The organism is Nocardioides flavescens, assembly GCF_009823805.1.
Classification (GTDB): domain Bacteria; phylum Actinomycetota; class Actinomycetes; order Propionibacteriales; family Nocardioidaceae; genus Nocardioides; species Nocardioides flavescens.
Window position 1 is genome coordinate 397,697 of the sequence record NZ_WUEK01000002.1, and the last position, 56,645, is coordinate 454,341.

The 56,645-nt window shown below is 73.0% G+C and carries 55 protein-coding genes and 1 riboswitch (2 of these 56 running past the window's edge); of the genes, 30 read left to right on the forward strand and 25 right to left on the reverse strand.

The features are described from left to right. Window positions 1–169 carry the 5' end (the start) of a PAC2 family protein gene (locus GRQ65_RS04605; RefSeq protein WP_160875573.1) on the reverse strand. 680 nt of this gene lie to the left of the window's left edge, so only the first 169 of its 849 coding nucleotides appear in the window; its start codon is at window positions 167–169; its stop codon lies beyond the left edge, outside the window. Between the two features lie 123 nt (window positions 170–292). Between GRQ65_RS04605 and metH the strand changes: the two genes are divergently transcribed. After that, window positions 293–4,057: a methionine synthase gene (metH, locus tag GRQ65_RS04610; protein ID WP_337191491.1), complete on the forward strand. Its 3,765-nt coding sequence runs from the start codon at window positions 293–295 to the stop codon at window positions 4,055–4,057. Then, window positions 4,050–4,727: an HAD family hydrolase gene (locus GRQ65_RS04615; protein ID WP_237447657.1), complete on the forward strand. Its 678-nt coding sequence runs from the start codon at window positions 4,050–4,052 to the stop codon at window positions 4,725–4,727. Before metH ends, GRQ65_RS04615 begins: the two co-directional genes overlap by 8 nt. Before the next feature lie 2 nt (window positions 4,728–4,729). Here the strand turns inward: GRQ65_RS04615 and GRQ65_RS04620 are convergent, their stop codons facing one another. From GRQ65_RS04620 to GRQ65_RS04640, 5 genes are all read right to left on the reverse strand, one after another. Continuing rightward, on the reverse strand, window positions 4,730–5,347 hold the full coding sequence (locus GRQ65_RS04620; protein ID WP_160875577.1) for a response regulator transcription factor: 618 nt from the start codon (window positions 5,345–5,347) through the stop codon (window positions 4,730–4,732). Further along, window positions 5,344–6,495 carry a histidine kinase gene (locus GRQ65_RS04625; protein WP_160875579.1) on the reverse strand — a complete coding sequence of 384 codons (1,152 nt, stop codon included), beginning with the start codon at window positions 6,493–6,495 and terminating at the stop codon, window positions 5,344–5,346. Before GRQ65_RS04625 ends, GRQ65_RS04620 begins: the two co-directional genes overlap by 4 nt. 26 nt (window positions 6,496–6,521) lie before the next feature. Beyond that, the gene (locus tag GRQ65_RS04630; protein WP_160875581.1) at window positions 6,522–7,262 is read right to left on the reverse strand and encodes an ABC transporter permease; all 741 of its coding nucleotides are present in this window, start codon (window positions 7,260–7,262) and stop codon (window positions 6,522–6,524) included. After that, window positions 7,259–8,269: an ABC transporter ATP-binding protein gene (locus GRQ65_RS04635; protein ID WP_160875583.1), complete on the reverse strand. Its 1,011-nt coding sequence runs from the start codon at window positions 8,267–8,269 to the stop codon at window positions 7,259–7,261. The genes GRQ65_RS04630 and GRQ65_RS04635 overlap by 4 nt, the downstream gene beginning before the upstream one ends. A gap of 101 nt (window positions 8,270–8,370) precedes the next feature. Then, the gene (locus GRQ65_RS04640) at window positions 8,371–9,258 is read right to left on the reverse strand and encodes a PD-(D/E)XK nuclease family protein (RefSeq protein WP_160875585.1); all 888 of its coding nucleotides are present in this window, start codon (window positions 9,256–9,258) and stop codon (window positions 8,371–8,373) included. A 64-nt stretch (window positions 9,259–9,322) separates the two neighbouring features. Between GRQ65_RS04640 and GRQ65_RS04645 the strand changes: the two genes are divergently transcribed. The 10 genes from GRQ65_RS04645 to gcvP all read left to right on the forward strand — a co-directional run bounded on the left by GRQ65_RS04645 (window position 9,323) and on the right by gcvP (window position 21,200). After that, window positions 9,323–10,468: a site-2 protease family protein gene (locus tag GRQ65_RS04645; protein ID WP_337191492.1), complete on the forward strand. Its 1,146-nt coding sequence runs from the start codon at window positions 9,323–9,325 to the stop codon at window positions 10,466–10,468. 57 nt (window positions 10,469–10,525) lie between these two features. Next, window positions 10,526–11,539 carry a tRNA (adenine-N1)-methyltransferase gene (locus tag GRQ65_RS04650; protein ID WP_160875586.1) on the forward strand — a complete coding sequence of 338 codons (1,014 nt, stop codon included), beginning with the start codon at window positions 10,526–10,528 and terminating at the stop codon, window positions 11,537–11,539. A gap of 117 nt (window positions 11,540–11,656) precedes the next feature. Further along, window positions 11,657–13,408, forward strand: coding sequence for a proteasome ATPase (gene arc, locus GRQ65_RS04655; protein WP_160875587.1), 1,752 nt, complete (start codon window positions 11,657–11,659; stop codon window positions 13,406–13,408). 92 nt (window positions 13,409–13,500) lie between these two features. Beyond that, window positions 13,501–13,695, forward strand: a complete 195-nt coding sequence (locus tag GRQ65_RS04660) for a hypothetical protein (protein ID WP_160875588.1) — start codon at window positions 13,501–13,503, stop codon at window positions 13,693–13,695. Window positions 13,696–13,738: 43 nt separating this feature from the next. Next, window positions 13,739–15,247, forward strand: a complete 1,509-nt coding sequence (gene dop / locus GRQ65_RS04665; protein WP_160875589.1) for a depupylase/deamidase Dop — start codon at window positions 13,739–13,741, stop codon at window positions 15,245–15,247. A 41-nt stretch (window positions 15,248–15,288) separates the two neighbouring features. Continuing rightward, the gene (locus GRQ65_RS04670) at window positions 15,289–15,486 is read left to right on the forward strand and encodes a ubiquitin-like protein Pup (RefSeq protein ID WP_160875590.1); all 198 of its coding nucleotides are present in this window, start codon (window positions 15,289–15,291) and stop codon (window positions 15,484–15,486) included. Beyond that, complete coding sequence (gene prcB / locus GRQ65_RS04675) at window positions 15,483–16,346, forward strand: proteasome subunit beta (protein ID WP_160875591.1); 864 nt, start codon at window positions 15,483–15,485, stop codon at window positions 16,344–16,346. The genes GRQ65_RS04670 and prcB overlap by 4 nt, the downstream gene beginning before the upstream one ends. After that, on the forward strand, window positions 16,343–17,164 hold the full coding sequence (gene prcA / locus GRQ65_RS04680) for a proteasome subunit alpha (protein WP_160875592.1): 822 nt from the start codon (window positions 16,343–16,345) through the stop codon (window positions 17,162–17,164). Before prcB ends, prcA begins: the two co-directional genes overlap by 4 nt. A 202-nt stretch (window positions 17,165–17,366) precedes the next feature. Beyond that, window positions 17,367–17,951 carry a MerR family transcriptional regulator gene (locus GRQ65_RS04685; protein ID WP_202387638.1) on the forward strand — a complete coding sequence of 195 codons (585 nt, stop codon included), beginning with the start codon at window positions 17,367–17,369 and terminating at the stop codon, window positions 17,949–17,951. 182 nt (window positions 17,952–18,133) lie between these two features. Beyond that, a riboswitch (glycine riboswitch) is annotated at window positions 18,134–18,235 on the forward strand. 76 nt (window positions 18,236–18,311) lie between these two features. Further along, window positions 18,312–21,200, forward strand: a complete 2,889-nt coding sequence (gcvP, locus tag GRQ65_RS04690; protein ID WP_160875596.1) for an aminomethyl-transferring glycine dehydrogenase — start codon at window positions 18,312–18,314, stop codon at window positions 21,198–21,200. Here gcvP and GRQ65_RS04695 read toward each other — a convergent pair. Further along, window positions 21,178–21,894 carry an Ig-like domain-containing protein gene (locus GRQ65_RS04695; protein WP_160875598.1) on the reverse strand — a complete coding sequence of 239 codons (717 nt, stop codon included), beginning with the start codon at window positions 21,892–21,894 and terminating at the stop codon, window positions 21,178–21,180. The two genes, gcvP and GRQ65_RS04695, sit on opposite strands and share 23 nt — an antisense overlap. Before the next feature lie 41 nt (window positions 21,895–21,935). On the opposite strand from GRQ65_RS04695, the gene GRQ65_RS04700 reads away from it, so the two are divergent. After that, window positions 21,936–23,405 (forward strand): CHAD domain-containing protein, encoded by a 1,470-nt coding sequence (locus GRQ65_RS04700; protein WP_160875600.1) that lies wholly within the window; start codon window positions 21,936–21,938, stop codon window positions 23,403–23,405. Window positions 23,406–23,718: 313 nt separating this feature from the next. On the opposite strand, the gene GRQ65_RS04705 is transcribed toward GRQ65_RS04700, so the two are convergent. From GRQ65_RS04705 to GRQ65_RS23795, 3 genes are read right to left on the reverse strand one after another with little or no spacing between them, the layout of a single operon-like run. Further along, a complete protein-coding gene (locus tag GRQ65_RS04705; RefSeq protein ID WP_160875602.1) occupies window positions 23,719–24,306 on the reverse strand; it encodes a hypothetical protein in 588 nt (195 codons plus the stop codon). Between the two features lie 37 nt (window positions 24,307–24,343). Further along, on the reverse strand, window positions 24,344–25,738 hold the full coding sequence (locus tag GRQ65_RS04710) for a metallopeptidase TldD-related protein (protein WP_160875604.1): 1,395 nt from the start codon (window positions 25,736–25,738) through the stop codon (window positions 24,344–24,346). After that, the gene (locus GRQ65_RS23795; protein ID WP_160875606.1) at window positions 25,735–27,243 is read right to left on the reverse strand and encodes a metallopeptidase TldD-related protein; all 1,509 of its coding nucleotides are present in this window, start codon (window positions 27,241–27,243) and stop codon (window positions 25,735–25,737) included. The genes GRQ65_RS04710 and GRQ65_RS23795 overlap by 4 nt, the downstream gene beginning before the upstream one ends. Window positions 27,244–27,265: 22 nt before the next feature. Between GRQ65_RS23795 and GRQ65_RS04720 the strand changes: the two genes are divergently transcribed. Further along, on the forward strand, window positions 27,266–27,976 hold the full coding sequence (locus GRQ65_RS04720; protein WP_160875608.1) for a sulfotransferase: 711 nt from the start codon (window positions 27,266–27,268) through the stop codon (window positions 27,974–27,976). 1 nt (window position 27,977) lies between these two features. Here GRQ65_RS04720 and GRQ65_RS04725 read toward each other — a convergent pair whose 3' ends face one another. Then, window positions 27,978–30,866, reverse strand: coding sequence for an AAA family ATPase (locus GRQ65_RS04725; RefSeq protein ID WP_160875610.1), 2,889 nt, complete (start codon window positions 30,864–30,866; stop codon window positions 27,978–27,980). Between the two features lie 7 nt (window positions 30,867–30,873). Continuing rightward, the gene (locus tag GRQ65_RS04730) at window positions 30,874–32,052 is read right to left on the reverse strand and encodes an exonuclease SbcCD subunit D C-terminal domain-containing protein (RefSeq protein ID WP_160875612.1); all 1,179 of its coding nucleotides are present in this window, start codon (window positions 32,050–32,052) and stop codon (window positions 30,874–30,876) included. 66 nt (window positions 32,053–32,118) lie between these two features. Between GRQ65_RS04730 and GRQ65_RS04735 the strand changes: the two genes are divergently transcribed. Next, a complete protein-coding gene (locus GRQ65_RS04735) occupies window positions 32,119–32,565 on the forward strand; it encodes a hypothetical protein (RefSeq protein WP_160875614.1) in 447 nt (148 codons plus the stop codon). A 166-nt stretch (window positions 32,566–32,731) separates the two neighbouring features. On the opposite strand, the gene GRQ65_RS23250 is transcribed toward GRQ65_RS04735, so the two are convergent. Beyond that, window positions 32,732–32,857, reverse strand: coding sequence for a hypothetical protein (locus GRQ65_RS23250; protein ID WP_272917533.1), 126 nt, complete (start codon window positions 32,855–32,857; stop codon window positions 32,732–32,734). An 11-nt stretch (window positions 32,858–32,868) separates the two neighbouring features. Here GRQ65_RS23250 and GRQ65_RS04740 point away from each other — a divergent pair, with 11 nt between their 5' ends. Continuing rightward, window positions 32,869–33,372: a hypothetical protein gene (locus tag GRQ65_RS04740; protein ID WP_160875616.1), complete on the forward strand. Its 504-nt coding sequence runs from the start codon at window positions 32,869–32,871 to the stop codon at window positions 33,370–33,372. Window positions 33,373–33,435: 63 nt separating this feature from the next. Here GRQ65_RS04740 and GRQ65_RS04745 read toward each other — a convergent pair whose 3' ends face one another. Further along, window positions 33,436–34,260, reverse strand: a complete 825-nt coding sequence (locus tag GRQ65_RS04745; RefSeq protein ID WP_160875618.1) for a formate dehydrogenase accessory sulfurtransferase FdhD — start codon at window positions 34,258–34,260, stop codon at window positions 33,436–33,438. Then, the gene (gene pepN, locus GRQ65_RS04750) at window positions 34,257–36,749 is read right to left on the reverse strand and encodes an aminopeptidase N (protein WP_160875620.1); all 2,493 of its coding nucleotides are present in this window, start codon (window positions 36,747–36,749) and stop codon (window positions 34,257–34,259) included. Before pepN ends, GRQ65_RS04745 begins: the two co-directional genes overlap by 4 nt. A 243-nt stretch (window positions 36,750–36,992) precedes the next feature. Here pepN and GRQ65_RS04755 point away from each other — a divergent pair, with 243 nt between their 5' ends. Beyond that, entirely contained in the window at window positions 36,993–37,484 is a 492-nt protein-coding gene (locus GRQ65_RS04755; protein WP_160875622.1) for an OsmC family protein, read from the forward strand. On the opposite strand, the gene GRQ65_RS04760 is transcribed toward GRQ65_RS04755, so the two are convergent. From GRQ65_RS04760 to GRQ65_RS04770, 3 genes are read right to left on the reverse strand one after another with little or no spacing between them, the layout of a single operon-like run. Beyond that, complete coding sequence (locus GRQ65_RS04760) at window positions 37,471–38,193, reverse strand: peptidylprolyl isomerase (RefSeq protein WP_160875624.1); 723 nt, start codon at window positions 38,191–38,193, stop codon at window positions 37,471–37,473. The genes GRQ65_RS04755 and GRQ65_RS04760 overlap by 14 nt on opposite strands. Before the next feature lie 24 nt (window positions 38,194–38,217). Continuing rightward, a complete protein-coding gene (locus GRQ65_RS04765; protein ID WP_160875626.1) occupies window positions 38,218–39,276 on the reverse strand; it encodes an alanine racemase in 1,059 nt (352 codons plus the stop codon). A 7-nt stretch (window positions 39,277–39,283) separates the two neighbouring features. Next, entirely contained in the window at window positions 39,284–40,126 is an 843-nt protein-coding gene (locus GRQ65_RS04770) for an aldo/keto reductase (protein WP_160875628.1), read from the reverse strand. A gap of 23 nt (window positions 40,127–40,149) precedes the next feature. Between GRQ65_RS04770 and GRQ65_RS04775 the strand changes: the two genes are divergently transcribed. After that, window positions 40,150–40,929, forward strand: a complete 780-nt coding sequence (locus GRQ65_RS04775) for a pentapeptide repeat-containing protein (RefSeq protein WP_160875630.1) — start codon at window positions 40,150–40,152, stop codon at window positions 40,927–40,929. Between the two features lie 27 nt (window positions 40,930–40,956). Here GRQ65_RS04775 and GRQ65_RS04780 read toward each other — a convergent pair whose 3' ends face one another. After that, window positions 40,957–41,436: a hypothetical protein gene (locus tag GRQ65_RS04780; protein ID WP_160875632.1), complete on the reverse strand. Its 480-nt coding sequence runs from the start codon at window positions 41,434–41,436 to the stop codon at window positions 40,957–40,959. Window positions 41,437–41,469: 33 nt separating this feature from the next. Here GRQ65_RS04780 and GRQ65_RS04785 point away from each other — a divergent pair, with 33 nt between their 5' ends. Further along, window positions 41,470–42,336: an LLM class F420-dependent oxidoreductase gene (locus GRQ65_RS04785; protein WP_160875634.1), complete on the forward strand. Its 867-nt coding sequence runs from the start codon at window positions 41,470–41,472 to the stop codon at window positions 42,334–42,336. A 7-nt stretch (window positions 42,337–42,343) separates the two neighbouring features. On the opposite strand, the gene GRQ65_RS04790 is transcribed toward GRQ65_RS04785, so the two are convergent. Beyond that, window positions 42,344–44,122, reverse strand: a complete 1,779-nt coding sequence (locus GRQ65_RS04790; protein WP_160875636.1) for an ABC transporter ATP-binding protein — start codon at window positions 44,120–44,122, stop codon at window positions 42,344–42,346. 83 nt (window positions 44,123–44,205) lie between these two features. On the opposite strand from GRQ65_RS04790, the gene GRQ65_RS04795 reads away from it, so the two are divergent. The 5 genes from GRQ65_RS04795 to GRQ65_RS23800 all read left to right on the forward strand — a co-directional run bounded on the left by GRQ65_RS04795 (window position 44,206) and on the right by GRQ65_RS23800 (window position 47,952). Then, complete coding sequence (locus GRQ65_RS04795) at window positions 44,206–44,667, forward strand: MarR family winged helix-turn-helix transcriptional regulator (RefSeq protein ID WP_337191493.1); 462 nt, start codon at window positions 44,206–44,208, stop codon at window positions 44,665–44,667. Between the two features lie 271 nt (window positions 44,668–44,938). Beyond that, a complete protein-coding gene (locus tag GRQ65_RS04800; RefSeq protein WP_160875638.1) occupies window positions 44,939–45,520 on the forward strand; it encodes a TMEM165/GDT1 family protein in 582 nt (193 codons plus the stop codon). Between the two features lie 95 nt (window positions 45,521–45,615). Further along, window positions 45,616–46,386, forward strand: a complete 771-nt coding sequence (locus GRQ65_RS04805) for a hypothetical protein (protein ID WP_160875640.1) — start codon at window positions 45,616–45,618, stop codon at window positions 46,384–46,386. A 26-nt stretch (window positions 46,387–46,412) separates the two neighbouring features. Further along, entirely contained in the window at window positions 46,413–47,315 is a 903-nt protein-coding gene (locus GRQ65_RS04810; protein WP_160875642.1) for an EamA family transporter, read from the forward strand. Further along, a complete protein-coding gene (locus GRQ65_RS23800; RefSeq protein WP_160875644.1) occupies window positions 47,299–47,952 on the forward strand; it encodes a GntR family transcriptional regulator in 654 nt (217 codons plus the stop codon). Before GRQ65_RS04810 ends, GRQ65_RS23800 begins: the two co-directional genes overlap by 17 nt. Here the strand turns inward: GRQ65_RS23800 and GRQ65_RS04820 are convergent. Next, on the reverse strand, window positions 47,932–49,575 hold the full coding sequence (locus tag GRQ65_RS04820; RefSeq protein ID WP_337191494.1) for a methyl-accepting chemotaxis protein: 1,644 nt from the start codon (window positions 49,573–49,575) through the stop codon (window positions 47,932–47,934). The two genes, GRQ65_RS23800 and GRQ65_RS04820, sit on opposite strands and share 21 nt — an antisense overlap. Before the next feature lie 104 nt (window positions 49,576–49,679). On the opposite strand from GRQ65_RS04820, the gene GRQ65_RS04825 reads away from it, so the two are divergent. The 4 genes from GRQ65_RS04825 to GRQ65_RS04840 all read left to right on the forward strand — a co-directional run bounded on the left by GRQ65_RS04825 (window position 49,680) and on the right by GRQ65_RS04840 (window position 51,751). After that, entirely contained in the window at window positions 49,680–50,315 is a 636-nt protein-coding gene (locus GRQ65_RS04825) for an HD domain-containing protein (protein WP_160875648.1), read from the forward strand. Window positions 50,316–50,377: 62 nt separating this feature from the next. Continuing rightward, window positions 50,378–50,695 carry a hypothetical protein gene (locus tag GRQ65_RS04830; RefSeq protein WP_160875650.1) on the forward strand — a complete coding sequence of 106 codons (318 nt, stop codon included), beginning with the start codon at window positions 50,378–50,380 and terminating at the stop codon, window positions 50,693–50,695. 1 nt (window position 50,696) lies between these two features. Then, a complete protein-coding gene (locus tag GRQ65_RS04835; RefSeq protein WP_160875652.1) occupies window positions 50,697–51,269 on the forward strand; it encodes a hypothetical protein in 573 nt (190 codons plus the stop codon). Then, window positions 51,266–51,751 (forward strand): HNH endonuclease signature motif containing protein, encoded by a 486-nt coding sequence (locus GRQ65_RS04840; RefSeq protein WP_160875654.1) that lies wholly within the window; start codon window positions 51,266–51,268, stop codon window positions 51,749–51,751. Before GRQ65_RS04835 ends, GRQ65_RS04840 begins: the two co-directional genes overlap by 4 nt. A 4-nt stretch (window positions 51,752–51,755) precedes the next feature. Here the strand turns inward: GRQ65_RS04840 and GRQ65_RS04845 are convergent, their stop codons facing one another. After that, on the reverse strand, window positions 51,756–52,649 hold the full coding sequence (locus tag GRQ65_RS04845) for an alpha/beta hydrolase family protein (RefSeq protein ID WP_160875656.1): 894 nt from the start codon (window positions 52,647–52,649) through the stop codon (window positions 51,756–51,758). 97 nt (window positions 52,650–52,746) lie between these two features. Between GRQ65_RS04845 and GRQ65_RS04850 the strand changes: the two genes are divergently transcribed. Then, complete coding sequence (locus GRQ65_RS04850; RefSeq protein ID WP_160875658.1) at window positions 52,747–53,340, forward strand: TetR family transcriptional regulator; 594 nt, start codon at window positions 52,747–52,749, stop codon at window positions 53,338–53,340. Here the strand turns inward: GRQ65_RS04850 and GRQ65_RS04855 are convergent. Then, a complete protein-coding gene (locus GRQ65_RS04855) occupies window positions 53,337–53,837 on the reverse strand; it encodes a hypothetical protein (protein WP_160875660.1) in 501 nt (166 codons plus the stop codon). The two genes, GRQ65_RS04850 and GRQ65_RS04855, sit on opposite strands and share 4 nt — an antisense overlap. Window positions 53,838–53,843: 6 nt before the next feature. Between GRQ65_RS04855 and GRQ65_RS04860 the strand changes: the two genes are divergently transcribed. Then, window positions 53,844–54,605, forward strand: a complete 762-nt coding sequence (locus tag GRQ65_RS04860) for an NADPH-dependent F420 reductase (RefSeq protein ID WP_337191501.1) — start codon at window positions 53,844–53,846, stop codon at window positions 54,603–54,605. Between the two features lie 65 nt (window positions 54,606–54,670). Here the strand turns inward: GRQ65_RS04860 and GRQ65_RS04865 are convergent, their stop codons facing one another. Next, entirely contained in the window at window positions 54,671–55,918 is a 1,248-nt protein-coding gene (locus tag GRQ65_RS04865; RefSeq protein ID WP_160875664.1) for a DUF8462 domain-containing protein, read from the reverse strand. Between the two features lie 227 nt (window positions 55,919–56,145). Next, window positions 56,146–56,645 carry the 3' portion of an L-ribulose-5-phosphate 4-epimerase AraD gene (gene araD / locus GRQ65_RS04870; protein WP_160875666.1) on the reverse strand. The gene runs 199 nt beyond the window's last position, so the window shows 500 of its 699 coding nt (coding positions 200–699); its start codon lies beyond the right edge, outside the window; it ends in the stop codon at window positions 56,146–56,148.

Below are 56,645 nucleotides of genomic sequence, written 5' to 3' on the forward strand. Positions count from 1 at the left end.
GGAAGTCGTAGTAGTCCTCGGGGTCGATGTTGCCGACGACGCGTGCGTTCCAGACCTTCATGAGGTGGTCGACGGCCGAGGACGCGGCGTCCGCGGCGTCGTTCCAGCCCTCGAAGGCGGCGATGACGACCGGGTCGACGAGGTCGTCGGTCTCCGCGAGCTCGATCACGCTTCCACCCTACGCAGCCGATCGGGATTCGCTGGTCGCGACCGCCCGGTGCCACGATGTGGGAATGCAGTCCACCCCTCGGACGCTTCCAGCACGATGGACGAGGACGACCGAGGAGGACGAGTGACCGACGCGCACGACAGCGTTCACGACCGGGCGCAGGAGCAGCGCGACTGGCGCCCCGACGCCACCGAGGCGCTCACCCGGGCCCTCGAGGAGCGCATCCTCGTCATCGACGGCGCGATGGGTACGGCGATCCAGCGCGACCGCCCGTCCGAGGCGGGCTACCGCGGCGAGCGGTTCGCCGACTGGCCGAGCGACCTGCAGGGCAACAACGACCTGCTGACGCTCACCCAGCCCGCGATCATCGAGGCGATCCACCGCGAGTACCTCGAGGCCGGCGCCGACCTCATCGAGACCAACACCTTCAACGCCACCGCCGTGTCGCTCGGCGACTACGGCATGGCCGAGCTCGCCTACGAGCTCAACCTGGAGTCCGCCCGGCTCGCCCGCTCGGCCGCCGACGCCGTCTCGACGCCCGAGCGGCCGCGCTACGTCGCGGGCGCGCTCGGTCCGACCACGCGCACCGCCTCGATCTCGCCCGACGTCAACGACCCGGGTGCGCGCAACATCTCCTTCGACGAGCTCGTCGCGGCGTACTCCACCTCGACACGGGGCCTGCTCGACGGCGGTGCCGACGTGCTGATCGTCGAGACGATCTTCGACACCCTCAACGCCAAGGCGGCGATCTTCGCGATCGAGACCGTCTTCGAGGAGTGCGGGCGCCGGTGGCCGGTCATCATCTCCGGCACCATCACCGACGCCTCCGGTCGCACCCTGTCGGGCCAGACCACCGAGGCCTTCTGGAACTCCGTGCGCCACGTGAAGCCGATCGCCGTCGGCCTCAACTGCGCGCTCGGCGCGAAGGAGATGCGTCCCTACATCGCCGAGATGTCGCGCATCGCCGACACGTTCGTCTCGTGCTACCCCAACGCCGGGCTGCCCAACGCCTTCGGTGAGTACGACGAGGCCGCCGAGGAGACCGCCGCGGTCGTCTCGGAGTTCGCCGACGCGGGGTTCGTCAACCTCGTGGGCGGCTGCTGCGGCACCACCCCGGCCCACATCGCCGCGATCGCTCGCGCCGTGGCCGACAAGCCGGGCCGTGAGGTGCCGGTGGCGGAGCCCGCCACGCGCCTGTCCGGCCTCGAGCCGTTCACGATCAGCGACGACAGCCTGTTCGTCAACGTCGGCGAGCGCACCAACATCACCGGCTCGGCGCGCTTCCGCAACCTGATCAAGGACGGCGACTACGACACCGCGCTCACGGTCGCGGCCCAGCAGGTCGAGAACGGCGCTCAGGTCATCGACGTCAACATGGACGAGGGGATGATCGACGGGGTCGCGGCGATGGACCGCTTCCTCAAGCTGGTCGCCTCCGAGCCCGACATCAGCCGGGTGCCGGTGATGGTCGACTCCTCGAAGTTCGAGGTCATCGAGGCCGGCCTCAAGAACGTCCAGGGCAAGCCGGTCGTCAACTCGATCTCCATGAAGGAGGGCGAGGACGCCTTCCGCGAGCACGCCCGTCTGTGCCGCAAGTACGGCGCCGCCGCGGTCGTGATGGCCTTCGACGAGGACGGCCAGGCCGACAACCTCGCCCGCCGGATCGCGATCTGCGAGCGGGCGTACCGGATCCTGGTCGACGAGGTCGACTTCCCGGCCGAGGACATCATCTTCGACCCCAACGTCTTCGCCGTGGCGACGGGCATCGAGGAGCACGCCTCCTACGGTCGCGACTTCATCGAGGCGACCCGCTGGATCAAGCAGAACCTGCCCGGCGCCAAGGTCTCCGGCGGCATCTCCAACGTCAGCTTCAGCTTCCGCGGCAACAACCCGGTGCGCGAGGCGATCCACGCGGTCTTCCTCTTCCACGCGATCGAGGCCGGTCTCGACATGGGCATCGTCAACGCCGGTGCGCTGGTCGTCTACGACCAGGTCGACCCCGGGCTCCGGGAGCGGATCGAGGACGTCGTGCTCGACCGGCGTCCCGACGCCGCGGAGCGGCTGCTCGAGATCGCGGAGTCCTACAACCGCAAGGGCGAGGAGGCCGAGGCGGCCGCCGAGGAGTGGCGCTCGCTGCCGGTCGAGGAGCGGATCACCCACGCCCTGGTCAAGGGCATCGACGGCCACGTCGAGGCCGACACCGAGGAGCTGCGCACCCTCATCGAGGGTCGCGGCGGACGCCCGATCGAGGTCATCGAGGGCCCGCTGATGGCCGGCATGGACGTCGTCGGCGACCTGTTCGGCAGCGGCAAGATGTTCCTCCCGCAGGTGGTGAAGTCGGCGCGCGTGATGAAGAAGGCGGTCGCCTACCTCATCCCGTTCATCGAGGAGGAGAAGCTCGCCAACCCCGAGCTCGCCACCGCCAAGGAGACCAACGGCACGATCGTCATGGCGACCGTCAAGGGCGACGTCCACGACATCGGCAAGAACATCGTCGGCGTCGTGCTGCAGTGCAACAACTACGAGGTCATCGACCTCGGCGTCATGGTGCCGGCGCAGAAGATCCTCGACACCGCCCAGGAGGTCGGCGCCGACATCATCGGCCTGTCCGGGTTGATCACCCCCTCGCTCGACGAGATGGTGAACATGGCCAGCGAGATGCAGCGCCTGGGCCTCGACATCCCGCTGCTCATCGGCGGCGCCACCACCTCGCGCGCCCACACGGCGGTCAAGGTGGACCCCAAGTACGACGGTCCGGTCGTCTGGGTCAAGGACGCCTCGCGCTCGGTGCCGACGGCTGCGGCCCTGCTGTCCGAGGACCGTCGCCCGAAGCTGATGGCCGACGTCCAGCAGGACTACGACGCGCTGCGCGCCCGCCACGCCGGCAAGCAGGAGCGCCCCAAGCTCAGCCTTGAGCAGGCCCGCGCCAAGGCCACCCCGGTCGACTGGAGCAGCTACGAGCCGCCGGCGCCCGCCCAGCGGGGCGTGCACGTGCTCGACGACTACGACCTCGCCGAGCTGCGCGACTACATCGACTGGCAGCCGTTCTTCAACGCCTGGGAGATGAAGGGGCGCTTCCCCGACATCCTCAACAACCCCGCCACCAGCGAGGTCGCGCGCAAGCTGTACGACGACGCGCAGGAGATGCTCGACCAGATGATCGCCGAGAAGTGGATCACCGCCCGTGGCGTCTACGGCTTCTGGCCGGCCAACGCCGAGGGCGACGACGTCGTGCTCTACGCCGACGAGGAGCGCACCGAGCGGCTCAGCGTCCTCCACACGCTGCGCCAGCAGGGGGAGCACCGCGACGGGGTCCCCAACCGGGCGCTCTCCGACTTCGTCGCGCCCGCCTCGAGCGGCCTGCCCGACCACGTCGGTGGCTTCGCCGTCACCGCGGGGATCGGGCTGCAGGAGCGCGTCGCGGCGTACAAGGCCGACCACGACGACTACAACGCCATCCTCATCGAGGCGCTGGCCGACCGGCTGGCCGAGGCCTTCGCCGAGCGCCTGCACGAGCGGGTGCGCACGGAGTTCTGGGGCCACGAGACCAGCGAGCGGCTCTCCAACGAGGACCTCATCGCCGAGCGCTACCGCGGCATCAGGCCCGCGCCGGGCTACCCGGCGTGCCCCGACCACACCGAGAAGCTCACGCTGTGGTCGCTCATGGACGTCGAGGCCAACGTCGGCATCGAGCTCACCGAGTCGATGGCGATGTGGCCGGGCGCGTCGGTCTCCGGCGTCTACTACATCCACCCCGACTCGCAGTACTTCGTCGTCGGTCGGCTCGCCCGCGACCAGGTCGCGGACTACGCCGAGCGCAAGGGTTGGAGCCTCACCGAGGCCGAGAAGTGGCTCTCGCCCAGCCTGGGGTACGACCCCGATGACTAACCCGAGCACCGAGGGCCTCGCTGCCGTCCTGTGGGACATGGACGGCACCCTCGTCGACACCGAGCCGTACTGGATCGACACCGAGTACGCCATGGCCGAGCGCTACGGCGGGACCTGGACCGAGAAGGACGCGATGCAGCTGGTCGGCAACGACCTGGTGTCGTCGGGTGTCTACATCAAGGAGCGGATGGGCCTGTCCCAGTCGCCGGAGGAGGTCGTCGAGGAGCTCCTCGACGGCGTCGTCGAGCGCCTCGCCGCCGGGGTGCCCTGGCGACCCGGCGCGCGGGAGCTCCTGACCGAGCTCACCGGAGCCGGCGTGCGCCTGGCCCTCGTCACGATGTCGTACGCGCGGTTCGCCGCCCCGATCCTGGCGCAGCTGCCGCCCGAGACGTTCCGCGTCGTGGTCACCGGCGAGCAGGTCGCCAACGGCAAGCCCCACCCCGAGCCCTACCTCACCGCCGCCGCGGCGCTGGGCGTCGACCCGGCGCGGTGCGTCGCGATCGAGGACTCCGGCACCGGCGCACGCTCCGCCGAGGCCGCCGGCTGCACCGTGCTGGTGGTCCAGAACCACGTGCCCGTCCCCGACGGGCCCCGCCGCGTCTTCCGCGACACCCTCGAGGGGCTGAGCGTCGCCGACCTCGCGGCGCTGGAGTCGGAGCTGCTGGGCTGACCTCAGATCCAGCCCATCCGCCGCGCGATGGCGCAGGCCTCGTGGCGGTTGGCGGCGCCGAGCTTGGCGACGGCGTTCGACAGGTAGTTGCGGGTCGTGCCGGGGGAGAGGTGCGCGCGCTGGGCGATCTCCTCGACCGGGGCGCCGCCGTCGGCGAGCTCGAGCACGTCGGCCTCCCTCGGCGTGAGCGGGCTGTCGCCGGCCGCGATGGCCTCGGCGGCGAGCTCGGGGTCGACGTAGCGCCCTCCGCCGTGCACGGTCCGGATGACCTCGGCCAGGGTGCGGGCCGACGCCGTCTTGGGCAGGAACCCCGAGACCCCGGCGGCCAGGGCGCGCTTGAGGTGGCCGGGTCGTCCGTGGCTGGTCACGATGACGACCCCGGCGCCCGGCAGCTGCGTCGCGAGCGCCTCCGCCACGGCGATGCCGTCGAGCCCGGGCATCTGCAGGTCGAGCACGGCGACGTCGACGGCGTGCTCGACCGCGGCCGCCAGGGCCTCGTCGCCGCCGGCGGCCTGCGCGACGACGTCGAGGTCGTCCTCGAGGTCGAGCATCTGCGCGAGCGCGGTGCGGATCAGGTGCTCGTCGTCGGCGAGCAGCAGGGAGATCGTGGGCGCGCTCATGCGGCTCCTCCGGTGGGCAGGTCGACGCGGACGACGAACTCGGAGCCGTCGCGCTCGGCGTGCAGAGTGGCACCGAGGGCGGCGAGGCGCTCGCGCAGGCCGACCAGCCCGCGGCCGTCGCTGCCGCGCGAGCCGGGAGGGGCGGTGACGCCGTCGTTGCGGACCTCGACCACGCCGTCGTCGGTCCACCGGATGGTCACGAGCGTCGCCCGGGAGTGGCGCAGGACGTTGGTGACGCTCTCGCGGACGACCCACCCGGCCGCCTCGTGCCAGGCCGGGTCGAGGCCCGTCGTGTCGACGGAGGTGGCGATGCCGGCGGCCTGCAGGAGGGAGCGGGCCCCGTCGAGCTCCCGCTCGAGGGAGGTGTCGCGGTAGCCGCGGGCGAGCTCTCGCGCCTCGCGCAGGGCGTCGTGGGCGTGCTCGCGCACCTCGAGCATGCGAGCCGCGGCCCGCTCGTCGCCCCGCTCGGCGAGCGTCGCGGCGAGCTCGGCCTGCACGGCGATGGCGGAGAGGTGGCGCCCGAGCACGTCGTGCACGTCACGGGAGAAGCGCAGGCGCTCCTCGGCGACGGCGAGCTCGCCCTGGGCCGTGCGGGAGCGGTCGACCTCGACGACCACGCCGAGCAGCCAGAGCGAGGCGCGCACGGTGAAGACGAAGAACAGCGTCGTGCCGAGGGCCACGAGCGCGACCCACGCTCGCCCGGTGAGCACCGTCGGCACGAGCGTCGCGCCGACCACCACTGCGGCCGCGATGCGTCGGTCGGTGAGCCCCACGAGGGCGATGACGGTGACGCCCCAGGTCGTGAGACCCAGGACCCGGCCCGGTCCCTCGGGGAGCGCGATGCAGGCACCCGTCGAGACGACGGCCACGGCGAGCAGGGCACCCACGGGCCGCCACGGCACCGGGGCCGCAGCGGGGTAGAGGTCCATCACCGCCCGCAGTGCCCGCGCGGCGACCAGGGTCACGACGAGCGACGCGCCGAGCACGACCGCGAGCGCGCCGCCTCCGTCGGCGATGCGGTCGGAGCCGCTCAGCAGCAGGAAGACCGGGGTGCCGTACAACAGCACGAGCAGCGACTGGCGGGTGTAGGCCTCGACGCGCTCGACCTGGCTCAGCCGCGCCCAGCGCGGCCAGAGGGAGCGGGACACGCGCACCAGTCTCCCCGACGGCCCGCTCAGACCCGCGGCTCCCACCGCATCGACCGGCGGGCGAGCGAGACGGCGACGACCCCCCAGGCGGCGAGCACGACCAGCGGCTCGACGGCGTCGCCGACCCCGCCCGCGCCGTACCAGCCCGTGCGGACGAGCTCGTACATCGCGCCGCCGGGGGTGGCCTCCAGCACCTGCGCGACCCGGTCCGGGACGGCCGCCACGAGCGTCCCGGCGACGGCGAGGACCATGACGGGCACGCTCGTCATCTGCCCGGCCTCGGCGTTGCGGGTCCAGGCGGCGGTCCAGAAGGCGAGGGCCGCGAAGACCACGGACGAGACGAGCGCGCCGAGGAGGTAGACGGCGGGGTTCGACGGGAGGGGCAGCCCCGCGACGAGCGAGACCGGCACGGTCACCACGGCCACCGCGAGCGCGATGGCGACACCGGGCAGCGCGATCGACAGCGCGATCTCGCGGTCGGTGACCTCCCCGGTGCGCAGGCGCTTGAGCACCAGCTCGTCGCGGCGGGTCACCACCTGGGAGAGCACGTTGTAGAAGACCGGGAACAGCACGGCCATGAGCAGCACCGAGGTGACGGCGTTGGCCCCGGCCGCGTCGGAGGCGCCGCCGCTCGCGAAGACGATGACCATCGGCACCAGTGGCATCACCAGGGCGTAGAGGAACGTCGTGCGGTTGCGCACCAGCAGACGGGCGTTGGCCTTCGTCAGCGCCAGGGTGCGGCGCACCGGCGGGGCGAGCGTGCTCATCGGGACTCCTCGGTGGTGGTCTCGGTGGGGGTATCGGTGCTGGTCGGGTCGGTGGTGCGGCCGGCGATCTCGAGGAACACCGACTCCAGGCTGGCGGTCTCGGCGCGCAGGTCGTCGAGGCGCACGGCGTGCTCGTCGGCCCAGACCAGCAGCCGGTGCAGGGCGGCCTGCACGTCGTGGGTGCGGACGGTGGTGTGCGGCCCCCGGCTCGAGACCTCTCCGAGGAGTGGCGGGAGGTCGAGGGCGGTGCCGGTCGCGTCCAGCGGCGTGGCGAAGCGGACCGTCGAGGGGTGCCCCTCCACGATCTCGGCGAGCGTGCCCCGGCGTGCGATCTGCCCGGCGTGCATCACCGCGACGTGGTCGGCGAGCTCCTCGACCTCCTCGAGGTGGTGGGTGCTGAACAGCACCGCCCTGCCGCGCTCGCGCAGGCGCAGGACGAGGTCCCACACGTCACGGCGCCGCTCGACGTCGAGGCCGGTGGTCGGCTCGTCCAGCACCACGACCTCGGGGTCACCCATGACGGTGCACCCCAGGTCGAGGCGGCGTTGCTCGCCGCCGGACAGCGAGACGACCCGGACGTCGGCGCGCTCGCCGAGCGACACCAGGTCGAGCACGTCGTCGACGGGCATCGGTGCGCGCAGCGTGCCGTGCCACATGGTCAGCACCTCGCGGACCGTGAGGTCGCCGGGGAAGCCGCTGCGCTGCAGCAGGACGCCCATCCGGGCCCGCACCGCGTCGCGGTCGGCGACCGGGTCGAGGCCGAGCACCCGCACGGTGCCCTCGCTCGGGGAGGCGAGGCCCTCGATGACCTCCAACGTCGAGGTCTTGCCGGCCCCGTTGGTGCCGAGCAGGGCGGTCACGGCCCCGGCCCGCACATCGAGGTCGACGCCGCGCACGGCGTGGTAGGCGCTCGCCCCGCGGCCGTAGCGGCGGTGCAGGCCCCAGACCTCGATGGCGAGGTCGGTCGTGGCCCCCGAGCTGGTGGACGTCGCTGCCGTGGTGGTCATGTCTCCACCCTCCGGGCTCGTCGGGGCGGGCGGCAGTGCACGCCGTCACCGCCTCCTGTGCACCTCGCACCAGGCGGCGATGACATCCGTCATGCCGGCTGTCACCTCGGCGCGCGGCGCCCGCGCACCCGCCGCCACGCCCGTCGTACGCCGGCCCGCAGGCGCGCGAGCGGCCCGGCCGACGCTGAGGTCGGTGCCACGACGGGCCACGGCAGCGCAGTGCCGCCCCAGGCCGGGCAGATGGCCTGGTGCGGGCACCAGTCGCACTGCTTGCCGCGACGCGGCTCGAACTCGCCGGTGCGCAGCGCCTCCTGGATCGCGGCCCAGATCGCCTCGACCTTGCGCTCGGTGGCGACGAGGTCGGCCTCGTCCGGGTCGTAGGTGAGGACCTGGCCCTCACCGCCGAGGTAGACCAGCTGCAGTCGCTTGGCCACCACACCGCGCGAGCGCCACAGGATGAGGGCGTAGAGCCGCAGCTGGAACAGCACCCGCGCCTCGTAGCCCTCGGCAGGGACCTTGCCCGTCTTGTAGTCCACCACTCTGAGCGCCCCGTCGGGCGTGGCGTCGAGCCGGTCGATGATGCCGCGCAGCCGCAGGCCGGAGGCCAGCTCGGCCTCGACGTAGGACTCCCGCTCGGCCGGCTCCAGCCGGGTCGGGTCCTCGAGGGTGAACCACCGCTCGACCGCCTCGTGGGCCGAGGCGAGCCACGGCACCTCGTCGAGGCGCCCGGCGACCTCGCGGGCCTCCTCCGAGCGCTCGCGCAGCGCGGCCCAGGCCGGCTCCAGCAGCGCGTGGGCGCGCTCGGGGGTGCGCTCCGCGGCGGGCAGGTCGAAGACGTCCTCGAGGACCTGGTGCACGAGGGTGCCGCGGACGGCGTCCGGCGAGGAGGTCTCGGGCAGGCGGTCGACGGTGCGGTAGCGGAACAGCAGCGGGCAGGAGACGAAGTCGCCGGCCCGGCTCGGGGAGAGGGAGGCCGGTGTCGTGGTCACACGGCGACCGTAGGGCCCACCACCGACAGCGGCGCGGCAGGCACCGGTCGGTTAGCGTTGCGGCGTGTCCGGACCGCAGGCGAGCCCCGAGGCGCCGCGTCCGCCCGGCACCATCCGGATCGGCACGATCGCGGGCAGCCCGGTGCTGGTGTCGTCCTCGTGGTTCCTCGTCGCGGCGCTGATCGCCGTCGTGGTCTCGCCGCGCGTCGAGCAGGTGCAGCCAGGTCTCGGCCTCGGCAAGTACGTCGTGGGCCTGGCCTTCGCCGTCGTGCTCTACCTCAGCGTCCTGCTCCACGAGGCGAGCCACGCGTTCATGGCGCGCCACTACGGCTTCCCGGTCTCGACGATCACGCTCCACTTCCTCGGCGGCGTCACCGCGATCGAGGCCGAGGCGGAGAAGCCGCGCCAGGAGTTCTGGATCGCGGTGGTCGGCCCGCTCACCTCCCTCGGCGTGGGACTCGGCGCCCTCGGTCTGTGGTTCGTGACCCCCGACGGGGTCCTGCGCCTCGTCGTCGAGGGGCTGGCCGGCGGCAACCTCCTCGTCGGCGTGCTCAACCTCGTGCCCGGCCTCCCGCTCGACGGTGGCCGGGTGCTCAAGTCGGCGGTCTGGAAGGCCACCGGCAGCATGCACCGAGGCACCGTCGTCGCCGCCTGGGGCGGTCGCGTCACGGCGTTCGCGGTGCTGCTCTACCCGTTCGTCCAGCAGTGGTTGTTCGGCATCGAGCCCGGCGTCGTCGACTTCGTGCTGGCCGTCGTCATCGGCCTGTTCCTGTGGAACGGCGCGAGTGCGACCCTGGCGCACGCCCGGGTGCGCCGGCGGTTCCCGCACCTGGTCGCCCGGCGCCTGGCCCGGCGCACCCTGTCGGTGCCCGAGGACCTGCCCCTGAGCGAGGCCGTGCGCCGCGCGCGCGAGGCCGAGGCGGGCGCGATCGTCACGGTCACCGGGAGCGGCCGGCCCGTCGGCGTGGTCAACGAGGCGGCGCTGACCGCGACCCCGGAGGAGCGGCGGCCCTGGCTGGCCACCTCGACCGTGGCCCGCAGCGTCGACGACGGGCTCACCCTGCCCGTCGGCATCGCTGGCGAGGACCTCGTGCGCGCCATCACCTCGACGCCGGCCAGCGAGTACCTCCTGCTCGACGACGACGGCTCGGTCTACGGCGTGCTCACGACCGCCGACGTCGACCGGGCCTTCCGCGACGCCCCGCGCTGACCGCGGTCCGCGCCGCCCCACCAGCACCTGCACACCCCACGAGGAGATCCCCACCCGATGCACGATCCCGCCCAGAGCCCGGTCCACGCGCAGGGCGACGCGCCCGCTGACGAGGAGGTCGACCCCGCCGCGTGGTCGGGTGTCCACCGCGGACCGCTGCGGGCCGGCGAGTGGGTGCGGCTGCTCGACGGCAAGGGCCGCCGGCACAACCTCTGCCTCGAGCCCGGCAAGCGCTTCTTCTCCAACCGCGGCCACCTCGACCACGACGAGCTGGTCGGGCGGGAGGAGGGGTTCACCGTGACCTCCTCGGCCGGCGGGGAATACCTCGTCTTCCGCCCGCTGCTCTCGGAGTTCGTCGTTTCCATGCCCCGCGGCGCGGCCGTCGTCTACCCCAAGGACGCCGCCCAGATCGTCGCGATGGCCGACATCTTCCCCGGCGCGCACGTCATCGAGGCCGGCGCCGGCTCCGGCGCGCTCACCTGCTCGCTGCTGCGCGCGGTGGGACCCTTCGGCCGCGTGACGTCGTACGAGCGGCGCGAGGAGTTCGCCGACGTCGCCCGGCGCAACGTCGCCCAGTTCTTCGGCGGCCCCGCAGGCGAGACCCACCCCGCCTGGACCCTCCACGTCGGCGACCTCGCCGAGGAGCTCGCCGGGTCGGGGCAGCGCTGCGACCGGATGATCCTCGACATGCTCGCCCCGTGGGAGTGTCTCGACGTCGCGGCCGACGCGCTTCGCCCTGGCGGCATCGTCTGCGCCTACGTCGCCACCACGACCCAGCTCTCCAAGTTCGTCGAGACGGTGCGCGTCCACGGCGGGTTCACCGAGCCGCAGGCGTGGGAGTCGCTCGTGCGCGACTGGCACGTCGAGGGTCTCGCCGTGCGCCCGGGGCACAAGATGATCGGGCACACGGCGTTCCTGGTCACCGCGCGGCGGATGGCGCCGGGGGAGCGGGCCCCGCTGAAGAAGCGCCGCCCCGCGCCGGGCGCCTACGGCCCCGACTACGACGGCCCGCGCCCTCCCGGCGTACCCGTGGAGACGGGCGTCGAGACCGGTGCGGAGACCGAGGAGTGAGACGCCAGCGGTCGCGGTGACGCAATCGTGACCGAGTTCGCGCCGACACCGCCGAGACAGCCCTTGGCCCGGCGTGTCGTCCGAGTAGGGTCGAGAGACCACAGGAGGTGACGCTCGATGACGTCGGACAGCGAAGCTCTCGGAGGTCGGACCCCCGACGAGCTGATCAGCCAGGTGCGGTTCCTCGAGGCCGAGGTCGGTGACCTCCGCCGGCGCCTCAGCGAGGCGCCGTCCGGCGGCTCACGGGGTCTCGAGCTGCGGCTCGCGGACACCCAGCGCTCCCTCGCCTCGGTCACGAGCCAGAACGAGCGGCTCGCCCAGACCCTGCGCGAGGCCCGCGACCAGATCCTCAAGCTCAAGGAGGAGGTCGACCGGCTCGCGCAGCCGCCGGCCGGCTTCGGCACCTTCCTCGGGCGCAACGACGACGACTCGGTCGACGTGTTCACCGGCGGGCGCAAGCTGCGGGTCAGCGTGTCGCCCAGCGTCGAGCTCGACGGCCTGCGCCCCGGTCAGGAGGTCATGCTCAACGAGGCGCTCAACGTCGTCGCGGCCCTCGAGTTCGAGGACGTCGGCGAGGTCGTGATGTTCAAGGAGCTGCTCGCCGGTGGCGAGCGCGCCCTGGTCATCGCCAACGCCGACGAGGAGCGCGTGGTCCGCCTGGCGCAGCCCCTGCTCGCCGACACCATCCGCGCGGGCGACTCGCTGCTGCTCGACTCGCGTGCCGGGTTCGTCTACGAGAAGGTCCCCAAGTCCGAGGTCGAGGAGCTCGTCCTCGAGGAGGTCCCCGACATCGCCTACGAGGCCATCGGCGGTCTCAAGGGTCAGATCGAGACCATCCAGGACGCCGTCGAGCTGCCCTACCTGCACCCCGAGCTGTTCAAGGAGCACGAGCTCAAGCCGCCCAAGGGCGTGCTGCTCTACGGTCCTCCCGGCTGCGGCAAGACGCTGATCGCCAAGGCGGTCGCCAACAGCCTGGCCAAGAAGGTCGCGGCCAGGACCGGCGCGGAGGGCAAGTCCTACTTCCTCAACATCAAGGGCCCCGAGCTGCTCAACAAGTACGTCGGCGAGACCGAGCGCCACATCCGCCTGGTCTTCCAGCGGGCTCGGGAGAAGGCCAGCGAGGGCACGCCGGTCATCGTGTTCTTCGACGAGATGGACTCGCTGTTCCGCACCCGCGGCTCGGGCGTCTCCTCCGACGTCGAGAACACCATCGTCCCGCAGCTGCTCAGCGAGATCGACGGTGTCGAGACCCTCGAGAACGTCCTGGTCATCGGCGCCTCCAACCGCGAGGACATGATCGACCCGGCGATCCTGCGCCCCGGGCGCCTCGACGTGAAGATCAAGATCGAGCGCCCCGACGCCGAGTCGGCGCGCGACATCTTCAGCAAGTACCTCACCACCCGGCTCCCGCTCCACGCCGACGACCTCGCTGAGTTCGGCGGCGACCGCGACGCGACCGTCGCGGGGATGATCCGGGCCACCGTCGAGCGGATGTACACCGAGACCGAGGAGAACCGCTTCCTCGAGGTGACCTACGCCAACGGCGACAAGGAGGTCCTGTACTTCAAGGACTTCAACTCGGGCGCGATGATCCAGAACATCGTCGACCGCGCCAAGAAGATGGCGATCAAGGACCTGCTCGACCACGACCAGAAGGGGCTGCGCGTCGCGCACCTGCTCCAGGCGTGCGTCGACGAGTTCAAGGAGAACGAGGACCTGCCCAACACCACCAACCCCGACGACTGGGCGCGGATCTCGGGCAAGAAGGGGGAGCGGATCGTCTTCATCCGCACCCTCATCACCGGCAAGCAGGGCACCGAGCCCGGCCGCTCGATCGACACGGTCGCCAACACTGGTCAGTACCTCTGACCCACCGCTGAGCACCTCCGGCCACGCGGGTCGCACCTTCCGGTGCGGCCCGCGTCGGCGTACGGTGGGCCGCCCACCCCTCGGGAGGCACCGTGACCGTCGTCATCCTGATCGTCCTCGCCGCCGTCGCGCTGTTCGCGCTGGCCTGGTGGAGCAGCGGGCGTCGCTCGCCGTCCGCGCGCGGCCCGATGGCCTCCCGTGACGCCGCCGACGCGGAGGCCAGGGCCATGGGGCAGTACCGCCCGCCGCCCGGCCCCGGCCCGCTCGGCGGACCCGGCGGCACCTGAGCGGCCGCCTGCTGGCGCAGCGAGCCCTGGGTAGGCTCGCAGCATGAGCGTCCGCCGGGTCATGGGCACCGAGATCGAGTACGGCATCTCCGTGGTCGGTCAGCCGATGGCCAACCCGATGGTCGCCTCCAGCCAGGTGGTCAACGCCTACGCCAGCGCCACTGTGCGGGCCCGCCGCGCCCGCTGGGACTTCGAGGAGGAGTCGCCGCTGCGCGACGCTCGCGGCTTCGACATGTCGCGCCAGGTCGCCGACCCGAGCCAGCTGACCGACGAGGACCTCGGCCTGGCCAACGTCATCCTCACCAACGGCGCCCGGCTCTACGTCGACCACGCCCACCCGGAGTACTCCACCCCCGAGGTGACCTCGCCGCTCGACGTGGTGCGTTGGGAGAAGGCCGGCGACCTCGTCATGCTCGACGCCCAGCGTCGGGCCGCACAGCTGCCGGGCGGCACCGCGATCGTCTGCTACAAGAACAACACCGACGGCAAGGGCGCCTCCTACGGCGCCCACGAGAACTACCTCATGCGCCGCGCCACGCCGTTCGGCGACGTCGTGCGCCACCTGACGCCGTTCTTCGTCAGCCGTCCGGTCGTCGCGGGGGCCGGGCGCGTCGGCATCGGCCAGGACGGGCGCACCCGCGGCTTCCAGATCAGCCAGCGCGCCGACTTCTTCGAGGTCGAGGTCGGCCTCGAGACCACCCTCAAGCGCCCGATCATCAACACCCGTGACGAGCCGCATGCCGATCCCGAGAAGTACCGCCGCCTCCACGTCATCGTCGGCGACGCCAACCTCGCCGAGGTCTCGACCTACCTCAAGGTCGGCACGACCTCGCTGGTGCTGGCCATGATCGAGGACCGCTTCATCACCACCGACCTCACCGTCGAGGGCCCCGTCGCCGGGCTGCGCGCGATCTCGCACGACCCCACGCTGCGCCAGACCATCACCCTCACCGACGGGCGGACGGTCACCGGGGTGCAGCTGCAGTGGGAGTACCTCGACCTGGCCCGCAAGTACGTCGAGGACCGCTACGGCTCCGACGCCGACGCGCAGACCCTCGACGTCCTGGCCCGCTGGGAGTCGGTGCTCGACCGGCTCGAGCGCGACCCGATGCTCTGCGCCGGCGAGCTCGACTGGGTGGCCAAGCTCAAGCTGCTGGAGCAGTACCGCCAGCGCGACGGTCTGGGCTGGGACGACGCCAAGCTCGCCCTCATCGACCTGCAGTACGCCGACATCCGCCCCGAGAAAGGGCTCTACCACCGCCTCGCCGGCGCCGGGCGCATCGAGCGGCTGCTCGACGACGACGCCGTCGAGGGCGCGATGCACGACCCGCCGACCGACACCCGCGCGTACTTCCGTGGCCGGTGCCTGGAGAAGTTCTCCTCCTCCGTCGCCGCCGCGTCGTGGGACTCCGTCATCTTCGACCTCCCGGGGCGCGAGTCGCTGCAGCGCGTGCCCACGATCGACCCGCTGCGCGGCAGCCGCGCCCACGTCGGCGACCTGCTCGACTCCTGCGAGAGCGCCGAGGCGCTCGTGGCGGCCCTGACGCGGTAGGTCCCACCCCGCCTGTCGGTCCCGGCGGCTAGGTTTGTCGTATGGCCCAGGAGCAGAAGCAGCCGCGCAGGTCTTCCGAGTCCGAGGAGTCCACGACCGAGGTCACCGAGACCGACGTCGCGGAGCGCAAGGAGGCGCTGGACGACGACGTCGACGCGATCCTCGACGAGATCGACGACGTGCTCGAGACCAACGCCGAGGACTTCGTGAAGTCGTTCATCCAGAAGGGCGGCGAGTGACCTCCTTGAGCGGCGACCCGCGGCTGCCCGCCGCGTTCCTCCAGCCCGGCGTGTCTTCGTTCGCCGACTTCCTCTCCGACCAGGCGCCCGACCTCCTGCCGGCGCGGCGTGCCACGCCGCAGGGCCAGGCGGGCGACCTCGCTCCGCACGGCACGACGATCGTCGCGGCGACGTTCCCCGGTGGCGTGGTGATGGCGGGTGACCGTCGCGCGACGATGGGCAACGTCATCGCGCAGCGCGACATCCAGAAGGTCTTCCCGGCCGACGAGTTCTCCTGCGTGGGCATCGCGGGCTCCGCGGGGATCGCGGTCGAGATGGTCCGGTTGTTCCAGACCGAGCTCGAGCACTACGAGAAGATCGAGGGCACCACGCTGTCCCTCGACGGCAAGGCCAACCGGCTCGCCGCGCTGATCCGCGGCAACCTCGGCCTCGCCATGCAGGGCATGGTCGTGGTGCCGCTCTTCGCGGGCTACGACCTCGACAGTGGCCAGGGCCGCATCTTCAGCTACGACGCCACCGGCGGTCGCTACGAGGAGACGGCCTTCCACTCGACCGGCTCCGGCTCGCTGTTCGCCCGCGGCTCGCTCAAGAAGCTCTACCGTGAGGACCTCTCGGTCCGCGGGGCGATCGAGGTGGTCGTGCAGGCGCTCTACGACGCCGCCGACGACGACTCGGCGACCGGTGGCCCCGACCTGACCCGGCGCATCTTCCCGGTGATCCACGTGATCACCGCCGACGGCGGGCGCCGCATCGGCGAGGACGAGGTGGCCGAGGTGGCCGACCGCGTCATCGCCGGGCGGATGGGCCGCCCCGACGGCCCGGCCGCGCCGCTCACGACCGGTGAGGAGTCCCGCGCATGAGCATGCCGTTCTACGTCTCGCCCGAGCAGCTGATGAAGGACCGGGCCGACTTCGCGCGCAAGGGCATCTCGCGCGGTCGGTCCATGGTCGCTGTGCAGTACGCCGACGGCATCCTCCTCGCCTCCGAGAACGTCTCCCAGGCCCTGCACAAGATCTCCGAGATCTACGACCGGATCGCCTTCGCGGCCGTCGGTCGCTACAACGAGTTCGAGAACCTCCGCATCGCCGGCGTGCGCCTCGCCGACATGCGCGGCTACGCCTACGACCGCCGCGACGTGACCGGGCGGGGCCTGGCCAACGCCTACGCCCAGACGCTCGGCACGATCTTCTCCAGCGGCGGCGAGAAGCCCTACGAGGTGGAGATCTTCGTCGCCGAGATCGGCGACACCCCCGAGGCCGACCAGCTCTACCGCCTGACCTACGACGGCCAGGTGGCCGACGAGCACGGCTTCGCCGTCATCGGCGGTGCGCACGACGTGGTCGCGGGCTACCTGCGCGAGCACTACACCGAGGGCGCGAGCCTCGACGGCGCGCTGCGGGTCGCGGTCGCCGCCCTGGGACGCTCGGCCAACGAGCGCGGCGAGTCCGACGACCGGGTCATCCCGGTCAAGGACCTCGAGGTCGCAGTGCTCGACCGCACCCGCACCCAGCCGCGCAAGTTCGCCCGGATCCGCCCGGAGCGGATCGAGGCGCTGCTGGGCGAGCGCGCTCCGACCGACGCTCCCGCGGCGACCGCGGACGAGGTGCCTGCGGCGACCGCAGGCGACCTCCCGCCGGTGGCCCCGCCGCCGGTGCAGGACGGCGACGAGCGGCTCTGACTCCACGCCCGGCGCGGTCTCACCCTCGGCCTCAGGCTGAGGGTGAGACACGCGGCGGCGGTCGTTGACCGACCCCCACGCCGCCCGTACCTTGAAGTGTCCTCGTTGTAACTCCACCGGTGTGGTCACGGCCCGCTGGCAGTACCCTGACGAGACAGACCCGGCGGAGGAGCCAGACGTGAACGAGCAGGACCACAGCGAACTGCGCGACAGCGTGGACGTCGAGCTCGCGACGACCGCGGCCGAGGAGCAGGGACTGCTCTTCACCGACGACGTCTCGCCGCTGCCGAGCGACCTCGGCTACCGCGGACCGACGGCGTGCAGCGCGGCGGGCATCACCTACCGCCAGCTCGACTACTGGGCCCGCACCGGCCTCATCGAGCCGACCGTGCGCGGGGCCAAGGGCTCCGGCTCGCAGCGGCTCTACAGCTTCCGCGACATCCTGATCCTCAAGATCATCAAGCGCCTGCTCGACGCCGGCGTCTCGCTGCAGCAGATCCGCACCGCGGTGCAGCACCTGCGCCAGCGCGGCACCGACGACCTGACCCAGGTCACGCTGATGTCGGACGGCGCCTCTGTCTACGAGTGCACGTCCAACGACGAGGTCATCGACCTTCTCCAGGGTGGCCAGGGCGTCTTCGGCATCGCGATCGGCGGAGTCTGGCGCGAGATCGAGGGCACGCTCGCCGAGCTCCCCTCCGAGCGCGCCGACGACGCAGCCGAGGAGGCCGCACCGGCCCCCGGCGACGAGCTCGCGGCGCGTCGCGCCGCCCGGCACGCCGGCTGACCCAGCCCGCTGCGCACCACGCGTCACAGGAACCCCAGCATCTGCTGGGGTTCCTGTCGTTCTGGGGTGTTGCAACACCCCAGAACGTTGGCGATCCCAGCAGATGCTGGGATTCCGACACCCTCGCCCCAACCGAGCGTTTCGGGCCTTCGCCGGCGTTCCGGCTAGGCTGGAGCAGCTGACCATCCCGCACGGGAGAGTCCACGGCCGGAGGCTCGGCCGCCGGACGCCGAAGGGGCAATTCCTCCCCGGAACCTCTCAGGCGCCAGGACCGTGGGGGACAGGCGACTCTGGAGCGAGCAACGCTGCCGTGACAGAGGGGGAGGCCCTGCCAGACGATCTCGTCCCGAGGAGCCACCCGTGTCGGACCACCCCACCCTCAGCGAGCTGGACGGCGCCCTGCCGTTCGTCGACCGCCACATCGGGCTGAGCCCGGCCGAGGTCGAGACGATGCTCGACCGCCTCGGCTACCCGAGCCTCGCGGCCCTGATGGACGCCGCCGTGCCCGGCGGCATCCGCACCGCCGCCGAGCTCGACCTGCCCGCCGCGGCCACCGAGCTCGAGGTGGCCCGTGAGCTGCGCGCGCTCGCCGCGCGCAACGAGCCCGGCGAGCCGATGATCGGTCTGGGCTACCACGCGACGATCACCCCGCCGGTGATCCGCCGCAACGTGCTCGAGGACCCGTCGTGGTACACCGCCTACACGCCCTACCAGCCCGAGATCTCCCAGGGCCGCCTCGAGGCACTCATCAACTTCCAGACGGTGATCGGCGACCTCACCGGCCTGCCGACCGCCAACGCGAGCCTGCTCGACGAGGCCACGGCCGCTGCCGAGGCGATGACGCTGGTGCGCCGCGCCAACAAGCGCGCCAGCGGCCCCTTCGTCGTCGACGCCGACGCCCTGCCGCAGACCATCGACGTCGTGCGCACCCGCGCCGAGGCGATGGGCATCGAGGTCGTCGTCGCCGACCTGGCCGCCGGGCTCCCCGAGGGCGTCGACGAGGTGTGCGGCGTCCTGCTGCAGTACCCCGGCGCCTCGGGCCGGATCCTCGACCCGCGCGAGCTGGCCGAGGAGGTCTCGGCCCGCGGCGGCAAGCTCGTCGTCGCGGCGGACCTGCTGGCCCTCACCGTCCTCGAGGCGCCGGGCGAGCTCGGCGCCGACATCGTCGTCGGCTCCAGCCAGCGCTTCGGCGTACCGCTCTTCTACGGCGGGCCGCACGCCGGCTACATGGCGGTCGGCCCCGGTCTCGAGCGTCACCTCCCCGGCCGCCTCGTCGGCGTCAGCATCGACGCCGAGGGCCGCCCGGCCTACCGCCTGGCGCTGCAGACGCGCGAGCAGCACATCCGCCGGGACAAGGCGACCTCCAACATCTGCACCGCCCAAGTGCTGCTCGCCGTCGTCGCCGGCATGTACGCCGTGCACCACGGCCCCGAGGGTCTGCGCGCGATCGCGACCCGCACCCACCGCTACGCCGCGGTGCTGGCCGCTGCGCTGCGCGAGGGCGGGGTCGAGCTCGCGCACCGGACCTTCTTCGACACCCTGACCGTCCGGGTGCCGGGTCGCGCCGACGACGTCGTCACGGCCGCCCACGAGCGTGGCGTGCAGCTGCGCCGCGTCGACGCCGACACGGTCGGCATCTCGACCTCCGAGTGCACCACCCGCGGCAGCGTCGAGCGGGTCGCCGCGGCGTTCGGGCTCGGCGAGATCGACGTCGAGGCGCTGGACCGCGCGACCGGCGACGCGCTGCCCGACGAGCTGCGCCGCCGCACGGCGTACCTCACCCACGAGGTGTTCGCGACCCACCGCAGCGAGACGCAGATGCTGCGCTACCTGCGCCGTCTCAGCGCCCGCGACTACGCGCTCGACCGGGGCATGATCCCGCTCGGCTCGTGCACGATGAAGCTCAACGCGACCACCGAGATGGAGCCGGTGAGCCTGCCCGGCTTCGCCGACCTGCACCCGTTCGCGCCCGCCGAGGACGCCGAGGGCTACCGCGTCCTCGTCGAGCAGCTCGAGGGCTGGCTCGCCGAGGTCACCGGCTACGACCGGGTCTCGATCCAGCCGAACGCCGGCTCGCAGGGCGAGCTCGCGGGCCTGCTCGCGATCCGCGGCTACCACCGCGCCAACGGCGACGATGCACGCGACGTCTGCCTGATCCCGTCCTCGGCGCACGGCACCAACGCCGCCTCCGCCGTCATGGCGGGGATGCGCGTCGTCGTGGTCCAGGCGGGCGAGGACGGCGGGGTCGACCTCGACGACCTGCGCGCGAAGTGCGAGAAGCACGCCGACGAGCTCGCCGCGATCATGGTGACCTACCCCTCGACCCACGGCGCCTACGAGGAGTCGATCACCGAGCTGTGCCGCATCGTGCACGAGCACGGCGGCCAGGTCTACGTCGACGGCGCTAACCTCAACGCGCTGCTCGGCTACGCCAAGCCCGGCGAGTTCGGTGGCGACGTCTCGCACCTCAACCTGCACAAGACCTTCTGCATCCCGCACGGTGGTGGCGGCCCGGGCGTCGGCCCGGTCGCGGTGCGTGCCCACCTGGCGCCGCACCTGCCCTCCCACGCGCTGCACCCGGAGGAGTCCAAGCGCGCGGGCATCGGCCCGATCAGCGCCGCGCCGTACGGCTCGGCGGGCATCCTGCCGATCTCGTGGGCCTACGTCCGCCTCATGGGCGGTGAGGGTCTGACCCGCGCCACCGCCTCGGCCGTGCTCAGCGCCAACTACGTCGCGGCGCGTCTCGGCGAGCACTTCCCGGTGCTCTACCGCGGCCACGGCGGGCTCGTGGCCCACGAGTGCATCCTCGACGTCCGCGGCATCACCAAGGACACCGGTGTCACCGTCGACGACGTGGCCAAGCGGCTCATCGACTATGGCTTCCACGCCCCGACGATGTCGTTCCCGGTCGCGGGCACGCTCATGGTCGAGCCGACCGAGTCCGAGGACCTCGCCGAGATCGACCGGTTCTGCGACGCGATGATCTCGATCAAGACCGAGATCGACCGCGTCGCCGCCGGCGAGTGGAGCCCCGAGGACTCTCCGCTGCGCGGCGCGCCCCACACCTCCCGCGTGCTCGTGGGGGAGTGGGACCGCGCCTACGACCGTCAGCTCGCGGTGTTCCCGACCGGGGTCGACCCCGACAAGTACTGGCCGCCGGTCGGGCGCATCGACCAGGCCTACGGCGACCGCAACCTGGTCTGCGCCTGCCCGCCGCTCGAGGCGTTCAGCGAGGAGCCAGTCGGCTGAGCCACGAGCGACTCGTCACACCGTCGGTGTTCTGCACCGGCGGGTGGCGGTCGCCGTTCGGCAGCTCGACGGTCACCCGTCCGAACTTGAAGAAGTCGAACTTCCTGCTGAATGCGGCCCAGATGACTCGCTCGTGGTGGACGCGGACGGTGCGGCTCTCGCCGGACGGCACCCGGACCGACCCGTCGAAGTCCTCCTCGTTGCGTGCACCCCACACGATGAGCACTGCGAAGTCAGCAGGGTTCTTGAAGCGGACCAGCCCGGGCCTGTCCTTCACGGCGACGGCCTTGATCTCCGGTGCCTTCTCCACTGTCAGAGTGATGGTGCCGGGGGTGAGATAGCTGAGGTCGCAGGCGTAGTAGGTCACGGTGTAGGTGCCGGGCTCGACTCGCGGCGACACCATGACCGTCACGCTCGTGCTGTCTGCTGAGATGAAGAACGGCTTGCCGGTCGGATCGACGCTCGGGTCGTCACCGGTGCGACAGAGTGCGAGCTGGTCGCCGTCCGGGTCGGTGTCGTTCTGCAGTGGCTCGATCGTGGTCGAGCCACCGGCGAACACGCTGACGGCGTCGGGAGCGGTGACCGGCGCCGAACCGGTAGCGGCCTGAGCGGCGGGGACCTGCAGGGTGGCGAGACCCGCGGTCGTGGTGGCGGCCAGCAGGGCGCTGGCCAGGGCGCGGCGACGAGGTGTCATGGCCGGACCCTAGGGCTTCGGCGGTCCGGTAGGAATGAGGCGTGGCCGATGTTCACCTGGAGATCGAGCGCTCGTTCACCCCACCGTCCGGGGCTGTCCTGCCGGACCTGACGGCGCTGAAGAAGGTGGTGCGGGCCGAGCCTGCGGGCGAGGAGAGGCTCGACGCGACCTACTACGACACGCCCGGTGCCGCGCTGCGGCGGGCGGGGGTGACGCTGCGGCGTCGTACAGGCGGGCACGACGCCGGGTGGCACCTCAAGCTGCCGGTGGCGCGGGGCGGTCGCGAGGAGCTGCACCTCGCGCTGGGGGACGACCACGACCCGGTGCCCGTGGCGCTGCTCGACCTCGTGGCGGGCTGGGCCCGCGGCGTGGCCGTCGCCCCGGTCGCGCGCATCCGCACCCGGCGCACCCTCACGCGGCTGGTCGCGGCTGACGGCACGGTGCTCGCCGAGCTCGCCGACGACCTCGTCGAGGGTCACGCGACGGACTCCGGGGCACAGCCGACGTACTGGCGCGAGTGGGAGCTCGAGCTGGTCGACGGCTCGCCGAAGCTGCTGGACCGCGCCGAGGCGTTGTTCGCCGAGCACGGGATCGAGCGCAGCGCGGTGCAGCGCAAGATCGAGATCGTGCTCGGCGCGCGCGAGCCGGTCGCCGCGCTGCCCGAGCCCCGGCGCAAGGGCCCCGCGGGCGCGGTGCTGCACGTCTACCTCGCCGAGCAGGTACGCCGCATCGAACGGTTCGACCTCGCCGTGCGCCGTGCCGAGCCCGGCGGGGTGCACGGCATGCGCAAGGCGTGCCGACGGCTGCGCTCCGCGCTCGCGGCGTACCGTCCGCTGCTGCAGCGCGAGCTCACCGACCCGGTCCGCGACGAGCTCGGCTCGCTCGCTCGCTCGCTCGGAGGCGCGCGTGACGTCGAGGTCGTGCTCGACCGCCTCCAGGCGCAGCTCGCCGAACAGCCCGAGGAGCTCGTCGTCGGGCCGGTCCACCAGCAGCTCGAGGAGCGGCGCCGGCGGGCTGAGGGCGACGACGCGCGGACTGTCGCGGAGGTGCTCGGCTCCGAGCGCTACCACGCCCTGCGCGACCTGCTCGACGCCCTGGTCGCCTCGCCGCCGTGGAGCGAGCGCGCCGACGAGCGCGCCCGCGACGTGCTGCCGAAGCTGCTGCGGCGCGAGGGCAAGCGGCTCCGCACCGCGCCCGACGAGGCCGAGGACCTGCACGAGGTGCGCAAGGCGGCCAAGCGGTTGCGCTACGCCTACGAGGTCGTCGAGCCGCTGTGGCCTGACGCGCGTCGTCCGCGTCGCGCCGCGAGGCGGTTGACCGAGGTGCTCGGCGACCACCAGGACGGCGTCGTCGCCCGGGAGATGCTGCTCGACCTCGCCGCGGAGGCCACGGCCTCAGGTCAGGACGCGTTCACCTGGGGTCGACTGCACGCGCTCGAGGAGATGCGGGAGCCCGAGCTCGTCGACGAGGCCGTCGAGGCGTGGGCCGAGGTGCGCAAGCACCGCTGGTGACGCCGACCCGGCGCACAGTGCTGTCGGAACGACGCCGACCCGGCGCAGAGTGCTGAGGTAGCCGCAACACTCTGCGATGGCTCGACGTACAACGAGCAGCAATTCGCGCCGGGTCGGCGTACCGCATAGCAACACTTTGCGCCGGGTCAGCGTACGCATAGCAACACTTTGCGCCGGGTCAGCGTACGCATAGCAACACTTTGCGCCGGGTCAGCGTACGCATAGCAACACTTTGCGCCGGGTCGGCATACAGGCAGCTGCAGTGTGCGCCGGGTCGGCGTGCTACCAGCAGCAATCTCTGCCGGGTCGGCGTTCAGACGGTGGTGGTCGGTGCCGGGTGGTGGCGGCGCCAGCGACCGGCGACCGCGGTGCCGACGAGGAGGCCGGCGACGGCGGGGAAGAGCGCGTAGGCGACGGCGTAGAGCCCGAAGCCGGTGTTGTCCCAGAACTCCGGCAGGTCGTTGAGCCGGTCGACGAACGAGGCGAAGTCGAGCATGACCCAGACCAGGGGGCCGACGCCGAGCACGAGACCGGCGAGCAGCGGGCCGAGGGCGGAGATCCGACCGGTCAGGGCGGCCAGGAAGAACAGGCCCGCGGCAGCACCGAGCACGATGAGCACCCGCTGGGGCGGCTGGGCGGACTCGCCGACCGCCTGCATGGCGCGGTTGTAGCCGTAGTCGACGCAGCCGTAGCCCGCGACCACGGCCAGGAACGCCAGCACGATGCTGCTCAGGTGGCGGTTGCCGCCGAGCCCGCGCCGGCGCCGGGCCGGGGAAGCCGGCTCGGTGGCGTCGGCGTCGTCACGGACGACGGGCGTCGTGCGAGTGGGCTCGTCGTCGAGCGGGTGGCGCTCGGCGTCGTCGGCCCAGCTGTCCGAGGTGGCGGTCTGCTCCGTGGCCATGACCCCGAAACTACGCCGCCGGGCGCCCCGGACCGTGCTACTGCGCGGGCGACACGCTCGACATGTTGAAGTCGGGCACCCTCAGGGCCGGGGTCGCGGTGCGCGAGAAGTAGTCGTCGCCCCACTCCCGGCTGAAGCTGGGCACGGTCGCCGAGGCGTGCGAGAAGCGGCGGAGCAGGTCGACGGGGCTCTCGTTCCAGCGGAAGTTGTTGACCGCGCCGGTGATCTCGCCGCCCTCGACGAGGTAGACCCCGTCGCGGGTGAGCCCGGTCAGCAGCAGGGTCTGCGGGTCGACCTCGCGGATGTACCACAGACAGGTCAGCAGCAGCCCCCGCTCGGTGCCGCCGACGAGGTCCTCGACCGTCCCGGTGCCGCTCTCGACCTCGAGCACGAGGTTGTCCACCGAGCCGGTCGCGGGCTGACCGGTCATCGCGGCGGTGTGGCGGGTCTGGCGCAGGGCGGTGAGCTCGCCGCCTCGGATCCAGTCGGTCGCGGTCAGCTCGAGACCGTTGTCGAAGACCGAGTCGTCGTTGCCCGAAGCCGCCGCGACCGTGAACGGCGCGCACTCGAGCCCGGCGTACGCCGGGTCGGAGAGCAGGCGCACCCGCGGGTCGACGACGGCCTCGCCGATCCGGGTGCCGGTGGGGCGGCGGCTGTAGACCGACTGGCCCTCGAACGCGTCGCGCGCCCCGGCGTACCAGTAGGCGTCGATCATCAGGTCGGCGACCGCGCTCGGCGGCAGGATCGTGTCGTAGCGACCGGCGTCGAGGTCGACGCGACGCTCGCCCCAGGCGAGTCGCTGCGCCAGGGTCTGCTCGGCGGCGAGCGGGTCGACGTCGGTGAAGTCGCGGGTGGCGGTGCCGAACCACGCGCTCTGCGAGAGGTCGGCGGTCTTGCCGGTGCAGGCGAAGTGGCCGGTCGGCTGGACGTGGCGCAGCCGCAGCCCGGTGCTGGAGCCGAGGTAGGTCGTCGTGACCTCGTGGTTGACGAACCCGTAGAGCACCCGTCCGCCGTCGCGCGCGCGGCCGAACGCCTCGCCCAGCGCGGGCGCGACGCTGTCGTAGACCTCGATGCCCGTCGAGGCCGGCTCGTCGTCCCAGTCGGGACTGACCCGGTCGCGCACCAGCGCGGCCTCGTCCTCCGCCGGGTCGGCGGCCCGGGCCGCGGCGTCGGCGGCACGGACCAGGACGTCGACCTCCGCCTGCGTGGTGGCGCTGCCGCTGACCGAGCCGGTGGAGACCCCGCCGGCCTGCTTCACGAACGACACCACGCTGACGTGGACGCCGTGCATCACGCCGTTGGTGGTCAGCGTGTTGTTGGCCCAGCGCAGGTTGGCGCTGGTGTGGTCGCGCACGATGACGACGCACTCGTAGGCGACCGTCGTGGCGAGCGCCTGGTCGACGAGGGACTGGGGGTGCACGCGGGCGCTCATCGGCCGGCCTCCTGGGTGGTGTTGAGGATCCGGATGCCGCGGAAGAGCGAGGTCGGGCAGCCGTGGCTGACCCACGCGCCCTGGCCGGGCTGGGCCTTGCCGCAGTTGGCGGCGCCGCCGAGCTCGTAGGTCTGCCGACCGCCGACCGCCTCCATCGCTCCCCAGAACTCCGTCGTCGTGGCCTGGTACGCCGCGTCGCGGACCTGCCCGGCGAGCTCGCCGTCCTTGATCCGGTGGAAGCGCTGGCCGGTGAACTGGAAGTTGTAGCGCTGCATGTCGATGCTCCACGACTTGTCGCCGACGACGTACAGCCCGTTCTCGACCCGACCGATCAGCTCCTCGGTGCTCGGACCGTCGGGGGCCGGCTGCAGCGACACGTTGGCCATCCGCTGGATCGGCACGTGGCCGGGGGAGTCGGCGTAGGCGCAGCCGTTGGAGCGCCCACCGTTGAGCTCGGGTTTCATCTGGCCCATCGACCGGTCGAGCTGGTAGCCGACGAGGACGCCGTCCTTGACGATGTCCCACGACTGGGTCTGCACGCCCTCGTCGTCCCACCCGATCGTCGCGCAGCCGTGCTCGGTGGTGCGGTCGCCGGTGACGTTCATGATCGGCGCGCCGTACTGCAGGGTGCCGAGCTTGTCGTAGGTGGCGAACGACGTGCCGGCGTAGTTGGCCTCGTAGCCGAGCGCTCGGTCGAGCTCGGTGGCGTGCCCGATGGACTCGTGGATGGTGAGCCACAGGTTGGAGGGGTGGATGACCAGGTCGTAGGTCCCGGCCTCGACCGGCGGGGCCTTCAGCTTCTCGGCCAGCAGCTCCGGGATCTCGTCGAGGTCGGCGTCCCAGTCGTGGCTGGCGCCGGTCATGTGCTCCCAGCCGCGGGCCGAGGGCGCAGCCAGCGTGCGCATCGAATCGAAGGTGTCGGCGCCCGCACCCATCGCCTCCGCGTGCGGGTCGAGGCCGATCCGCTGCTGGGTGACCACGGTGCCGGAGGTGTCGGCGTAGTACTTGTTCTCCTTCAGCTGGCCCACGACCGCGACCGCGTGGTCCACCGCCGCGCCCGTGCGCAGCCGCCGCGTCCAGTCGATCAGGAGACCGGCCTTCTCGGCGGTGGGGAGCTCGAACGGGTCGACGTCGTACGACGAGACCCAGGAGACGTCGGCGTACGTCGGCTCCGGCGCCAGCTCGACCGGCGTCGTCGTCATCTCCGCGGCGACGGTCGCCACCGCGATCGCGGTCTCGGCGACGCGGCGCGCCTCGTCCTCGGTGAGCACCACCCCCGAGGCGAAGCCCCAGGCACCGCGGTGGACGACCCGCACCGCGAAGCCGACCTCGTCGGCGTCCATCGCGGTCTGCAGGACCTCGTCGCGCACGACGAGCTGCTGGTGGCGGATGCGTTCGAAGCGGAAGTCGGCGTGCGTCGCGCCGAGCTCGGTGGCCCGGCCGAGCGCGACGGCGCCGAGCGCGCGGTAGGGGAGTGCGGTGAACGTCGGATCGAGGTCGGGCACGTCGCCACACTAGTGTTCGGGCGTGACTGGACCCGCTTGGCTCGGCATCGGCGCGCAGCGCAGTGGCACCACTTGGTTCGTCGACCTGCTGACCCAGCACCCGCAGGTCGGGCTCGGCACGAACGGCAAGAAGGAGCAGCACCGGCTCCACAAGGTGGCCGACGGCCTGCTGCCCGCCGAGGAGTACCTCGACCTGTTCCCTGGCGACCAGATCGCGCGCGGTGAGTGGACCCCGCACTACCTGCGCCACCCCACGGCGCCGCCGGCGGCGGCCCGCCTCGTGCCGGAGGACACCCCCGTCCTGGTGCTGCTGCGCGACCCGGTCGACCGGTTCCGCTCGGCCATGCGGCTGGCCGGCACTCGCGTCGCCCAGAACGCACCGGCCCAGCCGTGGCCCTACCCCGTGCCGATGACCGTGCAGACCTGGACCGGCTTCTACGCCGACCAGCTCGCCGCGTGGCGCGCCGCCGTGGGCCGCGACCGGCTGGTCGTCATGGTCTACGAGCAGGTGCGGCGCGACCCCGTCGCGGCCGTCGAGGCGGTCTGGTCGCGGCTCGGTCTCGCCGCCGCACCGCTCAGCGGCCTGCAGGAGGCCTCGATCTCGTCGTCGCAGACCCCGTGGGACTGGCCCGACGGACTGCGGGAGTCGCTCCAGGCGATGTACCGCCCCCAGCGCGACCGCCTTGAGAGCGAGTGGGGCCTCGACCTCTCCGACTGGACGTCGCTCGGCTGAGCTAGCCGTGGACGGCCAGGGTGGAGCCGGTCCGGGCCTTGGTGACGACGAGCTGGGTGGGGATGCGGTCGCGCATCTCGGCGACGTGGCTGACGACGCCGACGATGCGGCCCCCGTCGCGCAGGCTGTCGAGGGTGTCGAGCACGTCGTCGAGGGTGTCGGCGTCGAGCGAGCCGAACCCCTCGTCCACGAAGAGGGTGTCGAGGTCGGCGCCGCCGACCTCCTGGGTGATGACGTCGGCCAGGCCCAGGGCGAGCGCGAGCGAGACCACGAACGTCTCGCCGCCTGACAGGGTCGCCGGGTCGCGCGCCTCGCCCGACCAGTCGTCGCGCACCCGCAGGCTGAGACCCCCACGGGTCTCGCCCGCCCCGGCGCGGCCGGTGTGCTCCAGGGTGTAGCGGCTGTCGCTCATCCGGCCGAGACGCTCGTTGGCGGCGGCGACGACCTGGGAGAGCCGGTAGGCCAGGACGTAGGCGGACAGGCGCATCTGCAGCCGGTTGTCGGCGGCCTTGCCCTCGCAGAACGCCGACAGCTCGGCCGTCAGCCGCCAGTCGGCGTGCAGCGGTCGCCAGGCCGCCAGGGCGTCGTCGAGGGCCGTGCCGAGCTCGCCGAGCCGCGCTGCGCGTCGCGCCCAGCGGTCGCTGAGCGATCGGGCCGAGGCCAGCGCGTCGAGCGCGGCGGCGTGCGCCGCCCCGAGGGCGTCGAGATCGGGGGTCGCGACGTCGAGCAGCTCCTGGGCGCCGGGTGCGTCCAGGACGGAGGCGACCGCGGCGACGCGCCGCTCGTGCTCCCGGACCGCGGTCTCCAGGGTGGCGATCTGCTGTGCGGTGCGCACGGCACCGAGCGCGGCCGCCTCGCCGGCGAACCCGGCCGCTCGCAGCGCCCCCTCGAACGCCTCGGCGGCCTCGCGCTGCGCGGTGGCCGCGGCCTCCGCCTCGTCGAGGGCGCGCAGAGAGGCTCGGGCGCGTCGCTGCTGTCCCTGGGCTCGGGCCAGCAGGGTGGCGAGGTCGTCGGCTCCCGTGTCCAGCAGCAGCTCGGCGAGCTCGGCGGCGACCTCGGCGTGGCGCTGCTCGGTGAGCAGGAGGCGCTCGGCCGCCGCCGCGCGGTCGCGGTCGAGGGTGGCGAGCCGGGCGGTGAGGGCCTCGACGTCGTCACCGGCACCGCCCAGCTCGGCGACGAGTGTGGCGCTCCTGACCCGCAGCGCGCCGAGCTGCTCGCGCAGGTCCTCGGAGCGGTGCTTTCCCGCGCGGGAGCGCGCCTGGGTGAGCTGGGCGGTGAGGTCGTGCACGCGGGAGGCGTGGGCGTGCTCGAGCAGGTTGGCGTCGTCGAGCTGCTGGCGCGCGAGGTGCTCGACGGACTCGTCGGGGGCTCCCGGTGCGGCCACGGCCCGGGCCGGGTGGTGCTCCGAGCCGCAGACCGGGCAGCAGCCTCCGACGGCGAGTGCTCCGGCGAGCTCGGCGGCCATCCCCTCGATGCGGCGGCGGTGGACGTCGAACAGGTCGTCGCGGCGGGCCGCGACCAGCTCCCGGGCGTCGAGGTGCTCGGCGCGGGCTGCGGCGAGCTCGGTCTCCAGCCGGGTGCAGGTCAGTGCGGCCTCCACCTGTCGCTCGACCTCGAGCACCTGGGCGGTCACCTCGACGAGCGCGTCCGCGGCCTCGCACGCGGCCCGGGTGCGGACCTGCTCGGCGTCGAGCTCGACGACGCGTCGGGAGAGCGCGTCGACCTCGGCCGCGAGCGACGCGAGCTCGCGCTCGCGGGGGAGTGCGGCGCGCGCGGCGGCCTCGGTCTCGACCGCGGTGCGCTCCTCGTCGACGAGTCGCGACCGGTCGTCCTCCTCGACCTCGAGGCCCGCGAGCCGCTCGTGCGCCGCGGCACGCGCACTGCTCGCCCGAGTGACGAGCCGGTGGACGGGCTCGACCGCGGCGGCCCGCGCAGCGGCCGCGAGCTCCTCGCGCACCACGACCACCTCGGGCTCGTGCTCGTCGAGCCGGACGCGCTCGGCGTGAGCGCGCGCGACGGCGTCGCGACGCTCGGCGAGGGCCCGGCCGGCCCCGAGGTCAGCGCGCGCCCGGGACTCGGCGGCGGTCGCGGTCGCCAGCTCGTCGGTCGCGGCGCGAGAGCGCTCGGCGGTGTCGGCGACCAGGTCGTGGGCCCACGCGGCGAGGGTGTCGTCGGAGGCGGGCTCGGTGAGGTCGGAGACGTCCCAGCCGTCGGGCAGCGGCGCGACGACCGCCTCGCTCACCCGGCTGACGGTGTCGGCGAGGGTGCGGTGCGCGGCCTCGGTGGCTCGCCGCAGGGACAGCCGGCGCTCGCGCAGCCAGGACTCGACGTCCTCGAACCGGCCGGTGCGGAACAGCTGGTGCAGCAGACGATGACGGTCCTCGGACTTCGCACGCAGGAACGTCTGGAACCGGCCCTGCGGGAGCATCGCGACCTGCGTGAACTGGGTGAGGTTCATGCCGATCAGGCCGGAGATGAGGAGCCCGGCCTCGTCGAGCCTGGTCGCGAGCGTGACCCACTCCCCGCCGACGCGCTCGGCGACGTGCACCGACGCCTGGGCCGTCGTCGTGCCGCTCCCGCGCTTCTTGGGGCGCTGCCAGGCCGGGGTGCGGACGATGCGGAAACGTCGCGAGGACAGCGTGGCCTCGAGCGAGACCCGCGGCTCGGCCTCGGGGGCCGCCTGGTCGGCCCGCAGCCGCTTGGCCGTGCTGCGGTCACCGGGCACGTCGCCGTAGAGGGCGAAGCAGACGGCGTCGAGGACGCTGGTCTTGCCGGCCCCGGTGGCACCGGAGAGCAGGAACAGGCCCGCGCTGCTCAGGCGGTCGAAGTCGACGCTCACGGTGCCGGCGAACGGGCCGAACGCCGTCACCTCGAGCCGGTGGAGCCTCACCTCCGCCTCACCACAGACCGTCCGTGGCGAGGACGTCGGCCTCGGGATCGTCGGCGCACGCGTCGCAGGCGGTCTGCAGCAGCGCGGCCTCGGCCTCGGAAGCAGGACCTCCCCGCATCGCGCTGACGAAGTCGAGCGCGATCTCGTGGTCGCTGCGCCCGCGCGTGCGAGCGAGCGGCACGCCGTCGCCGCCCGGCCCGGACGGGGCGAACGACAGCACCAGCGTGTGCGGGAAGCGACGGCGCAACCGCTCCATCGCCTGGCTCGGACGGGCGTCGTCGGTGAGGGTGGCCTGCACCCAGGAGGACTCGTGGACGCCGAGGCGTGGGTCGACCAGCAGCTCGTCGAGGGTGCCGGTCAGCCGCGCCAGCGCCCGCGGCACGGGTGCCTCCACGAACTCGGCGGCGACCGACCCGTCGGCCGCGAGGTCGACGAGCCACGAGCCTTTGCGCTGGTCGGCCTCGGAGAACGAGTAGGCCAGGGGGGAGCCGCTGTAGCGGACCCGGTCGGTGAGCGTGTGCGGGCCGTGCAGGTGGCCGAGCGCGACGTAGTCGACGCCGTCGAAGACGGGCACCGGCACCCGGGAGACCCCGCCGACGCTGATGTCGCGCTCGGACTCGCTCGGCTGGGCACCCGCCACGAAGGCGTGGGCGAGCACCACCGAGCGGGTGCGCGACCGCCCGCGCGAACGTCCGGCGAGGTCGCCACGGACACGGCGCATGGCCTCGATCAGCGCAGCCTCGTGGGAGCGGGCGGCGAGCCCCCACTGTTCGCGCAGGACGTCGGGGTCGAGGTAGGGCAGGCCGTAGACCGCGACGTCGCCGTCGTCGTCACCGAGCAGGACCGGGGTGCCGACCGAGCCGGCGTCGGTGCGCAGGTGAACGCCGGCCGCGTCGATCAGCCGCGAGCTGAAGCCGAGACGGCGTGCGGAGTCGTGGTTGCCGCTGGTGATGACGACGCGCGCTCGCGACGCCGCGAGCCGGGCGAGGACGTCGTCGGCCAGGGCGACGGCGTCGACCTGGGGCAGCGCTCGGTCGTAGACGTCGCCGGCGACGACCACGAGGTCGACCGACTCGGACTCGACGACCTCGAGCAGGTGGTCGAGGTAGGTCGCCTGGTGCGCGAGCATCCCCTCACGGTGGAACGACCGGCCCAGGTGCCAGTCGGAGGTGTGGAGGATGCGCACGCCAGAGACGCTAGGCGGCGGCACCGACAGTGCGGCGGAGCCCACGCCGGGCCGCGACGGGTTACGGTGAGGCGCAAGTCTCGGACCCCACGCCGCACCCTCGTCCTGACCACCGCCGGCGGGCTCAGCCTGCTGCTCGCCGCCCCGGCGCTCGCTCTAAGGACCACGTCCGTCACCGGCGGCACAGCAGCGATCACGGCGGGCGCCTCGGGGGACACTGCAGCGATCACGTGCACGGGCTCGTCCCTGGTTGTCGATGCTGTCGCCACGACCACCGCCTGCAGCGCGATCACCGACTTCGACATCCAGCTCGACGGTTGGAACAACACGCTCTCGTTCCCGGGTGCGACGACTGCGAGCTTCCCGGCCGTGCGACAGGTGCGTGTGGACAGCGCGAACGGTCTCGCCGATCCCGACGTGACCGGTTCGCCGTACGACGTCGTCGTCGTCGCCGCCGACGCGCTCGACACCGTCAACACCTTCGACGGCAGCGACCGCATCTCGGCGGTCTGAACGTCGACGGCGGCGGCGGCAACCATCGCTGCACCTCCCCGGCCGGCACGGCCACCGGCGGCCAGGGCTCCGACATCGTCGAGTTCGACTACACCGGCGCCCCGGACACCGCGGTGAGCTTCGCGCTCACGCCCACGACGTACGCGATCAACGTCGCCGGCCGCGCTCAGAGCGGGGTCGAGGCGTTCGTGCTCTCGATGCCCGACGGCGTCAACAACGTCAGCGACGTCAACTCCTCGACGTACGCCGGCCGGGTCGTGGTGCGGCTGCACAGCGGCGCCGACACGTTCACCGGCGGCAGCGATGACGACTTCGTCGACGCCGGGCCCGGCACCGACACGATCAACCCCCGGGGCCGGCAACGACCAGGTCCGCTGCGGCGAGGGCACCGACACGATCAACGTCCAGGACGGCCAGGTCGACGAGGTCGACTGCGGGGACGGTCAGGACACCGTGACCGCCGACCGTGTCGACGTGGTGAAGAACTGCGAGACCGTCAACCTCCCGCCGCTGCCCGCGCCGGCTCCTCCCGCGGCACCCGAGACCAGCCAGGTCGTGGGTCTGGAGTACGTCAAGCGCGGAGCCAAGGCGTCGTGCGTCTTCGTCAGCCCGACCGCCGGCGCCGGCTTCCAGTGCCGTCTCGACAACCGGTCCTGGCGCGTCTGCTCGAGCCCGTTCGAGGTCAACACGCGCAAGCTCTCGCTCGGCAAGCACGAGGTCTACGTGCGCGCGGCCGTCGTCGGCAACGTCGACGCCACGCCCTCGACGTTCGCCTTCCGAGTCCAGAAGCCGACCAAGCGCCGCTGAGAGCCGTCGACCGCCCGCTGGTCTCGAGACAGAACTCCGTCCTTCCTCGACCGGCGGGCGGGGTCAGGCGTAGCGGACGGTGCGCTTCGGCGAGGTGAAGCCGAACAGCGCGAGGCCGGACTCCTTGGCGAGCGCCGCCGACAGCGAGGTGGGGGCGCCGACGGCGACCAGCGCCCCGACGCCGGCGGCGACGGCCTTCTGCACGAGCTCGAAGCCGGCGCGACCACTCACGACCAGGGCGGCCTCGGCGGGCGAGGCGCCCGCGACGACGCGGGCGCCGGTGACCTTGTCGACGGCGTTGTGGCGCCCGACGTCCTCGCGGACGACGAGCAGCTCACCGTCGGCGCGGGCCAGCGCGGCCGCGTGGACGCCGCCGGTCGAGTCGAAGACCCGCTGGCCGGTGCGCAGCGCGTCCGGCAGGGCGCGTACGACGTCCGGCGGCGGCAGCTCGCCCGCCCAGCGCCCCGCGGCGGGAGCGGCGAGGGCCTCGGCCACGCTGTCCTTGCCGCAGACGCCGCAGGCCGACGACCCGGAGCCGGCGTGCCGGTGACCGGGGTCGCGGGTGGGCGGCTGGTCGAGCGTGACCGTGACGACGTTGAACTCCTGCTCGGGGGCGAGGTCGACGTCGGTGCAGTAGGCGATCGTGCGCGGGGGAGCGGCGAGCAGCCCCTCGTGGACCAGCCACCCCGCGGCGAGCTCGAAGTCGTGACCCGGGGTGCGCATCGTGACCCAGACCCGGCGTGCATCGGCGCCGGGCCAGGCGAGCCGGATCTCCAGGGGCTCCTCGGTCGCGAGCCGGTCCTCGTGGCGGCGCTCGGTGCCGTCGGCCAGCTGCTCGCGGACCCGGGTGCGGACGGTCGGCCCGGGGCGGCGGGCGCGCTCGCTCACGAGACGGGCCCCGTCGAGCGGCCGAGCGCGGCGAGCTTGCGGCGCAGCGTGTCCGTCGCCTCGACCAGCCGCCGCCTCAGCGTGACGTCGAGGCCGGGGTCGTCGGCCAGCGCCTCGGCGCGGGCCAGCGTCGCCGCGTCGAGCGAGGTGCGCGGGAAGAAGACCTCGGCGGCGTCGCCGAGCGTCCAGCCGCTGCGCACGGCGGCGGTGCCGGACAGCTCGTCGAAGTAGCGCCCGACGTACGGCGTGGTCAGCTCGGTCTGCGAGCCCTGCCAGAAGCCGAGTCCGACCGCCTCGAGCTCGTAGTTGGGCACCGACACCTCGCCGGTGAACCGCTGCCACGCCCAGGCTTTCGCCTCCACGCTGGGGAGGGAGGCGCGGGCGCCCGCGTGGGCGACCGTGGCGACCTGGGTGGGGTCGACGGCGAGCTGCTCGTCGAGCCCGGCCTCGTCGACGGCGCCGTGTGCAGCGAGGCGGCGCAGCACCCGCCAGCGCAGGTCCAGGTCGAGCGGTACGCCGTCCGGCAGGTCACGCCCCTCGAGCCAGCCCTGCAGGCGGGGCGCCGGAGCCGTGGCGACGGCGACGCGGAACGCCGCGAGCTGCTCCTCGGAGCCGGCCCGCAGCTCGGCCAGCCGAGCGAGGGCGGCGTCGTGCACCCGGGCGCTCGCCGCAGCGGGGTCGGCCTGCAGCGGCAGCACCCAGCCGTAGACCCAGGCCATCGTGCGGCGTGCGCTGTCCTCGGTGTCCTCGACGGGCAGCGAGGCGACGACGAGGTCGAGCACGTCGGCGGGGACGACGAGGGCGTTGTGCAGGGCGCTGCGCACGCTGCTCCAGATCCCGGCGCGCAGCTCGGGGTCGTCGACCGCGGGCAGCAGGTCGACCAGCGCCCGCACGGTCGCGGTGTCGGGCACGGTCACCGCCCAGGTGTCGAGGTAGGGGTCGACCACCACCGGGGCGTCGTCGGCGACGTCGGCGGGCAGCGCGAACGGTGTCTCCGCGGCGGTGATCTCCAGCTCGTGGTCGCTCCACAGCCCGTCGCGGTCGGCGACGGCGACCCGCAGCCGGTGCGGCCGGTCGGCCTCCGCGCCGGAGACCGAGGGCTGCGTGCGTCGCACGAGCCCGGCCGCGCGGTCGAAGGACAGCGTGTCGGGCCCGGCGGTCTGCAGCCACGGCCCGGCGAACGTCGACAGGTCGCCGGCCCCGGCGCGCTCCCAGCTGCCGAACAGGTCGGCTGCGGTCGCGTTGTCGAAGCGGTGACGCTCGAAGTGGTCGCGCACGCCGGCGAAGAAGGTGTCGTCGCCGAGCGTGGCGGCCAGCTGGCGCAGGATCGCCGAGCCCTTGGCGTAGGAGATGCCGTCGAAGTCCTGCAGGGCTGCCGTCGCGTCGACCGCGCCGTTGCCCGCGACCGGGTGGGTGGTCGGGCCCTGGTCGGCGACGAGCCCCCACTGGCGGCGCGCGTAGGCCATCTCGGCCCACGCCTCGGCGTACTCCGTGGCGTCGGCGGTGACGCGGTTGCCCATGTACTCGGCGAACGACTCGTTGAGCCAGAGGTCGTCCCACCACGCGGGGGTGACCAGGTCGCCGAACCACTGGTGGGCCATCTCGTGGGCCACCGTCGTCGCGCGCTGCACCCGCAGCGCCCGGGTGACCCGGCTGGTGAAGACGAGCGGGTCGCGGAAGGTGACGCAGCCGGGGTTCTCCATGGCGCCGGCGTTGAACTCCGGCACGAAGGCCTGGTGGTACTTCACGAACGGGTAGCGCATCCCGAAGAGCCGGTGCAGCTCGTCGAAGCTCTGCCGGGTGAGGGTGAACAGCTCCTCGGCGTCCTTGTCGAGGTCGGCCGCGAGGCTGGCCCGCGAGCTGAGGCCGAGCGGGATGCCGTCGTGCTCGGTCTCGAGCACGTGCCACGGACCGGCGACGAGGCTGACGAAGTACGTCGACAGCGGGGCGCTGGGCTCGAACTCCCAGGTGCCCGCCTCGACGCGCGAGCCGGGGGCGTTGGCGACGACGGTCCAGTCGTGGGGCGCCCGCACGTGCAGCGTGTAGGACGCCTTGAGGTCGGGCTGGTCGAAGCAGGCGAAGACGCTGGGGGCGGCGTCCATGAACATCATCGCGTAGACGTAGTGCCGTCCGTCGGCCGGATCGACGCTGCGGTGCAGCCCCTCGCCGTCGTTGCGGAAGCCCATCGTGGCCTCGACGACCAGCTCGTGCTCGCCCGCGCCGAGGTCGAGCGGGAACCGACCGCGCGCGAGCAGGTCGGTCTCCAGCGGGCGTCCATCGAGCCGCACGGTGTGCAGCCGCTGCGGCTTGAGGTCGAGGAAGGTCTGTCCGGCGCCGCTGCGGAACCGCAGCACCGTGGTCGAGCCGAACGTCGCCTCGTCGGCGGCCAGGTCGAGCGTGACGTCGTACGACGAGAGGTCGAGCAGGGCCTTGCGGGCCACCGCTTCGGAGCGCTGCAGGGACGCGGGGGACTCGGTGGTGCGGGACACCTCACCAGCCTAGGAGGCGGCCCGCGGCCGAGTGGTGCGGGTCACCGCGCGGGGGTTTTGGGCGGGCCCGCGGCGCAGGTCTAGCCTCGTGCTCGACCGCGCGGGTGCTGCGCGGTCCGCATGCCGCCGCTGGAGACGCTTCCCCCGAGCGACCCGCGGCCGGGGACGGACCCTCCCCATGGGTCTCCGTCCGGCGACGGATCCCGAGCGTCTGCTCGGGGTCCGTCGTGCCACCCTGGGCCCATGCCCTCACTCCCTGAGCAGACCCCGGCGCACCAGGCCGAGCTCGGCCCCGACACCCACCGCAGCGTCGGTCTCCACCAGATCGGCGAGCACCGCTGGATGGCGACCAACGCCCGCGGCGGCGGGGTGTCGATCGGCACGGGCGAGGACCCCGACTTCACGCCGGTCGAGCTGCTCCTCGCGGCGCTCGTGGGCTGCGGCGCCGTCGACCTCGACCTCATCACCGGCAAGCGTGCGCCGTTCGAGACGTTCGCCGCGCGGGCCGAGGGCCACAAGGTGCGCGACGAGCACGGCTCGCACATGGTGCAGCTGCAGGTGACCTTCGACGTCACCTTCCCCGAGGGCGAGGCCGGCGACGCCGCCCGCGCGGTGCTGCCGCGCACCGTGCAGCAGATCCAGGACCGGCTGTGCACCGTCGGACGCACCGTCACCGTCGGCGACCCGGTGGTCTACCGGACGGGACCCGTCGACGGGGAGGTCAGCCCAGGCTGACCCGCTCGATGTCGACGGCCTCGGCGGGGGCCACGCCGTCGGCGGCGACGCCCTTCTCGGCCAGGGCCGCGACCTTGTCGATGCCGGCCTGGTCGAGGGTGCCGAAGACGGTGTACTCCGGCGGCAGCTGCGTGGCGGCGTACACCATGAAGAACTGCGAGCCGTTGGTGTCGGGCTGGCCGATGTTGGCCATCGCCAGGGTGCCGGCCGGGTAGGTCTCGGACCCGTCGAGCTCGTCGGGCACGGTGTAGCCCGGGCCGCCGGTGCCCTTCCCGGACGGGTCGCCGCACTGCAGCACCGACAGCCCGCCGCTCTGCGGGGTCACGAGCCGGTGGCACGGCGTGTCGTCGTAGTAGCCCTGTGAGGCCAGGGACAGGAACGAGCCGACCGTGCACGGCGCCTTCGTGGCGTCGAGCGTCAGGTCGAGGGCGCCCAGCGTCGTCGACAGCACGATCGGGATCTCGCCGGTGTAGGCCGCCTCGGCGGGCGGCTTCTCGACGTCGCGCGCGGCGGGCAGGTTGTCGTCGTCGGCGTAGTCGCAGGCCACCGGGGCGCCGGTCGGCAACGAGGAGAGGTCGAGGTCGCTGCCTCCGGAGCCGCCGTCGGTCGCCGTGGTGCCGTCGTCGTCACCGCACCCGCCGAGCGCGAGCAGCCCGGTCAGGGCGAGGGCCGAGGCGGCGGCGGACAGGCGGGAGCGGCGCAGGAGCATGGGCACGAGGGTAGAAGACCGGCCTCAGCCGTTGCGGCCGCGGGCCGCGACCTCCCAGGGCCGGAGCAGGCCGTGCTCCTCGACCCACAGCTCGTCGGTGAGGTTGACCGCGGTGCAGCAGTGGTTGGGGACGACGTCGAGGCGTGATCCCACGGGCGGCAGCGGTCCGTCGCCGACGTCGACGACCGCGTGGTGCTCGGAGAGCAGGACGATCCGGGCGTCGGGGCGCTCGAGGAGCCGGCCGTGGCCGGTGTTGTACGGCGCCCGGTCGGCACCGATGGCCTTGGCGCCCGAGTCGAGGACCACGCGTCCGCCGGCGTGGCTGACGACGGTGGCCCGGCAGGTCAGGGCGATGTCCTCGGGCCGCGCGGCGCCGAGCTCCCACTGCTGGGCGTCGCCGAAGACGTAGACGCCCGGGCGCAGCTCGGTGACGACCCCGAGGTCGGCGTGGGCGAAGGTCGGCGTCGATCCGCCGCTCACGACCTCCACCTCGAGCCCCGCCGCCCGCACCGCGTCGCGTGCGGTCGCGAGCGCCCGGGCCTCGTCCGCGGCCGCCGCGACCGCACCCTCGGGCGAGTAGCCGTGGCCGGGGAAGCTGAAGACCCCTCGGACCGTGAGCCCCGCACGCGTCGCCGCGAGCGCCACCTGACCCGCCTGCTCCGGCTGGCAGCCGGTGCGGTGCTGGCCGCTGTCGACCTCGACGACCACCTCGACGCCGTACGGCGCCAGGAGCCGCCCGGCCCTGGCCGCCCCGTCGACGGAGTCGATGCCGATGGCGACCCGGGCCCGCTCGGCGAGGTCGCGCAGCCGCTCGGCGGCGCGCTCGTCGACGTGGACCGGGTAGGCGATGAAGAAGTCGTAGCAGCCGTGGCGCAGGAACACCTCGGCCTCGCCGAGGGTGGCGACGGTGAGCCCCACCGCCCCCGAGGCGAGCTGCAGCCTCGCGATCTCGGGGGTCTTGTGGGTCTTGGCGTGCGGACGCAGCGCGAATCGGTTGGTCTTCGCGTGGTCGGCGGCGCGGCGCACGTTGCGCCGCAGCCGGTCGAGGTCGACGCGCAGGTACGGCGTCGTCGGCGTCCGCACGGGGGGCTCAGTCCTCCTCGTGCGTCTCGGGGTCGCCGTCGAACCAGCGACCGTCGGGCCGCCCGAGTCCGGTGATCGCGGCGACCTCGTCGTCGGTGAGCTCGAAGCCGTCGAGGTCGAGGTTCTGGGCCTGCCGCTCCGGCGTGGCCGACTTGGGGATGGGCAGCGCGCCGAGCTGCAGGTGCCAGCGCATGACGACCTGGCCCGGCGTGACGCCGTGCGCCTCGGCGGCGGCGCGCACCGGCTCCTCGTCGAAGACCGCCTGCTGGCGCGCGAACGGGCTCCACGACTCGGTGACGATGCCGAGCCGCTCGTGCACCTCGCGGAGCTCGGCCTGGGGGAAGTAGGGGTGCAGCTCGATCTGGTTGAGCACCGGCACGACCCCGGTGTCGTCGACGACCTGCTGCAGGTGCGCCTCGGTGAAGTTGGAGACGCCGGGGGAGCGCACCAGCCCCTCGTCGCGAAGCGCGACGAGCGCGCGCCAGGTCTCGCCGAACAGCCGACGCCCGGGGTTGGGCCAGTGGATGAGGTGCACGTCGATCCGGTCGAGCCCCAGCCGCTCGAGCGACTCACGGGTGCTGGCGATCGCGTCGTCGTAGGCGTGGGCGCGGCCGGGGATCTTGCTCGTCACCACGATCTCGTCACGGGGCACGTCCGAGCGCCGGATGGCCTCGCCGACCTCGGCCTCGTTGCCGTAGTTCACCGCCGTGTCGATGAGGCGGTAGCCCTTCTCGAGGGCGCTGAGGACGGCGGTGACGGCGTCCTCTCCCTTGAGCCCGGAGGTGCCGAAGCCGACGGCGGGGATCGTGGTGCCGTCGACGAGGGTGCGGTCGGTGGTCGGAGCGGTCATGGCCGCACGGTATCCATGACGGTGTGGTCGAACTCAGGACTCAGGACGACGACTCAGCGCGGCTGACGCCGGACTGCGCCCAGTGCGCGGCGCTGTGCTGCGTCGTGCTGCCCTTCGCGCGCTCGAACGACTTCGCCTTCGACAAGGCCGGGGGCGAGCCGTGCCGCCACCTGGCCGGGTCGGCCTGCTCGATCCACCCCCGGCTGATGAGCGCCGGCATGCGCGGCTGCGTCGCCTACGACTGCCTCGGCGCGGGCCAGCAGGTCGTGCAGGTGACCTACGCCGGCCGCGACCTGTCGAGCGGCCTGCCGGCGGAGACCCGCGAGGTGTTCGTGAAGGTGTCGTGGCTGCACGAGATGCAGGTGCTGCTGCGCGAGGTCCGCGGCTCCGACGCGCTCCGGCGGGAGGTGCGGGGACTGGCCGACGGCTCGCCCGAGGAGCTGGTCGGCCTCGACGTCGACGCCGTCGCCGCCCGGGTCGGCCCCCTGCTCCGCGCCCACTCGGCGGCGGTGCGCGGAGCCGACGCCCCGTCGTACGCCGGGCTCGACCTGCTCGGGCGCGACCTGCGGCGCACCGACCTGCGCCGCGCCGACCTCCGCAGCGCCGTCCTCGTCGCCGCCGACCTGCGCGGCTGCGTCCTCGAGCGCACCGACCTGCTGGGCGCCGACCTGCGCGACGCCGACCTCACGGGCGCCGACCTCAGGACGGCGCTGTTCCTGACCCAGCCCCAGCTCGCCGCCGCCCGGGGCGATGCCACCACGCTGCTGCCGACCGGCCTGCGCCGGCCGGCGACCTGGGGCTGACGCTCAGCCGGCTCCTCAGCCGGCTCCTCAGTCGGCGGCGTTCTGGCTGCCGTCGTCGGGGGTGGCCTCGTGGTGGCGCTCGCCGCGGGTGCGGCGGTCCTCCTTCATCTCGGCCTCGAAGAGGTGCCGGCGACCACCGACGAGCTCGTCGCGCGCGGCCTGCTCGACCTCTCGGACCTTCGACCAGTAGGTGTCGTCGTACTCCTCGACGACCTGGAAGCTCCAGCGACCCTCGATGATGTTGCGGCCGACCACCTCGCGCTCGATCCGGTCGGCGAGCTCGGTGTGCCCGGCGTCGCGCAGCGCGTCGACGGCCTCGCCGAGGGTCAGGTCGGCGGTGCCGCTGCGGCGGTGGAAGGCGTAGAGGAGGCCGCGGCACTCCTCGACGACCTCGAGGGCCTCCGAGAGCTTGCCCAGCGCCTCGACGGTGGCGTCGTCGACGCCGTCGGGCCGGGTGTGGTGGTCGGTGCGCTGGTCAGAAGGTCGGTCGCTGGGTCGATCGCTCATGGGCGGGGGGTACCCCGGCGTAGGTTCGTCAGCATGCGCCTGGGCCTGCACTACTCGAACTTCACCCACCCCGACTGGGAGCACCGGCTGGCCGAGCGGCTGACCGACACCGCGCGCACCGCCGACGAGGGCGGCGTCGCGCAGTTCACGGTCATGGACCACTGGTTCCAGATGGAGCAGCTCGGCGGCCCGGACCAGCCGATGCTCGAGGGCTACACCACCCTCGGCTACCTCGCGGCGGTGACCGAGCGGATGCGGCTCGGGCTGCTGGTCACCGGCGTGACCTACCGCCACCCGGGCCTGCTGGCCAAGACGGTCACGACCCTCGACGTCCTCTCCGGCGGTCGTGCGGTGCTCGGCATCGGAGCGGCGTGGTACGACCGCGAGCACGAGGGGCTGGGCGTGCCGTTCCCGTCGACCTCCGAGCGGTTCGAGCGGCTCGAGGAGACCCTGCAGGTCGTCACGCAGATGTGGCGCGGCGACCGCTCGGCGTACGCCGGCGAGCACTACCGGCTCGCCGAGCCCGTCAACGTGCCGCCGCCGGTGCAGTCACCGCCGCCGATCATGGTCGGCGGCAGTGGGGAGCGGAAGACCCTGCGCCTCGTCGCGCAGTACGCCGACGCGTGCAACCTGTTCGGCGGCCCCGCCGAGGAGGTGCAGCACAAGCTCGACGTGCTGCGCCGCCACTGCGACGACGTCGGCCGCGACTACGACACGATCGAGAAGACCGTCATCGTCTCGGCCGACCCGGTCGGCGACACCGACGCCTTCCTGGCCACGGCCGAGTCGTACGCCGGTCTCGGGATCGAGCTGGTCGCCTGCGGGCCGGCCGGCGACGACCCCGTCGCGTGGACCGGTGAGCTGTGCGAGCGGGTGCTGCCGCGGCTGTCCGACGTCTGAGCTGTGATCAGGCCGCGAGCGCGGCGTAGCGCCCCTCGGTGCGCAGCAGGGAGTCGTGGTCGCCGCGCTCGGCGACCCGGCCGTGGTCGAGCACGACGATCTGGTCGGCGTCGCGCACGGTGGAGAGCCGGTGCGCGATCGTGACGGTCGTGCGGCCCTCGGCAAGGGTGTCGAAGGCCTGCTGCACCGCACGCTCGGTCTCGGTGTCGAGCGCGCTGGTCGCCTCGTCGAGCACCAGCACGCGCGGGTTGCGCAGCAGGGTGCGGGCGATGGCCAGGCGCTGCTTCTCCCCGCCGGAGAACCGGTGGCCGCGCGAGCCTACGACGGTGTCGTAGCCGTCGGGGAGCGAGGCGAGCAGGTCGTGGATGCGCGCCGCGCGGGCGGCGTCCTCGATCTCGGCGTCCGTGGCGTCGGGACGGGCGTAGCGGAGGTTCTCTCGCACGCTCGCGTGGATGAGGTAGGTCTCCTGGCTGACGACCCCGACGATCTCGGCGAGGTCGCCCAGGCGCAGGTCGCGCACGTCGACGCCGTCGATGGTGACGCGGCCGGTCGTCGGGTCGGCGAGCCGGGCGACGAGCGAGGCCAGCGTGGTCTTGCCGGAGCCGGTCTCGCCGACGAGGGCGAGCGTCGTGCCAGCGGGCACGACGAGGTCGACTCCGTCGAGGGCGGGCACGTCGCTGCCCGGGTAGGTGAACCCGACGGCCTCGAACCGCACCTCGCCGCGGACCCGGGCGGGGTCGAGGTCGACCGGGTGCTCGGGCTCGTCGATCTCGACGGGAAGGTCGAGGTACTCGAAGACCCGCTGGAACAGCGCGAGCGAGCTGACGACCTGCACGCCGGTGTTGAGCAGCCCCATGAGGGGCCGGAAGAGCTGGCCCTGCAGCGCCGTGAAGGCGATCAGGGTGCCGATGGTCATCGTGCCGGCGGTCATCGGCAGCCCGGCGCCGAGGTAGAGCACGGCGGGGATCGCGGCGAAGATGACGCTCATCGAGGCCATCCGCCACCGCCCGGCGAGCTGGGAGCGGAGCTCGAGGTCGACGAGCCGGGCGCTGGAGGCGGAGAAGCGGTCGACCAGGGCGGGGCCCGTGCCGAGCGTCTTGCTCAGCTGCACGCCGTTGATCGAGAGGCTCTCGTCGATGGTGACGTTGAGGTCGGCGAGCTCGCGCTGCTGGGCGCCGGTGATCTCGCGGCGCAGCCGCGCGACCTTGCGGCTCAGCCAGAGCGCGGGCGGCAGCACGACCAGGGAGACGAGGGCGAGGCGCCACGAGAGCGCGACCATGGCGATCGCGGTGGCGACGGTGGTGGTCAGGTTGGCGGCGATGCTCGTGGCGGTCGAGGTCACGACCGACTGCATCCCGCCGATGTCGTTGGTGATGCGCGACTGCACCTCGCCGGTGCGGGTGCGGGTGAAGAACCCGACCGACTGGCGCTGCAGGTGCGCGAAGACGTCGGTGCGCAGGCCGTGCATGACCTCCTGGCCGACCCGGGTGCTGACCCAGGTCTGCACGACGCCGAGAACGGCGGTGACCGCGGCGACCAGGACCATCGCGCCGGTCAGCAGCACGAGCAGGTGCAGGTCCTGCTGCGGCAGCGCGGTGTCGATGACGGCGCGGAGCAGGAACGGCGAGGCGAGCCCGACGACCGAGCTCGCGGCGATGATGGCGACGACCCCCGCGACCGCGGCGCGGTGGGGTCGGAAGAGTCCGGCGATGCGGCGCAGCGAGACCTGGTGGGCCTGCTCGCGCTCGAGGGCGGTGGGCTTGTCGGGAGTCTGGAACCGGGGCATGGGCGCCCTCCTGGAGACGGGGATGATTTGCTGAGGTTACCTCACTGTGAGGGTGCAACGCGATCGGTCGCTACTCTGTTCCCGTGGCTGTTGACCTCGATGGGCTCTCCGTGCTGTCCGAGGCGTTCTGGGCGGTCTCGCGGCGCATGCGCGAGGCGTCCGTCGCCGCGTGGGCGTCCTACGACGTGACCCCGGGCCAGGTGCGCGCCCTGCGCGTCGTCGAGCGGCACGGCTGCGGAGAGGACGACGCACCCGAGGGGGTCCGGGCCTCCGAGCTCGCCCAGCACCTGCGCATCGCGCCGCGCTCGGTGACCGAGGTCGTCGACGGGCTCGAGGCCAAGGGCCTGGTCCAGCGGCGCCCGGACCCGACCGACCGGCGGGCCCTGCGGGTCGTGCTGACCGAGCAGGGGCGCGCCCTCACGCGCGAGCTGCGGGCCACGAAGGGGGCGGAGTCGCAGCGGGTCTTCGGGCGGCTGTCGGCCCGTGACCGGGCCGAGCTCGCCCGCATCCTCGCGGTGCTGGCAGAGCCCGAGCCGGGCGGCTAGTGACCAGGGTCGCACGGCGTACGACGTGCGGTGGGCCGCGTGGGTGCCCTAGGGTCTCACCCGAAAGGGAGTAGTCCCCTCACCGTCGTGTCGACATGCTGACCCCCGGGTCCGGTGCGACGGGTCGCCCGACCACCACCTCGTGGTGACGCCGGTGCGGCGGACGAGACTTTCGGCCAGTTGACCGACCCACGACGGGTCGCGCCTGGTCGAAGGTGCGTCCCCTCGGTGCGCAGCTCCGGCTCGGCGCGGCCCCCACCAGGAGCCCACGTTGTACGCCTTCCTGCTCAGCACCGCCGTCATCTTCGTCGCCGAGCTCGGTGACAAGAGCCAACTGATGGCGATGACCTTCGCGACGCGCTACCGCGCCCGTGACGTGATCGTCGGCATCACCGCGGCCACCGCGATCGTGCACCTCGCCTCGGTCGGCATCGGAGCCGCCGTCGGCAGCGGCTTCGCCGATCAGCAGCACCTCATCTCCGTCATCGCGGGCATCGCGTTCCTCATCTTCGCCCTGTGGACGCTGCGGGGCGACGAGCTCACCGACGACGAGGCCGAGAAGGCCAAGCGCAGCACCGGGTGGTCGATCCTCGCCGTCGGTGTCGCCTTCTTCCTCGCCGAGCTCGGCGACAAGACCATGCTCGCCACCATCACCCTCGCCACCCAGGAGGGATGGCTCGGCACCTGGATCGGCTCGACGGTCGGCATGGTGGCCGCCGACGCCCTCGCCATCGCCGTCGGCATCGCGCTGGGTCGCAAGCTGCCCGAGCGCGTCATCAAGTACGGCGCTGCGGTCGCCTTCGCGATCTTTGGTGTCCTGCTCATCGCCGAGGGAGCCGGCTGGCTCGGCTGAATGGCTCGCGGCCGGGTCGGGTCAGGGTCAGGCCGGGGGAGGGTCCGGGGAGACGACGGATGCCCCGGGTGCGGAGCCTGGACGACGCTGGCCGCATGACGGCGAGGGAACGGCCCCGACGGTCCGGCGCAGGACGGTCCGGCGCAGCGTGGTCGGGCGCAGCAGTGCTCGCGGGCGTGGCGGCGTTCGTGTGGCTCCCGGCGGCGGTCGCGGGGCTGGTGCCCGGCGCGCCGGACGGTGCAGCGGGCGCGCAGGCGGCCCTCGGTCCCGCACTGTCGGCGTACCTCGAGGGGACGGATCCGCGGTTCCCGCCGGACCTGCAGACGCTAGTCGACTACTGGCGCGTGTGGCACGCGGTGAAGATCGTCGTGACCGCCGGTCTCGTGCTGGTCCTCGTGGCGTCGGCGCGCGCGACGTGGGCGGGGTGGGTGCGTGTCGGCGGTGCGGCCCGACGCCTGGTCGCCACCGTCGCGACCGGTCTGGTGCCGGTCGCCGGCCTGCTGCTGGTGGTCAACGTGCAGGCGACCGCGGCGCCCTCCATCGCCCTCCTGCCGCTGTCGGACGCGTCGCCCGGCCACGAGATCGAGGCGGGCAGACCGCCGGTGGCCGCGCTGCTCGACGACGTCGAGGTCTACCACCTGAGCCTCGTGGTCGCCGCGGCCGTGGCCGCGCTCGCCTCCGCCGGTGCGGTCCGGCTCGCGGTGCGCGCGCGGCGCGGCCGAGCCCGCGGCGCACGCGAACGCACTGCACTGGGCGCGGTCGTCGTGGTGGCGGCGTCGGCGGCGTCGGCGTTCGTGGCCGTAGCCGCCCTGAGCGCGATCGCGCTCGCCGACCCCGTCCAGGCGTTGCAAGACGCGCTGGGGTGATCCTGGGATTGTGCAACAATCCTCGGGTGCGCTCCTGGTCGGCCGTCCTGCTCGCGGCGCTCTGCTTCGCCACCACCGGCACCGCGCAGGCCCTGGCCGACGTCGACGCCTCGCCGCTCGCCGTCGGGCTCGCCCGCGTCGCCCTGGGCGGGGGGCTGCTCGCCCTGTGGGCGCTGCGGGCGCGTCCGGCACCCGCGGACCGGCGTACGACGGGCGCGCTGGGACGGATGCCGTCCTGGGCGCTCGTCGCGGTCGGGGCCGGGGGAGTAATGGCCTACCAGCCGACCTTCTTCGCCGGCACCAGCGCCAACGGCGTCGCCGTCGGCACCGTCGTCGCCCTCGGCACCGCGCCGGTCGCGACCGGGCTGGCCGACGCGCTGCTGCGGCGGCGGGCACCGAGCCGGCGGTGGACCGTCTCGACGGCGCTGGCGATCGTCGGGCTCGTGCTCGTCAGCGGCGTGCTCGACGCCGGCGCCGGCCTCGGCGGAGCCGGCGTCCTGTGGTCGGTCGCGGCCGGTGCGTCGTACGCCGGCTACGCGGTGACGGGCAAGGAGCTCCTCGACCGCGGCTGGGGCTCAGGCGTCGTGATGGGCGCGATGTTCGGGGCCGCCGCTGCGGTCGCCCTGCCGGTGCTGGCGCTGACCGGGCCCGACTGGTTGCTCGGGACGCGCGGCCTGCTGCTCGTGGTGTGGTTGGGCGTCGTGACGACGACGGTCGCCTACCTGCTGTTCGGGTGGGGGCTCGCGCGGCTGCCCGCCACCACGGTGGCCACCCTGACCCTCGCGGAGCCGCTGTGCGCCGCGGTGCTCGGGGTGCTGGTGCTCGACGAGCGCCTCGACGCGCTCGCCTCGCTGGGGCTGGTGGTGATCGCGGGCGCGCTCGTCGTGCTCACCGCGCCGGTGGGAGCTCCGCGTGCCGTCCGCGTCTGAGGCCCTCGCCGACCAGCTCCGCGCGGACGTGCTCGGTGGACGCCTCACCCTCGGCACCCCGCTGCGCGAGGAGGACATCGCGGGCCGCACGGGACACTCGCGCCACACCGTCCGGGCCGCGCTGGCCCGCCTGGTCGCCGAGCGTCTCGCGGTCTCCGAGCCCTTCCGCGGAGTGCGCGTCACCGAGCCCTCCGACGACGACGTCGTGGCGCTGCAGCAGCTGCGATGCGCGCTCGAGAGCGAGGCGGTGCGGCTCCTGCGTGCCACCCACGGCGAGCGCTGGCCCGACGCCGTCCTCGCCCCGGTGCGGGCCGCCGTCGCCGACCTCGCACGGCAGCGCGACGACGACTGGCCGGCCGTGGCCGCGGCGCACGCCGCCGTGCACCGCAGCCTCGTGGCGGCGGCGGGCAGCCCGCGCATCACCGACGCCCACGACCGGCTCGACGCCGAGCTGCTGCTCGTGCTGGTGCACGTGCGACCGGCGTACTCGGTGACCGGACTGGTGGCCGAGCACGCGACGTACGTCGAGTCGGTCCAGCGCGACGGCGGGGGAGCGGTGCGCGCCCACCTCGAGCACTCGACCGGGATCGTCCTGGGCGCGCGGCGCGCTGCCGGGTCAGGCGAGCACGAAGCGTGACAGCTCGGCGCGCAGCTGGCCCGACGTGCGGGCCAGCTCGTCGACCGTCTCGAGCGTCCGGCTGACCGCCTGGGTGGTCGAGCTCGCCGCCTCCGAGACCCCGGCGATGTTGCGGGCGATCTCCTCCGAGCCGCCCGAGGCGTCGGCGACGTTGCGCGACATCTCCTGGGTCGTGGCGGTCTGCTCCTCGACGGCCGAGGCGATGGTGAGCTGGTGGTCGTTGATCGAGGCGATGATCGACGAGATCTCGGCGATCGCCGCGACCGCCCTGGCAGTGTCGCCCTGGATGGTCTCGACCCGGCAGGCGATGTCCTCGGTGGCCCGGGCCGTCCCCTGAGCCAGCTCCTTCACCTCGTGGGCGACCACGGCGAACCCCTTGCCGGCGTCACCCGCGCGCGCGGCCTCGATGGTGGCGTTGAGGGCGAGCAGGTTGGTCTGCTCCGCGATCGAGGTGATGACCTTGACGACGTCGCCGATCTCCTGGCTCGAGACCCCGAGCCGCGCGACGGTCTCGGTCGTCGCGTCGACCGATCGCACCGCCTCGGAGGCGACCTGCGCGGCCACCTCGGCCGACTGCGCGATCTCCCGGATGGACGCACCCATCTGGTCGGCCCCGGCGGCCACCGTCCGGACGTTGCCGGACACCTCGTCGGCCGCGCCCGCGACCACGCCCGCCTGGACGCTCGTCTCCTCGGCCCCGGCCGCGATCTGCGCCGAGGACGCGGAGAGCTCCTGCGAGGCTGCCGCCACGGCGGTCGCCGAGGTCGACACGGTGCCGACGATGCGGGCGATCGAGGACCGTGCCGCCTCGAAGTCCGCGGCCATCTCGGCGAGCTCGTCGCGCGTGCGCACCTCGGCCGCCACCGTCAGGTCGCCTGCGGCCAGGGACCGCAGCGCCCGCCGTACGGCGTGCAGCGCCCCGAGGATGCGCCCGGCGACGAGGAGCGCGACCGCGCCCACCACGAGGGCGACGAGGGCCATGGCCACGAGCACGATCGTGCGCGCGGAGGCCGAGTCGGCCCGCGCCTGCGCGCCGATCTCGTCCGCCCGCTCCGTCCACGCCGTCGAGAGCGCCGTGGTCGCGTCGACGATCTCGAAGTAGATGGAGTAGGCCAGCTCGTCGAAGAGCTGCTCGGCGTTCTCGACGGCCTGCGGGCCGCCGGCGGCGTACGCGGCTACCATCTGCTCGTCGGCGTCGAAGTAGTCCTGCCAGCGCGTGCGCATCTGGTCGAAGGTCGCGACCTCCTCGTCGGTCATGAAGCTCCGCGGGACGCTGTCGAGAGCGTCCTGCAGGGCCGACTCGGCCTCGAGGAACCCGACCCGGTTCTCGTTGTCGGCAGCGATCGCCGCGGCGGGTGAGATGCGCCGGGCGTCGAGCATGTAGGCGAGCTGCCAGCCGGTGATGTCGCCGTTGTAGAACGCGATGTCCTTGATGCCCTCCACCGCGCGGGTCGCCACGGCGACCCGCTCGGCCGACCGGGTCGACGCTCGGGAGTTCTGGATGCCGACCGCTCCGACCGCGACCGTGCCGAGCACACCAGCGAGCCCGATCAGGAGCAGCTTGGTCCGGATGCCGAGGCCGCGGCGGGCCCGGGCGTCGGTCGGGGGAGAGGTGGTGCTCACGATCGCTCCATGTCCAGAGGGGCCTGTCATCTGGTCATTCGGCCGCTGGGCGCCGGTGCTGAGCGGAACGCGCGACTCAGGGTGCGCGCCCTAGGGTCACGAGGGTGGACGACGAGTCACTGCTGATCGACCGGAACCCGTTCCCGCTCGGCCTCGACGACCGACTGCGCGCCCAGCTCACCTTCCTCGTCGAGGCCGATCGGCTGAAGACGGTGCTGCGGGCGTCACCGCTGGCTGCGGCGGACCGGCGCGAGAACGACGCCGAGCACTCCTGGCACCTCGCCCTGATGGTCCTGGTGCTCGCCGAGCACGCCAACGAGCCGATCGACGTGGGACGCGCGATGGAGCTCGTGATCGTGCACGACCTGGTGGAGGTCTACGCGGGCGACAGTCCGGTCTTCGACCCCGCGGCGACCGTCGACCAGGCCGAGCGCGAACAGGCGGCAGCGGAGCGGCTCTACGCGCTCCTGCCCTCCGACCAGGGGGCGTACCTGCGCGAGGTCTGGGACGAGTTCGAGGCAGGGGAGACCCCCGAGGCGAAGTTCTGCAAGGCGCTGGATCGGCTCGAGCCGATGCTCCTGAACTGGCTGGACGGCGGTGGGACCTGGCAGATGCCGGGCGCCACCGAGTCGACTGTTCGGGCCCGCGAGGCCGGGGTGGTCGCCGGGGCGACGGCGCTCGGGTCCTTCACGTCGAGGCTCGTGGAGGAGGGTCTGGCGCGGGGTTGGATCCGCCGCTGAGCAATCGAGATCGTTGTGGAACGACCCTGTTGTTCGAATACATGTTCGACTAAAATGGGGTCATGTCCACGACCCCGCTCGCGCCCGCTCCGACGGCGGTGCTGCTCGAGCGGATCACCGACGCCACGGCCCGGCGTGCGGCGGTGGAGGTGGAGCTGGCGGAGCTGGCGTCGGCGTGGGCGCACGCGCACGTGGTGGCGCCGGCGTCGCCGAGGATCTGGGGTCACGACCGGGTCGCGCCGTACGGGCTGCACGTCGGGAACACCCACGTCGACAACATCGAGTGGTACGCGCTGCCCGAGCTGCGGTGGGACGCGGCGGCGTCGTTCGCCGCGGCCCAAGGGATGTCGACCGCGGCCGGCGAGATTGCTGCTGCGTGACGTGCTGACCCTGGAGCTGCGGCTGCGGCTGCGGCTGCCGTTGACGTGGGCGCGGGTGCGGGCGGGTGAGGTCGCGGTGTGGCGGGCCCGGCGGATCGCGCAGCGGGTCCTGGGCGAGGCGGCTGACGTCGTCGCGTACATCGACGCGGAGGTCGCTCCGCGGGCGCACTCGATTGGGCTGACCGGGCTCGACCGGCTGTTGGAGGCGGCGATGCTGACGTTGCACGTCGAGCAGTACGAGATCGAGCAGATGGAGGCCCTCGAGACCCGTCACGTCACGGCTGATCGGGAGGCCGACCGGTTCGGGATCACCGAGTACGTGATCCGGGCCGACCAGGTCGACCTGGCCGCGTTCGACACCATGATCGGTCGGTTGGCGGCGGCGTTGAAGCGTGACGGGTCGTTCGAGTCGTTGGACGTACGCCGCTCGATCGCGGTGGGGATCATCGCCGACCCGACCCGGCGCGGGCGCAGGCGCTGCTCGACGACACCGGCGCGAAGGTGCCGGCGTCGCGGGAGGTGTTCGCCTACCTCCACCTCACCGAGGCCCACCTCCTCGGCCTGGACCCCGTGACCCTGGACCACACCGGTCGCCCGCACCTGACCCAGACCGTCGCGACCTGGGCCGGCCGCGACGACCTCCACCTCACCATCACACCGGTGCACCACTGCACCGGCTGCGCTCGGTGCGAGAGCGCCCGCGGCGCCCACACGCACGACGCCCGGGCGACGACGCAGCACGACCCGCTCCCGGCCCAGCGCGTGCAGGTCGAACTCGCCGACCCCGCCTGCGTGTTCCCCTACTGCACCCGCCCCACCCGGGCCTGCGACCTCGACCACCGCGTCCCCTTCACCGGCGACGACCAGGGTGGCGCGACATGTCCGTGCAACCTCACGCCCCTCTGCCGACACCACCACCGACTCAAGACCCACACCGGCTGGCACTACCGACCCCACGGACCCGCCGGATCAGGGGTCTTCGAGTGGACCGACCGCTACGGCCAGACCTTCGTCCGTGACCGCGCCGGCACGTCGGCGCGGCCGCGACCGGACTGACAGGTCAGTACGGACACGTGCTCCGGTACTCCGCGATGGCCAGGCTCGACGCCGGGGTCGGGCACAGGAACTGCGAGTACCGCGTGTCGTCGTCGACGAAGCGCTTCAGCCACGCGATCGAGTAGGACGCGATCGTGGTGTTGGCCGAGTTCGGGGCGAAGTGCGACGCGTTCCTGAGCTCGAGGTAGGCCTTGTCGAGGGTGCTGGGGAGGCTGCCGTAGAACGGCTCCGCATGCGAGGCGACCGGGGCGACCGAGTCGTTGTCGGCGCCGATGATCAGAGTGGGGGTCGTGACTTCGGGCCACGTCTTGTCGAGGTTCCACGGAGTCAGGGGGATCGCCGCCTTGATCGACGGGCGGTCCTTGATCGCCTCGAGCGTGCCTCCGCCGCCCATCGAGTGTCCCATCAGCGCGACCCGGCGGGCATCGACACGGCTCGCAACGACGCTGGTCCGGGTCAGGTAGTCGGCCGCCTCCAACAGCTGGTCGCCGCGCGACGCCGGCTGGTCGTAGCGGGAGTCGGTGTCGATCGTGAAGACCACGAAGCCCTGCGAGGCCAGGCGTGGTCCGAGCCACGCCAGGCTCGAGGAGGTGGCGGTGTAGCCGGGAGCGATGATCACCGCCCCGAACGTGCCGTCCGCCGTGGTGGTCGGGTAGTAGATCGTCCCGCCGCCGAACCCGCTGACGAGGCTCGAGACGCTCGTCTGGGCCGTGGCGTAGGCGCCGCGAGTCGCCTCGATGCTCGCGCGGGTCGGTGCCGGCCCACGCTCGTAGGGGTTGGCGGTGGCGGCGACGGCCGAGATCGGCGCGCCGAGACCGACGCCCGAGGTGAGCCCGGTCGCGGCCGCAGCAGCCAGGGCGAGCGACGCGATCCGCGTGCGCCAGGTGGTGGTGGTCATGAGCAGCCTCCCGAGTGGTTGCGTGTGAGCCACCACCGTAGGAATGCATTGACCAGATGGTCAAGCAAATCGCTACCGGCCCGATAGCCTGAACCTCGTGGGGGACAGGGTCGACGGACGGAGTCTCCGCTATGCCCACCGTCGGACCGAGCTTCTGCACGCGGTCACCGAGCACGTCCTCGCGGAGGGGCTGGCCGACCTGACGTTGCGACGGGTCGCCGCGGCGATCGGGGTGAGCCACGCGACCCTCGTGCACCACTTCGCGACGCGGGACCAGCTGATCACCGAGATCGTCGACGACGTGCTCACACGGGTGCTCATGCCGTCAGCGGAGGGCATCGCGCACGGCTTCGACCTGCGAGCGACGTGGGCCTGGCTTCAGACGCCCGAAGGCTCACAGGCGACCCGCCTCTACCTGTCGATCACGGGGCTCGCGCTCTACGGCGATCCGCCGTACGCCGATGCGCTGCGCAGGTCGCAGCAGCGGCGGCTCGCGGCCCTGAGTGCCGGCCTGCGGCTGGTGGGCTGCCCGGACGACGAGTGCGACGCGGTGGCGACGAGTGTCCTGGCCCGGGTCCGCGGCCTTGCCGCCGACCTGCTGCTGACCGGGGACAGGGCGCGCCTGGACGCAGCCTTCGAGGACTTCGCGCGCGAGGCGGAGGCCCGCCGGGCGACGTGGCGCTCCGCCTAGACGTCGGGTCGCACCAGGCCCAGGAGGGCGAAGACCAGTAGGGCCAGTCCGCCTCCCACCGCACCGGCGTACGGCGCCCACGAGACCCACGGCGAGATGGCGCCCGCGGCGACCGCGATCGCGGCCATGGTCGCGCCCAGGCGCGTGAACAGCGGCTGGCGGAAGGCGGAGGCGAACGGCACGAAGTGGATGCCGACGACCAGGACGACCCACAGGCGCACCAGATCGGTCTCGCCGAGGGCGTTCAGCACGCGGGCGCCGACCAGGATCGCGAGCACCATCGCCAGCACGCAGGCGCCGTAGATCCGCAGGGCGCGTCGGTCGGGAGGTGGGGGAGCCGGAGCGCGCGAGACGACGATGGCGACGAGCACGGCTCCGGCCAGGACGAGCCCCAGGGCCCGCCACCACCAGGCGCCCGGCACGCCACCGGCGCTGACCAGCACGAACGCGAGCCCACCCGCGCACCCGATCAGACTCCCGAGCCGTCGTCCGTCCATCGGTCGATTCAACACCAGGGTCACCCTGACGCGAGGAATGCGAGACGGGGGAGATCCCGTTCCGTCCTCATGACGACGATCGGACTCATCGGAGCAGGCAACATCGGCAGCACCGTCGCGAAGCTGGCGCTCGCCGCCGGGCACGAGGTCGTGCTCAGCAACAGCCGCGGTCCCGAGACGCTCAGCGACCTCGTCGCCGAGCTCGGCGCGGGTGCCCGGGCGGCGACGGCCGACGACGCGGCCCGAGCCGGGGACGTCGTGGTGGTCACCGTCCCGCTGAAGAACTACCGCGAGGTGCCGGTCGAGCCGCTGCGCGGCAAGATCGTGATCGACACCGACAACTACTACCCGGACCGCGACGGGCAGATCACCGAGCTCGACGAGGAGACCACCACCACGAGCGAGCTGCTCCAGGCCCACCTGCCGGAGAGCCGCGTCGTGAAGGGGTTCAACAACATCTTCTTCACCCACCTGGCCGTTCTCGCACGGCCCTCGGGCGATCCCGAGCGGACCACGCTCCCGATCGCCGGCGACGACGACGAGGCGAAGCGGGTCGTCGCAGAGTTCTTCGACTCGATCGGCTACGACGCTCTCGACGTCGGCGCGCTCGCCGAGAGTTGGCGGTTCCAGCGCGACACAGCGGCGTACGTCGCGCCGTACGGCGAGGACGTCAGCGATCCCGACCCGGCGGACTGGCCGGCGCGACCGGTCTCGAGCGAGACCCTGCAGGCCCGGCTCGGGGAGGCGAAGCGGTACCGCGACACGTGAGGCTTGCGCGGGAAAGGTGACATAATGTCACTTATCGGCGATCTGAACGAGTGGGCGAGAGGGGCTCAGAGCTCCGGGAACCGAGCCGGAGCCTGCAGTCTCTCGGCGCCGTCGATCCCGGCCTCCTCGGCGACGAACCCGGCGAAGCCCGGCATGGTGAAGCGCAGCAGGCCGCGACCGGTCGGCTCGATGACGTCCTGAGCGATCAGTCGGTCCCGCGGCACGCTGATCTCACGCGTGGTCCGTCCGAGGCGCCGCGCGACTCCGGCTCGCTCGACGTCGTCGGTGCCGTGCTCGAGCATCAGCTCGACCATGGCGACCAGGAACTCCTGCTGCCCGGGACTGGCCTTGCTCCAGCGGGCCCGGAACAGCGAGCCGAGCTGTTCGCGTGCGTCGCGGTAGCCGGCGCGGACGTGGTCGAGCTCCAGGACGGCGCCCGGGTCGGGCGCTGCGACGTCCCAGGTCGTCGAGCCGAGCAGCTGCAGGAAGTACGGGTAGCCGGCGGCGTCGCTCACGACGCGTCGGCGTGCTGCATGGTCCCAGTCGACGCCGGCATCGGCAGCCGGCCGCACGAGCGCCACAGCACTGTCGTCGTCGTCGAGGCGGTCGAGCGGCAGCCACTGGCTGCGCTCGCCGAACGTGGCCGCGTCGATGATGACCTCCGGGGTGTTCGGCAGCCCAGCGAACATCGCGGCGAGAGGCGCTGCGCTGCTCGCCCCGTCGAGGTTCTGCAGCGCGTTGAGGACGACCCCGAGCCCGGCCCGGTCGGCGGCGTGGACCTCGTCGACGAAGAGCGCGAGACCGGCCCCGCCCGAGCCGCGCACGAGAGCGGCACTGTCGCGCAGGACGCTCTCGAGTCCGCTCACCGGCGCCTCGGCGGGTGTCACCGGCTCGGGAGCGGTCCCGCCGTCGCGCGAGCGCTCGACGCTGGCGCGCACGCCGGCACCGGGGACGCCGAGCTGCAGCTCGACCTTGCTCAGGTGCAGGCCGAACGCCGCGAGGTCGCGCGACCCGATCGAGTCCAGGCGCTCGAGCGACGTGCGCAGCGCGTGGGTGAGCTCGGCGGCGACGTTGCCGCGCCGCGTGGCCGAGACCCAGACGGTTGCGAAGCCTCGTGATGCCGCCTCGCGCTCGGCCGAGCGAAGCAGCGACGTCTTGCCCAGCCCGCGTGGCGCGTGGAACACGTGGAGCGGGCCGGCGTACTCCCCCAGCGTCTCGACGCGTTCCAGCAGTGACGCGATGCGCGCTCGCTCGCGCGTGCGGCCGCCCAGCACCTGCGCCGGGCGACCGGGCGTGTACGGGTTGGGCAGCACCGTCGACTCCTCGAGCAGATTGTTATACAGCGCCAGAAGTATAACAGGCGCATCCGTCGTCGTTCCCGAGGACCGCACCGCGACGGAGAAGATGGACGAGTGGGAGGCCAAGACGCCGGGGGTCATCGCGGCGAGCACTGCTGCAGTCGCCTCTCGGGCGCATGGCCACTGCCCGCGAGGTCGCGGAGGCCGCCGCGTGGCTCCTGAGTCCCGGCCGCCTCCGCGGCTCAGCCGTTGCCGTAGTAGGCGTCGGCCCCGTGCTTGCGGTCGAAGTGGGTCTGCAGCAGGTGCGCAGGCGCGGCCGCCTGCGGGTTGAGCGCCAGGGTCTTCAGAGCCATCTCGGCGACCGCCTCGCAGATGATGGCGTGGTTGAGCGAGGCCTGGGCGGTGCGTCCCCAGGTGAACGGTCCGTGGTTGGCCGCCAACGCGCCCGGGTTGGCGATCGCCGCGGCGTCGTCGCCGATCGCTTCGATGATCGCGTGGGAGGTGTTGAGCTCGTAGGCCTCTGCGCACTCCGCGGGTGTGAGGTCGCGGGTCACCGGGATCGGGCCGAGGAAGGTGTCGGCGTGGGTGGTGCCGAGCACGGGGATCGAGCGTCCTGCCTGGGCGAAGGCTACGGCGTTCGTCGAGTGGGTGTGGGTGACTCCCCCGACCGAGGGCCACGCGAGGTAGAAGGCGCGGTGGCTCTCGCTGTCGACCGACGGCCGCAGCGTGCCGCCCGTGACCT

What these genes read in the sequence shown, in the direction of transcription:
- GRQ65_RS04805 (WP_160875640.1), top strand. Translation starts at nt 45,616, where the DNA reads ATGACGGCGAGGGAACGGCCCCGACGGTCCGGCGCAGGACGGTCCGGC.
- GRQ65_RS04705 (WP_160875602.1), bottom strand. Translation starts at nt 24,306, where the DNA reads ATGGCCACGGAGCAGACCGCCACCTCGGACAGCTGGGCCGACGACGCC.
- GRQ65_RS04855 (WP_160875660.1), bottom strand. Translation starts at nt 53,837, where the DNA reads ATGGACGGACGACGGCTCGGGAGTCTGATCGGGTGCGCGGGTGGGCTC.
- GRQ65_RS04695 (WP_160875598.1), bottom strand. Translation starts at nt 21,894, where the DNA reads ATGACACCTCGTCGCCGCGCCCTGGCCAGCGCCCTGCTGGCCGCCACC.
- GRQ65_RS04620 (WP_160875577.1), bottom strand. Translation starts at nt 5,347, where the DNA reads ATGAGCGCGCCCACGATCTCCCTGCTGCTCGCCGACGACGAGCACCTG.
- GRQ65_RS04830 (WP_160875650.1), top strand. Translation starts at nt 50,378, where the DNA reads ATGTCCACGACCCCGCTCGCGCCCGCTCCGACGGCGGTGCTGCTCGAG.
- GRQ65_RS04630 (WP_160875581.1), bottom strand. Translation starts at nt 7,262, where the DNA reads ATGAGCACGCTCGCCCCGCCGGTGCGCCGCACCCTGGCGCTGACGAAG.
- GRQ65_RS04760 (WP_160875624.1), bottom strand. Translation starts at nt 38,193, where the DNA reads ATGCTCCTGCGCCGCTCCCGCCTGTCCGCCGCCGCCTCGGCCCTCGCC.
- GRQ65_RS04650 (WP_160875586.1), top strand. Translation starts at nt 10,526, where the DNA reads ATGCACGATCCCGCCCAGAGCCCGGTCCACGCGCAGGGCGACGCGCCC.
- GRQ65_RS04845 (WP_160875656.1), bottom strand. Translation starts at nt 52,649, where the DNA reads ATGACCACCACCACCTGGCGCACGCGGATCGCGTCGCTCGCCCTGGCT.
- GRQ65_RS04780 (WP_160875632.1), bottom strand. Translation starts at nt 41,436, where the DNA reads ATGAGCGATCGACCCAGCGACCGACCTTCTGACCAGCGCACCGACCAC.
- GRQ65_RS04755 (WP_160875622.1), top strand. Translation starts at nt 36,993, where the DNA reads ATGCCCTCACTCCCTGAGCAGACCCCGGCGCACCAGGCCGAGCTCGGC.
- GRQ65_RS04615 (WP_237447657.1), top strand. Translation starts at nt 4,050, where the DNA reads ATGACTAACCCGAGCACCGAGGGCCTCGCTGCCGTCCTGTGGGACATG.
- dop (WP_160875589.1), top strand. Translation starts at nt 13,739, where the DNA reads ATGAGCGTCCGCCGGGTCATGGGCACCGAGATCGAGTACGGCATCTCC.
- arc (WP_160875587.1), top strand. Translation starts at nt 11,657, where the DNA reads ATGACGTCGGACAGCGAAGCTCTCGGAGGTCGGACCCCCGACGAGCTG.
- prcA (WP_160875592.1), top strand. Translation starts at nt 16,343, where the DNA reads ATGAGCATGCCGTTCTACGTCTCGCCCGAGCAGCTGATGAAGGACCGG.
- GRQ65_RS04785 (WP_160875634.1), top strand. Translation starts at nt 41,470, where the DNA reads ATGCGCCTGGGCCTGCACTACTCGAACTTCACCCACCCCGACTGGGAG.
- GRQ65_RS04740 (WP_160875616.1), top strand. Translation starts at nt 32,869, where the DNA reads ATGACGACTTCGTCGACGCCGGGCCCGGCACCGACACGATCAACCCCC.
- GRQ65_RS04770 (WP_160875628.1), bottom strand. Translation starts at nt 40,126, where the DNA reads ATGACCGCTCCGACCACCGACCGCACCCTCGTCGACGGCACCACGATC.
- GRQ65_RS04790 (WP_160875636.1), bottom strand. Translation starts at nt 44,122, where the DNA reads ATGCCCCGGTTCCAGACTCCCGACAAGCCCACCGCCCTCGAGCGCGAG.
- GRQ65_RS04710 (WP_160875604.1), bottom strand. Translation starts at nt 25,738, where the DNA reads ATGAGCGCCCGCGTGCACCCCCAGTCCCTCGTCGACCAGGCGCTCGCC.
- GRQ65_RS04635 (WP_160875583.1), bottom strand. Translation starts at nt 8,269, where the DNA reads ATGACCACCACGGCAGCGACGTCCACCAGCTCGGGGGCCACGACCGAC.
- GRQ65_RS04670 (WP_160875590.1), top strand. Translation starts at nt 15,289, where the DNA reads ATGGCCCAGGAGCAGAAGCAGCCGCGCAGGTCTTCCGAGTCCGAGGAG.